The sequence below is a fragment of the Micromonospora sp. ALFpr18c genome, from assembly GCF_008868155.1.
Taxonomy (GTDB): Bacteria; Actinomycetota; Actinomycetes; order Mycobacteriales; family Micromonosporaceae; genus Micromonospora.
Genome location: NZ_WBKR01000021.1, coordinates 1 through 47,027 on the forward strand (window position 1 = coordinate 1; position 47,027 = coordinate 47,027).

General features: G+C 72.2%; 48 protein-coding genes and 1 riboswitch. Of the genes, 20 read left to right on the forward strand and 28 right to left on the reverse strand.

What is annotated here, in order from left to right; all coding sequences use genetic code 11:
- Both F8271_RS06665 and F8271_RS06670 read right to left on the reverse strand, forming a co-directional pair.
- Positions 1-2,025, reverse strand: a 2,025-nt coding sequence (locus tag F8271_RS06665; protein ID WP_151488771.1) for a glycogen debranching N-terminal domain-containing protein, incomplete at its 3' end; no start/stop codon positions are given.
- On the reverse strand, positions 2,022-2,414 hold the full coding sequence (locus F8271_RS06670; RefSeq protein WP_151488772.1) for an SCP2 sterol-binding domain-containing protein: 393 nt from the start codon (positions 2,412-2,414) through the stop codon (positions 2,022-2,024). The genes F8271_RS06670 and F8271_RS06665, both read right to left, overlap by 4 nt.
- A 163-nt stretch (positions 2,415-2,577) precedes the next feature.
- Between F8271_RS06670 and F8271_RS06675 the strand changes: the two genes are divergently transcribed.
- Positions 2,578-3,624 (forward strand): NAD(P)-dependent alcohol dehydrogenase, encoded by a 1,047-nt coding sequence (locus F8271_RS06675; RefSeq protein ID WP_151488773.1) that lies wholly within the window; start codon positions 2,578-2,580, stop codon positions 3,622-3,624.
- Between the two features lie 18 nt (positions 3,625-3,642).
- On the opposite strand, the gene F8271_RS06680 is transcribed toward F8271_RS06675, so the two are convergent.
- Complete coding sequence (locus tag F8271_RS06680; RefSeq protein ID WP_151488774.1) at positions 3,643-4,152, reverse strand: DUF664 domain-containing protein; 510 nt, start codon at positions 4,150-4,152, stop codon at positions 3,643-3,645.
- A 78-nt stretch (positions 4,153-4,230) separates the two neighbouring features.
- Between F8271_RS06680 and F8271_RS06685 the strand changes: the two genes are divergently transcribed.
- Positions 4,231-4,746, forward strand: a complete 516-nt coding sequence (locus tag F8271_RS06685) for a 2'-5' RNA ligase family protein (protein ID WP_151488775.1) — start codon at positions 4,231-4,233, stop codon at positions 4,744-4,746.
- Between the two features lie 80 nt (positions 4,747-4,826).
- Here F8271_RS06685 and F8271_RS06690 read toward each other — a convergent pair whose 3' ends face one another.
- Positions 4,827-6,047: an MFS transporter gene (locus F8271_RS06690; protein WP_151488776.1), complete on the reverse strand. Its 1,221-nt coding sequence runs from the start codon at positions 6,045-6,047 to the stop codon at positions 4,827-4,829.
- A 228-nt stretch (positions 6,048-6,275) separates the two neighbouring features.
- Between F8271_RS06690 and F8271_RS06695 the strand changes: the two genes are divergently transcribed.
- Positions 6,276-6,467: a hypothetical protein gene (locus F8271_RS06695; RefSeq protein WP_151488777.1), complete on the forward strand. Its 192-nt coding sequence runs from the start codon at positions 6,276-6,278 to the stop codon at positions 6,465-6,467.
- Between the two features lie 16 nt (positions 6,468-6,483).
- On the opposite strand, the gene corA is transcribed toward F8271_RS06695, so the two are convergent.
- The gene (gene corA, locus F8271_RS06700) at positions 6,484-7,614 is read right to left on the reverse strand and encodes a magnesium/cobalt transporter CorA (protein WP_192580168.1); all 1,131 of its coding nucleotides are present in this window, start codon (positions 7,612-7,614) and stop codon (positions 6,484-6,486) included.
- Between the two features lie 195 nt (positions 7,615-7,809).
- A riboswitch (SAM riboswitch) is annotated at positions 7,810-7,921 on the forward strand.
- A 265-nt stretch (positions 7,922-8,186) separates the two neighbouring features.
- Here corA and F8271_RS06705 point away from each other — a divergent pair.
- From F8271_RS06705 to F8271_RS06715, 3 genes are read left to right on the forward strand one after another with little or no spacing between them, the layout of a single operon-like run.
- Positions 8,187-9,056 (forward strand): ABC transporter substrate-binding protein, encoded by an 870-nt coding sequence (locus F8271_RS06705; RefSeq protein ID WP_151488778.1) that lies wholly within the window; start codon positions 8,187-8,189, stop codon positions 9,054-9,056.
- Between the two features lie 39 nt (positions 9,057-9,095).
- Positions 9,096-9,878, forward strand: a complete 783-nt coding sequence (locus F8271_RS06710; protein WP_151488779.1) for an amino acid ABC transporter permease — start codon at positions 9,096-9,098, stop codon at positions 9,876-9,878.
- Positions 9,875-10,606 carry an amino acid ABC transporter ATP-binding protein gene (locus tag F8271_RS06715; protein ID WP_151488780.1) on the forward strand — a complete coding sequence of 244 codons (732 nt, stop codon included), beginning with the start codon at positions 9,875-9,877 and terminating at the stop codon, positions 10,604-10,606. The genes F8271_RS06710 and F8271_RS06715 overlap by 4 nt, the downstream gene beginning before the upstream one ends.
- 10 nt (positions 10,607-10,616) lie before the next feature.
- Here F8271_RS06715 and F8271_RS06720 read toward each other — a convergent pair whose 3' ends face one another.
- Both F8271_RS06720 and F8271_RS06725 read right to left on the reverse strand, forming a co-directional pair.
- Positions 10,617-11,939, reverse strand: coding sequence for a hypothetical protein (locus F8271_RS06720; RefSeq protein WP_151488781.1), 1,323 nt, complete (start codon positions 11,937-11,939; stop codon positions 10,617-10,619).
- A 135-nt stretch (positions 11,940-12,074) separates the two neighbouring features.
- The gene (locus tag F8271_RS06725) at positions 12,075-13,649 is read right to left on the reverse strand and encodes a Na+/H+ antiporter (protein ID WP_151488782.1); all 1,575 of its coding nucleotides are present in this window, start codon (positions 13,647-13,649) and stop codon (positions 12,075-12,077) included.
- Positions 13,650-13,832: 183 nt separating this feature from the next.
- Here F8271_RS06725 and F8271_RS33775 point away from each other — a divergent pair, with 183 nt between their 5' ends.
- The 3 genes from F8271_RS33775 to F8271_RS06740 all read left to right on the forward strand — a co-directional run bounded on the left by F8271_RS33775 (position 13,833) and on the right by F8271_RS06740 (position 15,164).
- Positions 13,833-13,967 carry a hypothetical protein gene (locus F8271_RS33775; RefSeq protein ID WP_255473649.1) on the forward strand — a complete coding sequence of 45 codons (135 nt, stop codon included), beginning with the start codon at positions 13,833-13,835 and terminating at the stop codon, positions 13,965-13,967.
- Between the two features lie 355 nt (positions 13,968-14,322).
- Positions 14,323-14,772 carry a hypothetical protein gene (locus F8271_RS32220; protein WP_192580169.1) on the forward strand — a complete coding sequence of 150 codons (450 nt, stop codon included), beginning with the start codon at positions 14,323-14,325 and terminating at the stop codon, positions 14,770-14,772.
- A complete protein-coding gene (locus tag F8271_RS06740) occupies positions 14,769-15,164 on the forward strand; it encodes a hypothetical protein (RefSeq protein ID WP_225854198.1) in 396 nt (131 codons plus the stop codon). Before F8271_RS32220 ends, F8271_RS06740 begins: the two co-directional genes overlap by 4 nt.
- 143 nt (positions 15,165-15,307) lie before the next feature.
- On the opposite strand, the gene F8271_RS06745 is transcribed toward F8271_RS06740, so the two are convergent.
- The 4 genes from F8271_RS06745 to F8271_RS06760 all read right to left on the reverse strand — a co-directional run bounded on the left by F8271_RS06745 (position 15,308) and on the right by F8271_RS06760 (position 18,986).
- A complete protein-coding gene (locus F8271_RS06745) occupies positions 15,308-16,075 on the reverse strand; it encodes a TetR/AcrR family transcriptional regulator (protein WP_151488783.1) in 768 nt (255 codons plus the stop codon).
- A gap of 61 nt (positions 16,076-16,136) precedes the next feature.
- Positions 16,137-16,511, reverse strand: coding sequence for a hypothetical protein (locus F8271_RS32960; protein ID WP_225854199.1), 375 nt, complete (start codon positions 16,509-16,511; stop codon positions 16,137-16,139).
- A 151-nt stretch (positions 16,512-16,662) separates the two neighbouring features.
- On the reverse strand, positions 16,663-18,297 hold the full coding sequence (locus tag F8271_RS06755) for an MFS transporter (RefSeq protein WP_151488784.1): 1,635 nt from the start codon (positions 18,295-18,297) through the stop codon (positions 16,663-16,665).
- A complete protein-coding gene (locus tag F8271_RS06760; protein ID WP_151488785.1) occupies positions 18,291-18,986 on the reverse strand; it encodes an SDR family oxidoreductase in 696 nt (231 codons plus the stop codon). Before F8271_RS06760 ends, F8271_RS06755 begins: the two co-directional genes overlap by 7 nt.
- A gap of 162 nt (positions 18,987-19,148) precedes the next feature.
- Between F8271_RS06760 and F8271_RS06765 the strand changes: the two genes are divergently transcribed.
- The 3 genes from F8271_RS06765 (at position 19,149) to F8271_RS06775 (ending at position 22,242) form a co-directional block, all read left to right on the forward strand.
- Positions 19,149-20,441, forward strand: a complete 1,293-nt coding sequence (locus F8271_RS06765) for a sensor domain-containing protein (RefSeq protein WP_151488786.1) — start codon at positions 19,149-19,151, stop codon at positions 20,439-20,441.
- The gene (locus F8271_RS06770; protein WP_151488787.1) at positions 20,429-21,094 is read left to right on the forward strand and encodes a response regulator transcription factor; all 666 of its coding nucleotides are present in this window, start codon (positions 20,429-20,431) and stop codon (positions 21,092-21,094) included. The genes F8271_RS06765 and F8271_RS06770 overlap by 13 nt, the downstream gene beginning before the upstream one ends.
- 86 nt (positions 21,095-21,180) lie before the next feature.
- Positions 21,181-22,242 carry a Gfo/Idh/MocA family oxidoreductase gene (locus F8271_RS06775; RefSeq protein WP_151488788.1) on the forward strand — a complete coding sequence of 354 codons (1,062 nt, stop codon included), beginning with the start codon at positions 21,181-21,183 and terminating at the stop codon, positions 22,240-22,242.
- A gap of 231 nt (positions 22,243-22,473) precedes the next feature.
- On the opposite strand, the gene F8271_RS32225 is transcribed toward F8271_RS06775, so the two are convergent.
- The gene (locus F8271_RS32225; RefSeq protein WP_192580170.1) at positions 22,474-22,632 is read right to left on the reverse strand and encodes a hypothetical protein; all 159 of its coding nucleotides are present in this window, start codon (positions 22,630-22,632) and stop codon (positions 22,474-22,476) included.
- A gap of 228 nt (positions 22,633-22,860) precedes the next feature.
- On the opposite strand from F8271_RS32225, the gene F8271_RS06780 reads away from it, so the two are divergent.
- On the forward strand, positions 22,861-23,289 hold the full coding sequence (locus F8271_RS06780; protein ID WP_151488789.1) for a GFA family protein: 429 nt from the start codon (positions 22,861-22,863) through the stop codon (positions 23,287-23,289).
- A 157-nt stretch (positions 23,290-23,446) separates the two neighbouring features.
- On the opposite strand, the gene F8271_RS06785 is transcribed toward F8271_RS06780, so the two are convergent.
- Together F8271_RS06785 and F8271_RS06790 are read right to left on the reverse strand one after the other, a co-directional pair.
- Positions 23,447-23,668, reverse strand: coding sequence for a hypothetical protein (locus F8271_RS06785; RefSeq protein ID WP_151488790.1), 222 nt, complete (start codon positions 23,666-23,668; stop codon positions 23,447-23,449).
- 192 nt (positions 23,669-23,860) lie between these two features.
- Entirely contained in the window at positions 23,861-24,952 is a 1,092-nt protein-coding gene (locus F8271_RS06790; RefSeq protein WP_151488791.1) for a PIN domain-containing protein, read from the reverse strand.
- Between the two features lie 221 nt (positions 24,953-25,173).
- Between F8271_RS06790 and F8271_RS06795 the strand changes: the two genes are divergently transcribed.
- Complete coding sequence (locus F8271_RS06795; RefSeq protein WP_151488792.1) at positions 25,174-27,210, forward strand: glycosyl hydrolase family 28-related protein; 2,037 nt, start codon at positions 25,174-25,176, stop codon at positions 27,208-27,210.
- Between the two features lie 45 nt (positions 27,211-27,255).
- On the opposite strand, the gene F8271_RS06800 is transcribed toward F8271_RS06795, so the two are convergent.
- The 6 genes from F8271_RS06800 to F8271_RS06820 form a co-directional block, all read right to left on the reverse strand.
- A complete protein-coding gene (locus tag F8271_RS06800) occupies positions 27,256-27,891 on the reverse strand; it encodes a hypothetical protein (RefSeq protein WP_151488793.1) in 636 nt (211 codons plus the stop codon).
- A 14-nt stretch (positions 27,892-27,905) separates the two neighbouring features.
- On the reverse strand, positions 27,906-28,976 hold the full coding sequence (locus F8271_RS33975; protein WP_151488794.1) for an SRPBCC family protein: 1,071 nt from the start codon (positions 28,974-28,976) through the stop codon (positions 27,906-27,908).
- Between the two features lie 61 nt (positions 28,977-29,037).
- On the reverse strand, positions 29,038-30,087 hold the full coding sequence (locus tag F8271_RS06810; RefSeq protein ID WP_151488795.1) for a nitronate monooxygenase family protein: 1,050 nt from the start codon (positions 30,085-30,087) through the stop codon (positions 29,038-29,040).
- A 47-nt stretch (positions 30,088-30,134) separates the two neighbouring features.
- Entirely contained in the window at positions 30,135-31,244 is a 1,110-nt protein-coding gene (locus F8271_RS06815; protein ID WP_225854200.1) for a hypothetical protein, read from the reverse strand.
- Between the two features lie 118 nt (positions 31,245-31,362).
- The gene (locus F8271_RS32975) at positions 31,363-31,581 is read right to left on the reverse strand and encodes a ricin-type beta-trefoil lectin domain protein (protein WP_225854204.1); all 219 of its coding nucleotides are present in this window, start codon (positions 31,579-31,581) and stop codon (positions 31,363-31,365) included.
- Positions 31,481-32,287, reverse strand: a complete 807-nt coding sequence (locus tag F8271_RS06820) for an SGNH/GDSL hydrolase family protein (protein WP_225854201.1) — start codon at positions 32,285-32,287, stop codon at positions 31,481-31,483. Before F8271_RS06820 ends, F8271_RS32975 begins: the two co-directional genes overlap by 101 nt.
- Here F8271_RS06820 and F8271_RS32980 point away from each other — a divergent pair.
- Complete coding sequence (locus F8271_RS32980; protein ID WP_225854202.1) at positions 32,263-32,982, forward strand: hypothetical protein; 720 nt, start codon at positions 32,263-32,265, stop codon at positions 32,980-32,982. The two genes, F8271_RS06820 and F8271_RS32980, sit on opposite strands and share 25 nt — an antisense overlap.
- Before the next feature lie 71 nt (positions 32,983-33,053).
- Positions 33,054-33,326, forward strand: a complete 273-nt coding sequence (locus F8271_RS06830; RefSeq protein ID WP_151488796.1) for a hypothetical protein — start codon at positions 33,054-33,056, stop codon at positions 33,324-33,326.
- A gap of 52 nt (positions 33,327-33,378) precedes the next feature.
- Here F8271_RS06830 and F8271_RS06835 read toward each other — a convergent pair whose 3' ends face one another.
- Positions 33,379-34,647, reverse strand: coding sequence for an Nramp family divalent metal transporter (locus tag F8271_RS06835; protein WP_151488797.1), 1,269 nt, complete (start codon positions 34,645-34,647; stop codon positions 33,379-33,381).
- A 206-nt stretch (positions 34,648-34,853) separates the two neighbouring features.
- Here F8271_RS06835 and F8271_RS06840 point away from each other — a divergent pair, with 206 nt between their 5' ends.
- The 3 genes from F8271_RS06840 to F8271_RS06850 are packed head-to-tail and all read left to right on the forward strand — an operon-like array spanning position 34,854 to position 37,149.
- Positions 34,854-35,261, forward strand: a complete 408-nt coding sequence (locus F8271_RS06840; protein ID WP_151488798.1) for a GntR family transcriptional regulator — start codon at positions 34,854-34,856, stop codon at positions 35,259-35,261.
- Between the two features lie 20 nt (positions 35,262-35,281).
- Positions 35,282-36,172, forward strand: coding sequence for an ABC transporter ATP-binding protein (locus F8271_RS06845; protein WP_151488799.1), 891 nt, complete (start codon positions 35,282-35,284; stop codon positions 36,170-36,172).
- Complete coding sequence (locus F8271_RS06850) at positions 36,169-37,149, forward strand: ABC transporter permease (protein WP_151488800.1); 981 nt, start codon at positions 36,169-36,171, stop codon at positions 37,147-37,149. Before F8271_RS06845 ends, F8271_RS06850 begins: the two co-directional genes overlap by 4 nt.
- A gap of 49 nt (positions 37,150-37,198) precedes the next feature.
- On the opposite strand, the gene F8271_RS06855 is transcribed toward F8271_RS06850, so the two are convergent.
- The 6 genes from F8271_RS06855 to F8271_RS06880 all read right to left on the reverse strand — a co-directional run bounded on the left by F8271_RS06855 (position 37,199) and on the right by F8271_RS06880 (position 44,788).
- Positions 37,199-38,287 carry a DNA glycosylase AlkZ-like family protein gene (locus F8271_RS06855; RefSeq protein WP_151488801.1) on the reverse strand — a complete coding sequence of 363 codons (1,089 nt, stop codon included), beginning with the start codon at positions 38,285-38,287 and terminating at the stop codon, positions 37,199-37,201.
- 150 nt (positions 38,288-38,437) lie between these two features.
- Positions 38,438-39,700, reverse strand: a complete 1,263-nt coding sequence (locus tag F8271_RS06860) for an ROK family transcriptional regulator (RefSeq protein WP_151488802.1) — start codon at positions 39,698-39,700, stop codon at positions 38,438-38,440.
- 112 nt (positions 39,701-39,812) lie between these two features.
- Positions 39,813-40,916 (reverse strand): sugar-binding protein, encoded by a 1,104-nt coding sequence (locus F8271_RS06865; RefSeq protein WP_151488803.1) that lies wholly within the window; start codon positions 40,914-40,916, stop codon positions 39,813-39,815.
- Between the two features lie 51 nt (positions 40,917-40,967).
- The gene (mmsB, locus tag F8271_RS06870) at positions 40,968-42,266 is read right to left on the reverse strand and encodes a multiple monosaccharide ABC transporter permease (protein WP_151488804.1); all 1,299 of its coding nucleotides are present in this window, start codon (positions 42,264-42,266) and stop codon (positions 40,968-40,970) included.
- Positions 42,263-43,810 carry a multiple monosaccharide ABC transporter ATP-binding protein gene (gene mmsA / locus F8271_RS06875; RefSeq protein ID WP_151488805.1) on the reverse strand — a complete coding sequence of 516 codons (1,548 nt, stop codon included), beginning with the start codon at positions 43,808-43,810 and terminating at the stop codon, positions 42,263-42,265. Before mmsA ends, mmsB begins: the two co-directional genes overlap by 4 nt.
- Before the next feature lie 681 nt (positions 43,811-44,491).
- On the reverse strand, positions 44,492-44,788 hold the full coding sequence (locus F8271_RS06880; protein WP_151488806.1) for a hypothetical protein: 297 nt from the start codon (positions 44,786-44,788) through the stop codon (positions 44,492-44,494).
- A gap of 86 nt (positions 44,789-44,874) precedes the next feature.
- Between F8271_RS06880 and F8271_RS06885 the strand changes: the two genes are divergently transcribed.
- The gene (locus F8271_RS06885) at positions 44,875-46,332 is read left to right on the forward strand and encodes an aminotransferase class V-fold PLP-dependent enzyme (protein ID WP_151488807.1); all 1,458 of its coding nucleotides are present in this window, start codon (positions 44,875-44,877) and stop codon (positions 46,330-46,332) included.
- Positions 46,333-46,347: 15 nt separating this feature from the next.
- Here F8271_RS06885 and F8271_RS06890 read toward each other — a convergent pair whose 3' ends face one another.
- Positions 46,348-46,746, reverse strand: a complete 399-nt coding sequence (locus F8271_RS06890) for a hypothetical protein (protein ID WP_151488808.1) — start codon at positions 46,744-46,746, stop codon at positions 46,348-46,350.
- Positions 46,747-47,027 lie beyond the last annotated feature (281 nt).

Below are 47,027 nucleotides of genomic sequence, written 5' to 3' on the forward strand. Positions count from 1 at the left end.
GTCGCCGGCGTAGGCGTCGGAACGACCCCAGCGGCCCGGGATGTCGAGCAGCTCCAGACGGCCGAAGCCCCGGGGTAGGGCCGGGTTCACCAGCAGGTTGTCTCCGGTGGGTCGCAACCCGAGCATGGTGCCCAGCAGCATCAGCAGCGCGCCCGAGGACCACGACTGGGGGCGACCGGCCGACGGCAGTTGGACGGGGTACTTCGTGGTGCTGCGGTCGTAACCGGCGATCAGCTCCGGCACCGCCCCGCCGAGGGTCTGGGCCATGTCGAAGATGCCGGCAGCGATCCGCGCCGCGTGGGTGTCGAATCGGTAGTGCCGCAGCCCCGCCGCGATGAGCGCGTTATCCGACGGCCACACCGCCCCCAGGTGTGAGCCCACCGGGTTGTACGGACGCTGTCCGGTCGCGTAGGTGCGCACACCCCAGCCGCTGAACAGCCGCGGCCCGAGCAGGTGCTCGGCGATCGCCTCCGCGCGGTCGTCCGGCACGATCCCGCTCCACAGCAGGTGCCCGATGTTGGAGGACAGGGCGTCGACGGGTTCGCCGTACGGGTCGAGGGCCAACGCGTAGTACTCGTGCTGCGGCAGCCAGAAGTCCCGGTTGAACCGCTCCTTCAGCGCCGCCGCCTCCCGTTCCAACCGGTCGGCGTACCCGGGATCGTCCCAGAACTGGCGGGCCAGGCGGGCGCCGCGTCGTTTCGCGTCGTACGCGTAGCCCTGCAATTCGCAGGTGGCCCGCGGGAATGCCGGTTGCTGCCCATTCCCGGCGGCGATCGCGTCGCTGGAGTCCTTCCAGGACTGGTTGATCGTGCCGTGCCGCTCGTTGCGCCGCTGGTAGCGCAGGTACCCGTCACCGGTCAGGTCGCCGTACTCGTCGATCCAGTCCAGCGCCATCCGGGCCGGGTGGCGTAACTCGCGGACCAGGTCGGCGTCGCCGGACCAGCGTTCGTACTCGTCGAGCAGGACGACGAAGAGCGGGGTGGTGTCGGCCGCGCCGAAGTAGATGGCGCTCGGCCGTTCGGCGAAGGCCGCCGACTCGCCGTAGCGGAGCTGGGCCAGGATCTTGCCCGGCTCCTCCTCGCGGTCGTCGTCGAGCTGGCCGCCCTGCAACAGCGCCAGCATCCGCAGCGTGGCGGGGGTCAGCTCGGGGGTGAACGCCACCGACTGCAGGCAGGTGATGATGCTGTCGCGCCCGCAGAACGCCATGGCCCACGGCAGGCCACCGACCGGCACCCGCTCGCTGTAGGACAGGGGCCGGTACCGCAGCGCGGCCAGGGTGGCGAGGCTGCCCTGGTACGTCTCCTCCAGACCGGCCCGTTCGGACACCAACTGCGGCGCCCGGTCCAGCCAGGCCGCGAGGTCCTCACGCATCCCACCGCGGACGGCCTTCTGGTGCGATTCCAGGCTGGCGCGCATGTCCTGCCCGCCCTCGCCCCGGATGATCATCGCCAGGTGCAGGTCGGTCTCCCACTGCCCTTCGGGTGGGATGCGGATCCGGAACGTCATCCCCTTCTCGTCCACCTCGACCGGAGCGGTGCTGCTCACGGTGGTCTCGCGGACGAACCGCTGCCGCTCGTAGCGCAGGACGAGTTGGTGGCGTGCGGAGTCGGCCTCGATCCGCACGTCCCGACGTCGGGGGTCCCCGACCTCGACGATGTCGGCGAAGTCGCTGCCCATCTCCACTCGTACGCTGAACTCGGCGTGCTCCGACGAGTGGTTGAGCACGGTGATCTTCTCGTGGAAGCAGTCGTGGACCGAGCGGTGCCGGATGATCGACACGTCCGCGTCGACGTAGTGGCTCGCGGTGCCCGGCACCAGGAAGAACCGGGTCTCGAAGTACGTCATGTCGTCGCGGGAGAGCGCGTTGAGCCGTTCACCGTCGATGCTCAGCACCCAGTGCGACAGGAAGCGCGTGTCGAACGAGAAGAGACCGACGGGAGCGTGCGGGTCGACCTCGATGTCACCCTGGGCGTCGCTGATGGCGAACGCGTTGCCGGCGATGACGTGCACGAGTTCCTGCCTCATGGCCGCCGCCCTTCCCGTGCGGCCAGGGCGGCCCGCCCCAACTCGCGCGGATGACGGGCGCCGCGCGGCCCGGGGAAGATCCGCCTCAGCAGCATCAGCAGCCGGATGTCGCCCTGCACGGTCAGGTCGTTGCGCAGCATCGCGGTACCGGGAGGCAGCTCACCGTTGGCCAACTGGTCGAAGACCGCCCGGTCGGCGCGGACCACCAGGTCGGCGTCGTCGGCCGATCGGGTCACCCGGACGTGCTGGTCGGCGATCGTCAGGTACCAGTGATCGGTGCATCCGTCCCCGCGGATGTCCAGCCGCATCGTCCCGGTGGTCGTCTCCGGCAGGTCGGGACGCCGACCGGTGTCCAGCTCCTGCAGGTACCGCGCCGTCGACGTGCCCATCGCGTCGCCCCTCCCCCCGGTTCTCCGCAGGATCCCCCGGGCCGGGGTGAGCCCGGTTCACCCGGATGGGGTGACCCGGCGGAGGCGGGCCGCGCGGTCGTGCCCGTTTGCCGGCCGGCGAGGTGGGCAGCCACGGGCAGGTGGAGACGGACGGAGGAACCGGATGCGGGCGCTGCGGTTGCGGGAGTGGATGTCGAAGCCGGAACTGGTCGAGGTCGACGAACCGACGGCCGGGCCGGGACAGGTCGTGGTCCGCATCGGCGGCGCCGGCGCCTGCCACTCCGACCTGCACCTGATGGACGAGTTCGAGCCGGGAACCCTGCCCTGGAACCCGCCCTTCACGCTGGGGCACGAGAACGCGGGGTGGGTGCACGCGCTCGGTGACGGGGTGACCGGGCTGTCCGTCGGGCAGCCCGTCGCCGTCTTCGGCGCGTGGGGCTGCGGCACCTGCGCCCGCTGCCGGGTCGGCGTCGACCCCTACTGCGAGAACCCGGCCGGCGCCCCGGTGCCGAGCGGGGGTGGCGGGCTCGGCCTGGACGGCGGCATGGCCGAGTACGAGCTCGTCCCGGACGCCCGGCACGTCGTGCCGCTGCCCGACGGGTTGGACCCGGTGCACGCCGCGCCGCTCACCGACGCCGGGCTCACCCCGTACCACGCCATCCGGCGCTCCTGGCCCAAGCTGCCGCCGGGCAGCACCGCCGTGGTGATCGGTGTCGGCGGCCTCGGGCACGTCGGGATCCAGATCCTCAAGGCCACCACGGCGGCCCGGGTGATCGCGGTGGACACCCGGCCCGAGGCGCTGCGGCTGGCCGAGGAGTGCGGCGCCGACCGCGGCGTGACCGCCGGCCCGCACGCCGCCGAGGAGATCCGGCAGGCCACCGGGGGCCGGGGCGCGGACGTGGTGCTCGACTTCGTGGGTGCCGACGCCACCCTCGCGCTCGGTGTGGCGGTGGCCCGCACCGTGGGAGACCTGACCATCGTGGGGATCGGTGGCGGCACCCTGCCGGTGTCGTTCTTCGGCGTGCCGTACGAGGTGAGCATCGCGACGACCTACTGGGGGAGCCGCCCCGAGCTGGTGGAGGTGTTGGACCTCGGCGCCCGGGGCCTGATCCGGCCGGCCATCACCACATTCGCCCTTGAGGACGCGCTCGACGCGTACCGCCAGATGCGCGACGGCACGCTGGAGGGCCGCGCGGTGATCGTGCCCTGAGCCCGGCGGACGCCGCCGTCAGTCGGTCTCGACGAGACCGCGGAGGTAGGCGGCCTGGCCGACGTGCTGCAGGTCGTCCTCGGCGACGCTGACCAGCCGCACGCCGAGGGTGACCGGCGGATCCCACGACTCGTCCACGACGCGGTCCAGGTCCGCCGGGCCCAATCCGGTCACCAACGATCGGGTACGCGCCGACACCGCCGCGTAGTAGTCGATCAGCGCCTGGGCGCTCTCCGGGCGCACGGCCGCGACCTGCGCGGGTGAGTGCCCGAAGCCGGTGTCGTCGGGGTCCGGGGTGAGCCCGAAACGGCCCGCCCAGTCGCCGCTCACCCAAATCTGCTCGGCGTCGAGCAGGTCGGCGACGTGGTGGTCCTGCACGCGGGTGAGGTGCCAGACCAGCCATCCGATCGAGTTGGCACCCGGTCCGGGCCGGTGGAGCAGCTGGTCGGGGCTGAGGCCGTCGACCGCGGCGCGGACGAGGTCGGGCAGCCGGTCGTACATCTCGGTCAGCAGGTCACTCACATCCACGAGCCACGCCTCCAGATCGGTGTTCGATCAACGTACCGCCGACACGGGCGGTCAAACCCCTGCCGCTACGGTGATCACGTGGTCGCGGCGCTGGAGTTGTATCTGGACCCGGACGCCACCCGTCGGATCCGGGTGCTGTGGGACGCGCTGGAGGCCGAGGGCGTGCAGAGCATGCGCTCGCTGCTGGAGCAGCGCCACCGCCCGCACGTCTCGCTCGCGGTGGCGCCCCGCTTCGACCCGGGGCAGGTCGCCGCGGCGCTGCGGGGGACGGTCGTGGCGGCCCCGCTGCGGCTCGACTTCCAGCACGCCGGGCAGTTCGTCGGCCGGGTGCTGTGGCTCGGCCCGGCGCCCACCCCGGAACTGCTGGCGCATCAGCGGCTGGTGTACGACCGCCTCACCGCCGCCGGCATCCCCCTCGCGGAGCACTACCAGCCGGGCCGCTGGGTGCCGCACTGCACGCTCTCGATGCGGGTGCCGAACGCGCTGATGGCCGCCGCGGTGCGCCGCTGCCTGGAGGTGCTGCCGATGGCCGCGACGGTGGTCGGTGCAGCGCTCACCGACCATGCGCGCGGCATCGCCCACCCGCTGCCCTGACGGTCCGGGAGACCTTCGGCGTCCTCAGTGCACGAGCACGTCGGCGCGGACGCCCCGGGCGGCCAGGCGTGCGGAGCGCGTCATCCCACGCGTCGCCGTCGCGCCACCGTCGCCCCCAGCACTCCCGTGAACGTGAGCACTCCACCGGCCACCAGCAGCAGGCGCGGGCCCAGCGGGGCGAGCACCCCGGCCAGGCCGGTGCCGAGCGAGGCGGCGGCCACCTTGAGCGCCGCCGTCGACACGAACACCTGTGCCCGCACGGCGTCCGGCGCGTACGCCGACCGGGCGGCCAGGGTGGCCGTGAAGAACGGCGCGGTCGCCGCTCCGGCCAGCGCGAAGGCGGCGACCGCCACCGGGAAGCCCGGCACGGCGGCACAGAGCGCGACCGCCACCGCGCCGATCGCCGCCCATCGGACGGTGAGCCGCTCCGGCTCGCCGGTCAGCGGGAACACCGTGACCAGGAGCGCGGCGGCCAGGTTTCCGGCACCGTAGGCGGCGGCCAGCAGCGCACCGGAGACCGCCTCCCGGCCGAGGTCCGCCGCCAGCGCGACGGCGAGCACCGACATCGCCCCGCCGGTGACCGCGGCGACCGTGGTGACCCCCGTGACGCGGCGCAGCGGCCCCCGACCCAGCAGCGCCCGGAGTGCCCCGCGCGCGGCGGGCGCGCGGCCCGGCGGCCCCTGCCGTCTCGGCCCCGCCGTCGGGAGCGTGCCCACCAGAGCCGCCGCGACCAGGGTCGCCGCACCCAACCCGACCAGGCACATCCGAGGCCCGGCAACGGCGGCGAGCACCGCCACGGCGGCCGGGCCGGCGCTGCCACCCACCCCGTACGTCACCGCGTCCCAGCCCTGACCCCGGCGTTGCGCCCGCTCGTCCGCGTCGAGCAGCGCCGCCAGCCGGCTGCTCAGTCCCCCCGTCAGCAGCGGCCCGCAGGCCCCGGCCACGATCAGCAGCGCGGCCGGCACACCAACCGGCACCCGTCCGAGCAGCAACGCGGCCGCCGCGACCGCGACGGCGTACGTGGCGAAGCCGGCAGCCAGCAGGCCCCGGCCGTCCGCGGCCCGGTCCAGCCGCCGGGCGAGCACCGGCCCGAGCAGGTGTGGTGCGGTCAGGCAGGTGGCCAGCAACCCGCCGAGCAGCGCCGGACGGCTGGACCCGACCTCCGGGAGGGTGGCCAGCAGGATCACCCCCACCGCGGCACCGGCGTCGGCACCCCGTGCGAGCGTCGCCGCGACGAGGTAGTGGGGTAACGCTCGGCGTCCGCGAACGGCCGGCGCGACCGTGTCGAGAGAGCTGCTCACCCCTGCGCTGCTACCCGGCCCGGCCCGCGAACCAACATCGGGGCGTGATGTCCGGTTTGGCGGGCGACAGTCGGGAAACCGAAAACAAGCGGTGCGGATGCGGCCGCGCGTGGGATGGTTCGACATGGATGCCGTACCGGTGGTGACCTGCTCGCGCGTGGGGTGACCCGGCCGGTGGCGCGGGCGCACACACCGCGCCGCCCGCGGCGGCTTCGACGACGAGAGGCAGTGCCCATGCAGGCTCAGCGCAGGCCACCGCGCACGGAGCGGAGCCAGACCCGGGACGACCGGACCGGGGGCGGCATGACCGGGGCGGCCACGCCACTGACGATCTGGGCCGCTGCCGTGCTGCTCGGCCGGATCGGGGCGGGCGACGACGACAGTGATGACGAGCGGCACATCCTGCGCGGCATCGAGTGAGCACCGCCTCCCGGGGTCAGAGCCAGCCGCGCCGCTTGAAGACCAGGTAGAGGGTGCCGCAGACCAGCACCATGAGCAGCAGCGCGAACAGGTACCCGAAGCGCCAGTTCAGCTCCGGCATGTGGACGAAGTTCATCCCGTACACGGTGCCGATGAGGGTGGGAGCGAACAGGATCGCGGCCCAGGAGGAGACCTTCTTCAGCTCCTCGTTCTGCGCGTAGCTGGCCGCGGTGAGGCTGCGCATCTCCTCGTTCTGCTGCTGTGAGACGAGGGTGGCGTTGACGGTGAGGATGTTCTGCAACAGGTGCCGGAAACCGTCCACCCGTTCCACCACCTGGGTGAGGTGATCGGTCACGTCCCGCAGGTAGCGGCGCAGTTCCTCGTCGGAACTGCCGGCGCCGTCGGCCAGTGCGCCGAGCACGGTGAGCAGCGGGCGGGCGGCACGCTGGAACTGGATGACCTCCCGGCTGAGCCCGTAGATGCGCCGGCTGGCGTTCGGGTCACCGCCGAACACCTGGGTCTCGATCTCGTCGATGTCGTTCTCCAGACCGGCCACCACCGGCGCGTACCCGTCGACCACCTGGTCGAGGATCGCGTACAGGACGGCCTCCGGGCCGCGGGCGAGCATCGGCGCGTCGGTTTCCATCCGCCGCCGCACGGCGGCCAGGTCCGGGGCCTCGCCGTGCCGGACGGTGACCACGAATCCCGACCCGATGAACAGGTGCAGCTCGGAGAACTCGACCTCCTCCCGCAGGTCGTCGTAGCGGGCGGCGCGCAGCACCACGAACAGGGTGTCGCCGTACCGTTCCAGCTTGGGCCGCTGATGGGCGTTGATCGCGTCCTCGACCGCCAGGTCGTGCAGCCGGAACTCCCGGGCCAGTGAGGTGATCTGGTCGATGTCCGGCCGGTACAGGCCGATCCACGCCATCGCACCGTCCTGCTCCTGCTCCTGCAGGCAGCGGTACGTCTCGGCGAGGCCGGACGGCGACGCGAACCGGTGCCCTCGGATGTAGACGGCGCTGTCCGCCATGCCACCGGAGGGTGGGGCGGCCGGCTCGGCCGGTGGCGGTACGCCGACGCGGGTCTCGTGGACGTCGAGCTGGCGGCCGAAACCACCACCGGGGCGGAAGCGACGGTTGCCGGCCATGACCCGCCCCTCCCCGGTGACGTCCCGCCCGGCGGCCTGCCGACCCGACCGGACAGGTCGGTGCGGGGCGCCGGAGGCGCTGCATCCCCCCTGCCCCCGAGGCGAAACCCGACCTGGCGGTCCGCCCGTCGCGGACGGTGAGCGTGGTCATAACGACTGGACGATGCACCGGTCGCGGCTGCTAGCCTCGGCGCAGGTCATGAGCGCCAGCGCGAAGCCCCGGCTCGCTGGCCGGCAACCCTCCTCCGCGGTGGGGTGCCCCGGGTGAAGACCAGGCACCGGCAGGACGTCGGTGCAAGCGTGGCCTGGCACCCAGGTCAGCACAGACCCGGGAGACCGTATGCGCATCCTCAGCTCCACCCCAGCGGACGACCGCGTCGACCGGCGCTCGCCGGCACTGACCCGGCGTCGGCACGTGGACATGATGCGAATGTGCAGCGCGGCGTGTCGTCGCCGCACCGCGCACTAGCACGTCCCTCTTCCCGCACCCATTTTCCAGCGGTACGCCCACCGGGCGCACCGTCAACGGCGCGCGTCCGTGCCCGCCGTTGCGTACCCCTTCGGAGACACCTGTGCGATTCCTTCCTGCCCTGACCCGTGCCGCCGCCCTGGGCGCGGCCACCATCCTGGCCGCCACGGCGCTGACCGCCTGCGGCGACGACGCCTCGACCGACGAGGCCGCCAACCCGTACGGCCTGGCCCAGCCGGGCGTGCTGCGGGCCGGCACGCTGACCGACGCCCCGCCGAACGTGTACCTCAAGGACGGTAAGTTCACCGGCTTCGACAACGACCTGCTGACCGCGGTGGCCAACAAGCTCGGTCTCAAGGTCGAGTTCGTCGGCACCGACTTCTCCGCGCTGCTGTCCCAGGTCAACAACCACAAGTTCGACGTGGGCAGCTCCTCGATCACCATCACCGAGGCACGCAAGAAGACCGTCGACTTCGGCAACGGCTACGACTTCGGCTACTTCGGCCTGGACGTCCCCGCCGGTTCGCCGATCACCGGCTTCGACCAGCTCGCCGGCAAGCGGGTCGTGGTGGTCCAGGGCACCGTCCAGGACGACTACGCCACCGGCAAGCAGCTCAACCCGGTGCGGGTGCCGGACTACAACGGCGCGATCAACCAGCTCAAGGCGGGCACCGCCGACGCGTGGATCGCCCCCGCGGAGATCGGCGAGAAGTCGGCCGCCGACAGCAGCGGCAAGATCACTGTTGCGGCCAAGCAGCTCAGCCCGGCACCGACCGCGTACGCCGTGGCCAAGGGCAGCGACAAGCTGCGCGAGGCGCTCAACAAGGGCCTCGACGAGGTGATCGCGGACGGCACCTGGAGCCGGTTGCAGGCGCAGTACTACCCGGGTCGGCCGATCCCGGCGGACTTCAAGCCGGGCAGCGGCACCGTTGCGGCGCCCACGACGTCGGCGTCCGCGTCGGCCGCCTCCTGAACCGGTGACGAGCGAGCGGGGCGGTAGGAGAGGCGACCGATGGATCCGTTGAGCACCCTGTGGGAGACGTTCTTCGACGTCGACGCCATGCGTGAGGCGCTGCCCGAGATGCTGACCGTCGGGTTGCCGAACACGCTGATCCTGGCGGTCTCCGCCGCCCTGCTCGGCTCGGTGCTGGGCCTGCTGCTGGCCGTCGCCGGCATCTCCCGCAGCCGGTGGCTGCGCTGGCCGGCCCGGGTCTACACCGACGTGTTCCGGGGCCTGCCGGCCGCGGCGACGATCCTGCTGATCGGCGTCGGGCTGGCACCGCTGGGCATGCAGGTCTGGGGGCCGGACCCGTACCCGCTGGGCATCCTGGCGCTGTCGTTGATCGCGGCCGCGTACATCGGGGAGATCTTCCGCTCCGGCATCCAGTCGGTGGAGGCCGCGCAACTGGAGGGTGCCCGCGCCCTCGGTTTCTCCTGGTCCGACGCGATGCGGCTGGTGATCATCCCGCAGGGTGTCCGGCGGGTGCTGCCGGCCTGGGTGAACCAGCTCATCGCATTGATCAAGGACTCCAGCCTGGTCTACTTCCTCGGCCTGGTGGCCAGCCAGCGGGAGCTGTTCCGGATCGGGCAGGACTACGCGGCCACCACCGGCAACGAGTCCGCGCTGCTGCTGGCCGGGCTCTTCTACCTGGCCCTGACCGTGCCGCTGACGCACGTCGTCAACTGGATCGACGGGCGGCTGCGCCACGGCCGGCCGGCCACCGCGCCCGCCGACGAGGACGAGGACGACACCGACCCGGCGCTGGCCGGCGCCCCGGAAGGAGACCGGCGATGACCACCTCCGTCAGCCTGGAGGCTCGGGACGTACACCTCGCCTTCGGGCCGAACCGGGTGCTGCGCGGCGTCGACCTCACCGTGCGGCGCGGTGCGACGGCCTGCGTGATCGGGCCGTCCGGGTCGGGCAAGTCCACTCTGCTGCGTACCCTCAACCGCCTGATCGAGCCCGATCGCGGCGACGTGCTGCTGGACGGGCGCAGCGTGCTGGGCGACGACCCGGACGCGCTGCGGCAGCGGATCGGCATGGTGTTCCAGCAGTTCAACCTGTTTCCGCACATGACCGTGCTGCGCAACGTCACCCTGGCGCTGCGCCGGCTGCGCAAGCTCGGCGAGGACGAGGCGGACGCCCTCGCCCGCGCCCAGTTGGAGCTGGTGGGGCTGGCCGGCAAGGCGAACTCCCGGCCGGCCCAGCTCTCCGGCGGCCAGCAGCAGCGCGTGGCGATCGCCCGTGCATTGGCGCTGAAGCCCGAGGTGATGCTCTTCGACGAGGCCACCTCGGCGCTCGACCCCGAGCTGGTCAAGGGGGTGCTCGCGGTGATGGCCGACCTGTCCGCCGCCGGGATGACCATGGTGGTGGTGACCCACGAGATGGGGTTCGCCCGGCGGGTCGCCGACACCGTGGCCTTCATGGACCGGGGTGTGGTCCTGGAGGCCGGCCCGCCCGAGGCGATCTTCGAGCGGGCCGAGCATCCCCGGCTGCGTCGGTTCCTCGCGCAGGTGCTCTGAGCGCGGCGGCTCAGCCGGCCTGGCGGCGCAGGTGCGCGGCGAACGCCGTCGGATCGCCGAGCAGCACGAGGATGGCGTTGCGGTAGGCGACCGACGCCCACAGGTGCAGTTCCTCGTCGTCCAGCCCGCCGAACGCCGTCGACAGGGCCTTGCGTCGCCGCCGGTCGAGCACCTTGTGCGGACGCGCCAGCAGGTCACCCTCCCGGCGCAGCGCCTGCACGTAGGCGGCCACCGCGTCCTGGTAGTGCCGACCGGCGACCCGTTCCAGCAGGGTGAACTCGAAGACGTGCAACGCCGCCTCGGACTCCCAGTAGGCGCTGTCGCGCTCCGGTGCGGCCGCGACGTGCCGGCCCATCGCGTGCCGCGCCTCGTACAGCAGCAGCACGCCCCGGCCGGTGGTGCTCAACGGGCGGCGCGGCGCCGGCAGCCGTAGCGTCCGCACCGGCGCCGCGCCGACCAGGTCCACCGCCCCGGCGTACGACGGCATCCGCTGCGAGCCCGCGCCCAGCTCCGGCACCAGGCACGCCCGTTGCGCGTAGGCCAGCGGACCGCCGGTGGGCAGCGACCGCACCGCCGCGGCGTGCAGCTCGGTCAGCGGGCGGTCGTCCGCGGCCCGATCCGGAGCAACGGTGAGGACGAGACCACCGGCGCCGGGCACCGGCACGCCCAAGACGCAGGACGTGCGCAGGAACGCCCAGGTCGCCGCCGCCTCACGGACCCCGCTCGCCACGGCCTGCGCGTCGGCCCGCCAGTCCCGGGCGATGCGCAGCCGCTGCCGCAGGTCCGCCGTCGCGGCGGCGTCGTGCGGGTACAACTCACGCAGCGCCCGGGGCAGTGCTCCGGGGCGCAGATCCAGCAGGTCGCCCGTGGGTGCGGGCACCGCGTGCCGCGCGCAGTCGGCATCGGTGTGCGGGTCACCGTCGACGGCGTGGCAGTCACCGAGCCAGCTCTCCCCCGCCGAGCCCGCCCGTCGGGCGAACGCCAGATGAGGCAGTCGGCCGGTCCGCAGCACCGTCTCGTACTGCGGGCGGGCACGCCCGGCGCGCATGACGTCCAGCGGGAGCACCGGCGCGAGCGCCAGCACCGCCTCGAGGACCAGGCAGTGCGGGCAGGAGTCGCGTACGCGGTAGCGGCGCAGATGGTCGACGCCGGGCTGCTCCCACTGGACGCCGATGACGGCGTCGCCCTGCGCCATCAGGTACAGGAACTCCGTCGCGGTACGCGCACGGGTGACCGAGGTCAGCTCGTCGAGGAACTCCCGTTCGGTCACCACCCGCGGGTCGGCCTCGCTCGCCCCGGTGGTCATGGGCACCCCCTCGCGGATCGTACGCATCGACCGGAGCCGAACTGGTCCCCACCGTACCCGGCGCGGCGACGCCCGAGCGTCCGTAGCCGCGCCGGCCGACTTCCTGCGTTCAACGGCCGTTCGCCGTCGACGACTCCACCCGGCGGTGCCGCCGGTGCCCGGTCAGTCGTTGGGTCCGCGTCCCAGCAGCCGGATCTCCTCGTTGTCCAGAGCGGCCTGCAACTCCAGGAGCACGAGGTCGTCGATCTCGCGGTTGTCGCGAAGGCGGGTGACCTCCCGCCGTTTGTGGGCGAGGACCCCGAGGCGGAGTTCGCGTTCCAGCCGGCGTTCCTCGGCGGTGCGCCCGCCGGTCTCGTTGACGTCCTCCAGGTGCCGCTGGTATTCGGCCTGCAGCCGGCGTATCGACTCCTCTCCGGCACCGACCTCGGCGGCCACGTGCGGCACCGCGGCCAACCCCACCTGGGTGGCGCGCAGGCGGGCCTGCCGGGCCTCGTCGACACGTTCGGGGTCGCCGGCCAACCCGGCCCAGCGCACCACCAGCGGCAGGGTGGTGCCCTGCAGGATCATGATCAACACGATCACGAGGGCGGTGACGAAGATGATGAGGTCGCGTTCGACCACCGGTCGACCGGCGACCGTCATCGTCGGCACGGCCAGCGCGGCGGCGAGCGAAACCGCGCCTCGGAATCCGGACCAACCGGCCACGGTTCCCACCCGCCAGTTGGGCGGGCCCTGACTCGGGTCCACGACCCGGTGCCGCCGCAGCCTCGCCACCTGCGACGTCAGGTAGACGAAGGCCAGGCGGGTGCTGAGGACGACCAGCGTGACCACTAGCACGATGAACAGAGCCCGCTGCGGCGAGGTGCTGGAGATGCCCCGCACCGCGCGCGGGATCTGGGTGCCGAGCAGGACGAACAGCCCGCCGTTGATGAGGAACGTGGACAGGTCCCAGAACGCGTACGCCAGCACCCGGGACCGGGCGCGGATCACCCGCGGGCCGGCGTAGGCCAGCATCAGGCCGGCGACCACGACCGCCAGCACTCCGCTCGCGTGCACCGATTCGGCGAGCAGGAAGGCGCCAAACGGTGTCAGCACACTGAGCGCCCCCTCGCGCAGCGGATCGTCGAGTCGCTTACGGATCAGCACCACGGCGGCGCCGACCAGCAGACCGGCGACCACACCGCCGACACTGGCCCCGACGAACTCCTCGCCGATGGCGAGCGCCCCGGGTCTCGCGCTCTCGGTGAGCAGACCCACAGCCACCGCGAAGATCACCAGGGCGGTGCCGTCGTTGATCAGGCTCTCCGCGTGCAGCGTGGTGAGGAGCTTTCGGGGCAGCCGTTTGGCCAGGCCGGTGACCGCGGCGGCGTCGGTCGGCGCGAGGACCGCGCCGAGCACCCAGGCGGCGGCGGGGTTCACCCCGAACGCCTGCGCGGTCAGCGACACCGTGACCATGGTGAGCACCACGAGCACCACGGCGAGCAGCCCGATCACCGGCAGGTTGGCCCGGATCTCGCGCAGGCTGATGGTGAGGCTCTCCCGGTACAGGATCGCCGGCAGGAAGATCAGCAACACCAGGTCCGGTTCCAGGGTCAGCTCGGACAGCGGCGGCGCCAGCCCGAGCAGCACCCCGAACGCGATGAGCAGGACCGGCGGCGCGACCCGGTACCGGCCGCCGAGCGTGGTGCCTACCAGGACCGTGACGCCCAGCGCCACGATCAGGACGAGCACCTCCACGGCAAACCCCCCTCGATCCCCGGCCGACGACGCGTCGGTGGTTCCATCTGACCGCAACCGCCGGCCTGTTCCGAGCGAAACCGGCAAGTCGCCGCGGGCCGGGGACGGCGGTCAGCTCGGCGAGGCGGCGGCGCGGGCGCGGGCGGCGCGGCGGCGCGGGCGCGGGCGGCGCGGCGGTGCTGGGTGACGACGCGGCCGGGGTGTGGCGGGCCTGGGGCACCTGACCTGGCGCACCAGACGGTCACTTGTGGGCACTTCATGGCCGAGGAGGCACCGGCCGAGGTGGTCCGGGCACTGCACGCGCTGCTGGCCCGCTGATCGACCGACGGCCCGAGCAACTCGAATGTCACCCTGAGTTAGATATGTGACACTTTTCGTCACGGCGGATCCGAAGTGGCCGGGCCGCCGCACTCAGCCCCGCCGTTCGCCCGCACAAAAGGCCTTGACCTGCGGATCTGCCACGTTACACCAGGTGGACGCCAACCGGTCACCGGTGATACACAGGCAGATAGCGACAGCCAACGGCGGCAAGTCGGCTACCTCCTCGACCATCGACCGTTCACCCGCAACGCCGCCGACGGGCTCCGCCGCAGGACCGCACACCCGGTCACGACTCGCACGGCACCGGCCCACCGGCCGTTGGCGGACGACGGTCCTCGACCAGGGAGTTGCCGTGGTAAAACTACGAGTCCGGGCCAGGCACCAGCCGTTCGAGGTGGCCGCGCTCGTCACCACGCCCATCTGCGGCGTTCTACTGCTCGTGCTCGACGTTCGGCCGCCGTCGGTGCAGATGTCGATGCCCGAACCCATTCAGGTCGGCTGGGAGATCGCCCTGATCATCGTCGGTCTGGGCGGGCTGCTCGGCATCCTGTGGCCCGGCCAGTTCTCCACCGGCCTCGGCGTCGAACTCGCGTCCGTCCTGGTGCTCGGCACCATCACCGGCATGTACGCGGTGGCGTTGGTGGCGGTCGCCGGCCCGCAGGGTGTCGTCGCCGCGTCGTTGATCGCGGCGGTGCCGGCCGGGTCCTTCTGGCGGGCCGCCCAGATCGCCGTCGACCTGCGCTGCCTGGCCAAGGGCCACCAGTGCGCGACGCACCGACGGGTCGTGGGAGGTGTGACGTGATCACCGCACCGGCGCCCGAGGCACCGCACTGGGTGCAGATGCTGCTCAGCCTGCTCGGCGTTCTCGGCGGCACCACCGGCCTGGCCGCCATCGCCACCGTCGTGTCGCAGCGGGGCAAGTTCAAGGCCGACGCCGCCGACACCCTCACCGAGGCCGCCCTGACCCTGGTCCAACCGCTACAGGTGCGGATCACCGAGTTGGAGGGCGAGGCTTTGCACGCCCGATCGGAGCTGGGGACGCTGCGCGAGCAGGTCAACCAGTTGCAGTTCCTCGTCCGGGTGCTGAGCCGCACGCTCGACCGGTGGCGTACCGCGGTGCACGCCCCCGACGCCACCCTGCGCAAGATCCGCGCGGTGGTCGCGGAGTCCGAGCGGCTGTCGGAGGACCGGTGACGGTCACTTGAATCCGTCATACGCTCAGGCGCCACCCGGGCCACACCTACGGGGGCAGCCGCAGCACCGCGAGGGCCAGCAACGCCGAGCCATGGCTGTGCCCGGACACCAGATCGGGACAGGTGACACCGGGCAGCGCTCGGCTATCCGCCGGTCGCCCGTTCCGCGACCACCACCGAGATCCCGTCGAGGACGCGTTGCAGGCCGAACTCGAAGGCGTACTCCGGCCCGTACGCGGCGCCGTGCTGCTGCCCGGCCGCCGTGCCGACCCGGGATGCGGTCGGGTAGCTGTCGGGCGTCAGGAACGTCTCCAGCCAGGGCGCGTGCGACTGCCACCACTGGCCGTCGGTCATGCCGGTCTCCCGCTCCAGGTCGACCACCTCGGACGCGGCGCGCGCGGAACTCTTCACGTGCCCGAGGACGAGGGTGAGCACCGCGTCCATCTCGACGTCGGTGAGCCCGATGTCGGCGACCGCGCCGAGCTCGTAGTCGTACTTGGCCACCAGGTGCGGCCCGAGCACCGGACGGGTCGTCTCGGCCCGCAGCATCCACCGGTGACGCTGGTAGAGCGCCAGATTGTCGCGGGCGATCCGCTCCAGCCGTACCCGCCAGTCCCCCTCGACGACGGGACGCGGCATCTCGCCGTACACGGTGTCGATCATGACGTCGACGAGTTCGGCCTTGCCCGGCACGTAGGTGTAGACCGACATCGTGCCCACACCCAGCGCCTCACCGACCCGGCGCATGGTCAGCGCGTCGAGGCCCTCGGCGTCGGCGACGTCGATCGCGGCGCGGACGATCCGCTCGACGCTGAGCCCCTGCCCGGCACTGCGGCTGGTCGGCTCCCGGGTGCGCCACAGGATGGCCAGGCTGCGGGCCGGGTCCGCGGTCGCCTTGCGCTCACTCGCCATGGTGCGGCCATCCTACCAACGCGGGCGTACGACGTACGCCGCGCGCCGGCCGGGCACCCGGTCACTCGGTCGGCGGGGCGAGCGACCGCAGCCAGCGGTAACCGGCCCCGAGCGTGGCCGCGAAGGCGATCACCACGGCGTACGACCAGGCGTCCGTGCCGGCGGTCAGGTCACCGAAGCGGTGCGCGAGGAAGCCGACGAAGGTGGCCATGCCCAGCCCCGTCACCGCGGCGACCGCGCGCAGATCGGCCACCACCGCCGCGTACGCCCCGGCGGCGACGGACATGACCAGCGTCCGGGCCGGCAACTCCGCCGGGGCGAAGAGCACGCCCGCGAGCAGCGCGGCGCCGATCATCACCGCCCATCCGATCGCCACGCTCACCCCGGTGGGCGTCGGCTCCCCGACCACCGCGGTCCTCTGCTCCCGATCGACCACCACAGCACGCCTCCGGCGAGGGCGACGGCCCGTACCTCGGACCCGCCGACGGCCATACCAACGCGGGGACGCCGGCTCCGGCGAGGGTTTTCACGCGTCCACTACGCCGATCGACGCGATTGTGACGCCACGTTCACGCACCCGGGTGGGGTCAGAGCCCCTCGCGGTCGTCGGACAGCGCCGGGCCGGCGGCAGCGGGCACCAGGTGCCGCACCTCGGGTTCGCCGTCGGTGCACTCCCGGGCCCGTTCCTCGGCGGCGCGGTCCTCGCCGGTGAGCCGGCCGCCGTGCTGGCGCAGGTGCTCGTCCCAGGACGGCACCAGGTACACCTCGACGAACCGGTCCGTGGTCTCGGCCGGGCGGAACAGGCCCCAGCGCATCGCGCCGGTCCGCTGACGGGCGCCGCGGACCAGGTCCATGGCCGCCAGGAACGACTGTGTGCGCTCCGGTCGGACGGTGTACTGCACCGTCACCAGCACCGGCCCCACCCCCGGGTCCGGTTCGTGCGCCAGGTGCAGTTGCGGCCAGTAGGCGGCCGGTTCCCGGTTCACCGACCGCAGGTCCGGCAGCGGCCAGATCCGGCTCGTCACGGTGCCGATCAGCATCACCCCGGCCGCCGCGAGGTACGCGAGGACCAGCCCGGCCATGTCGGCCGCCAGACCCCACAGCAGGGCGCCGACGGCCTGCCCACCGGCGAAGCACACCTGGTAGACGGCCAGACCCCGGGCGCGTACCCAGGTCGGGAGGAAGAGCTGCATCTCGGCGTTGACGTTGGCCAGCACGGTCACCCAGGCCATCCCGGCGGGCAGCAGCGCGAGGAGCACCAGCGGCACCGCCCGCACGGTGCCGACCACGGTCAGCGCGACGGTGAACACCGCGCCGGCGGCCAGCAGGAGCTGGTTGGCCGACAGCCGGGTACGGATCACGGCCAGCAGCACGCCACCCGCGATGGCCCCCACCCCGAGGGCGGCCAGCAGCAGCCCGTACCCGCCGGAACCCAGCCCCAGCCGGCGGTTCGCCACCAGTGGCAGCAGTGCCCACAGCGCGCTGGCCGGGATCACGAAGACCAGCGCCCGGCGCAGCAACCGACGCACGGTCGGCGAGTGCCGGACGTAGCGGGAACCGGCGCGCAGCGCGGCGGTGAACCGTTCGGGCACGTCGACCGCGCGGGCGTTGCCGGGCCGCCAACGCCACAGCGCGTACGTGAAGATCCCGAACGCGACGGCGTTGAGCGCGAAGACCGGGGCGACACCGGTACGGGCGATCAGCACACCGGCCACCGCCGGCCCGACGGCCCGGGCCACGTTCACGCTGATCGAACCGAGTGCCGAGGCCGACCGGAGCTGCTCCTGGGGCACCAGCTCCGGGATCACCGCCGCCCAGGCCGGCAGGGTGAGCGCCTGACCGACGCCGAACGCGAAGGTGAGGGTGAGCAGCAGCGCCGGCGGCATCCGGTTGGTCAGGGTGAGCAGCGTCAACGCGACCGCCACCGCCACCAGGAACAGCTGCACGGCGATCAGCAGGTGCCGGCGGTCGAAACTGTCGGCGAGCACCCCGGCGGGCAGCGCCAGCAGCAGCACCGGCAGCAGACTGGCGGTCTGGACCAGCGCGACCAGCGTGGAGGCGTTGGAGTGGTGGATCAGCAGCCACTGCGCGCCGACCGTCTGCATCCAGGTGCCGATGTTGGCGGCGAGCAGGGCCAGCCACAGGTTGCGGTAGACCGCGGTCCGCAGCGGTGCCCAGGCGGAGGCCGGACGGTCGGCGGGTCCGGCTGCGGCCGTCACCACCGCCCGTCCGCGCGCAGCACGCGCTCGCCGGAGACGTAGAGGTCGTCGGGTTCGAGCAGCAGCAGCCGGACGACCTCGGTGGCGACCTGCTCCGGCAGGGCGTACACCTCGTCGAGGAATTCGGCGCCGACCCGTTCCTGCAGGCGGGTCGGCATCGGCCCGGGATGCAGCTGCATCACCTTGACCTGGTTGCTGTGCTGGGCCTCGGCCACCGAGTCGACGAGGCTGCTGCCGTAGCTCTTGGTGGCCCGGTACAACGGGATGCCCGGCCGGGGCGCGGCCAGCGCCATCGCGCCGATGTACACGACGTTGCCGTGGCCCTGCCGGTGCATATGCTCCAGCGCCTCCCGCAGCAGGTACGTGACGCCCAGAACGTTGATCTCCACGGCCCGCCGGATGTGCTCCACCGGGAGGTCCATCAGGTCGCCGCCCGCCCACATCGACGCGCAGGCCGCCACCCCGTCGATCGTGCCGTGGCGTCCCACCACCTCGGCGAACCCGTCGCGGACCTGCTCGTACGAGGAGATGTCGCAGACCGCCCCGTCACAGCCCAGCTGGTCGGTCGTCGCGGCGACCTCGGCCGGCACGTTGCCGAAGACCACCACCCGGTGCTCGTCCACCAGCAGCCGGGCCACCGCGAGGCCGAGCCCGCTGGTACCGCCGACCACCACGAAGGTTCTGGCACCCATGTCTCTCCCGCCGCCGCGAGCACACCTCACGCCGGACGCGTGATGGCGCGTCGTTCCCGTTTACGTGCCCTCCACACCCGTTGGGCCGGTAGTGCTGGGCCTACCCCAAGAGTGGATCTGGACGGCTGGGGTGGCCGGTCGTCCGCGATTAGCGTCTGCGGCATGACCCCCGAACACCCTTCTCGGCTGGCCGAGGCGCTGCGTCGCCACGACTGGCTGCTCTCCGCCTGGCCCTGGCGGGCGCTGGCCTACCTGGTCAGCACCGTCCCGATCGCCGGCGTGCTCAGCATCGGGCTGCTCGTCATCGTCGGACCCCTGCTGGCCGCCGTCAACGCGCTCCGGCTGCACGGCCGGCCGCCGAGCCTCGCGCTGATGCTGTTCCTGGCGACCAGCAGCCTCATCCTGCTGGCGTTGGCTCCGATCGTGAGCTTCCCGGTCGCCGCCGTCGAACGATGGCGGCTCAGACTCGTGGACGGCCGGCCGCTGCCCTCGCCGTCGTGGCCGGGCCTGGCCGCGCGCTACCGCAGCGCGGGGACCTGGCGGGAGGTGGCCTACCTGTTCTGGCTGGGCGGTGTGGCACCCATCGCGTACTGGGTGTTCCTCGTGCTGGTGCTGCTCGACCTCGGGATGATCACCAGCCCCTGGCTCGCCGGCGATCCCACCGAATCGGTCGTGATCCTGGGCCGGGTCGAGAGCACCGGCGAAGCCGTTCCGTACGCGATCGTGGGTGTGCTGCTCCTGCCGGTCTTCTGCTACGCGGGCGGCCTGCTCGCGGCCGTGCAGGCCGCCGTGGCCCGGTGGGCACTGGCCTGGCCGGTCGACACCGCGGCGCTGCGTGAGGTCGCCCGCTCCCGCACCCGCCTGGTCGGCGCGTACGAGGCCGAACGGCGCCGCATCGAACGGGACCTGCATGACGGCGCGCAGCCACGGCTGACCAGCCTCACCCTCCAGCTGGGCCTGGCCCGGCTGGACGTACCCGAGGACTCCCCCGCCGCCCGACCCCTCGCGGTGGCGCACGACCAGGCCCGGGGCCTGATGGTGATGCTGCGACAGCTGGTGCACGGCATCCGGCCGCAGAGCCTCACCGACCTCGGTCTCGCCGGCGCGGTACGCGAGCTGGCCGACGCGGCCACCGTCGCGGTGACCGTGCACGCGGACGTCGACGGCGAGCTGCCCGAGATCGTGGAGACCACCGCGTACTTCGTGGTGTCCGAGGCCCTGGGCAACGTGGCCCGGCACGCCGGGGCGACCCGCGCCGACGTGCGCCTCACCCGGGTCGGCGGTGACCTCGTGGTCGAGGTGTCCGACGACGGCGGCGGCGGCGCCGACCCGTCCCGGGGCACCGGCCTGACCGGCCTCGCCGATCGGGTCGCCGCCGTGGACGGTCGGCTGCTGCTCTCCAGCCCTCCCGGCGGGCCTACCCTGGTCCGCGTGGAGCTGCCGTGTCGCCGGTGACCCGGGTGGTGCTCGCCGAGGACGAGGTGCTGCTGCGGGAGGGCCTGGTCGCGCTGCTGACCCGCTTCGACTTCACGGTGTGCGCCGCCGTCGGCTCCGCGCCCGCCCTGCTGGACGCGGCCCGCGACCACCAGCCGGACCTGGTGCTGACCGACATCCGGATGCCTCCCGGCCGGCGCGACGACGGGCTGCGCGCGGCCGTCGCGCTGCGCGCCGAACGGCCCGGGCTCCCGGTCGTGGTGCTCAGCCAGTACGTGCAGACCGGGTACGCGGCGGCGCTGCTGGACAGCGGCGACGGCCAGCGGGTGGGCTACCTGCTCAAGGACCGGGTCGCCGAGGTCGCCGAGTTCGTCGACACGCTGCGCCGGGTCACCGCTGGCGGCACCGCCATCGACCCGGACGTGGTCCGGCAACTCCTGCACCGCCCGCGTGATCCGCTCGCCGCGCTGTCCGCCCGGGAACGGGAGGTGCTGGCGCTGCTGGCCGAGGGCCGCTCGAACGCGTCGATCGCCGCCCGGCTGCACGTCACCGAGGCGGCGGTCGGCAAGCACGTCGGCAACATTCTGCTGAAGCTCGACCTGCCACCCAGCGACGACACCAATCGGCGGGTGCTCGCGGTGCTCACCTACCTTCGCAGCGACCCGGCGGGCTGACCAGCGCCGGGCTGAGGTCGGGGCGTAGATTCGACCAGCGGTACCGGTGCCACCAGGGGCGCGGGCCGGCGAGACGGGGGTGTGGCATGGCGGAGGCGCTGCGGGTTGGCCTGCTGGGGTACGGGCTGGCGGGCCGGGTGTTCCACGCACCGCTGATCGCCGCGACGCCCGGGTTGCGGCTCGACGCCATCGTGACCCGCGATCCGCAGCGACGCGAGCAGGCCCGGCAACACTTCCCGGACGCCCGCCTGGTCGAGGACGCCGACGAGTTGTGGCGTACCCCGGAGGCTCTGGACCTGGTCGTGGTGGCGACGCCGAACCGGCAGCACGTGCCGATGGCGCGGGCGGCGCTCGCCGCCGGCCTGCCGGTCGTCGTGGACAAGCCCCTCGCGGCGACGGCGGCGGAGGGCCGCGCGCTGGTCGACGAGGCGACCGAGCGTGGGGTGCCGCTGACGGTGTTCCAGAACCGGCGCTGGGACGGCGACTTCCTGACCGTCCGCCGCCTCGTGGAGCAGGGCGAGTTGGGGCGGGTGCTGCGCTTCGAGTCCCGTTTCGAACGGTTCCGTCCGACGATCAAGCCGGGCTGGCGGGAGCTCGCCGGTCCCGAGGAGGCCGGCGGTGCCCTCTTCGACCTCGGCGCGCACCTCATCGACCAGGCGGTGCAGCTGTTCGGCCCGGTCGACCGCGTCTACGCGGAGGTGGACCGTCGCCGCGCGGGTGCGGCCGTCGACGACGACGCGTTCGTGGCGTTGACCCACGCGGGCGGGGTGCACTCGCACCTGTGGATGGGCGCGGTGACCGCTCAGCTCGGGCCGCGCCTGCGGGTGCTCGGCGACCGGGCCGGCTACACGACGTACGGGCTGGACGTGCAGGAGGCGGCGCTGCACGACGGCGGCCGACCGGACCAGCCGGGCTGGGGCGAGGTCCCGTCCGAGCGGTACGGCATGCTCGGTGTCGACGGCGACCTGCGACCGGTGCCGACCGTGCCCGGCGCGTACCAGAGCTTCTACCAGCAGGTGGCGGCGGCGCTGCGGGACGGCACGCCCATGCCGGTGGACCCCCGCGACTCGGTCGCCACCGTCGAGCTGATCGAGCTGGCGCACCGGTCCGCGGCCGAGGGCGTGGTGCTGCCGGTCCCGGCCTCCTGAGGCCACACCTCAACCAGTGGGTGCCGTCGCTGACGCCACTCACCACCCTGCCGCGGGAACACGTCGTCTGGGCAACAGCGTGTGCCGGTCCACCTGCCTGTTGAATCGCTGACAGCGTTTCGTCTGTGCTGAATACTGGTGCTGAGATGCACTGGGGAGGCATCTCAGAGGGCGGCACACAGCCAGCCGGCAGACGCCCGACCGGACGTCGTCGCCGCCTCCGTCAACCGGCTAGGTGGCGTCCCGTTCGGAGGGGGCGTCGTCCGGCACCCGCGCGTCATCGTCGGTCAGCGCGTCATCGGACGAGTTGGCCAGGTTGGCGAGCTGGCGCTCAGCCTCCCGGATCTCCTCGGCGAGCCTCGGGTTCTCCTCGGCGGATCCCTGCGACATGGCGACCTCCATCACGGATTCCGGACGGATACCCGACCTGACGGCGGAGACACGGGGCAGATCCGGACACCGTGGCGGCGGTGGCCGTCGTGGACAGGAACCCGTGTTGATCCATTGGACGGTAAGGTGCCGTCCAGTCCGCTCGGATGTGATCACAATCGTCATGTCGGAGAAGCGATCCCCGTTGATCCGCGGCAACAGAGCCCTTACCTGGAGATGGAGCAAGAGATGAGCAAGAGATTCAACGGCAGTTGCGCCTGCGGCGCCGTGACGTACGGGTTCGACAATGAGCCCACCTTCGTGGCGAACTGTCACTGTACGGACTGCAAGCGCGCCTCTGGTGGAGAGATGGCGACCTTCGCGCTGGTGTCCGACTCGGATTTCACCGTGTTCGGTGGCGAAACCAAAGGCTTCCCGTACCCCGCGAACCCGCAGACCTGCGCAGGCAACGGCCTGACCCGGGTATTCTGCGTCAACTGCGGCTCCCGGGTGTTCACCAACGAACTGGCTGACTTCCCGGGCGGGGTATTCGTTCAGGAGGGCACCCTCGACAACCTCACCGACTGGTTTGCGCCACAGGCGGAGATCTACACGTGGAGCCGCCAGCCGTGGATGCCGGCTCTCGACGTCCCGCAGCACGATCACGGCGTCAGCTGACGTTTCCGGTGTGACAAACGAGTGAGGAACCCATCTTCCCGAACTGACACGTTCTCCGGCGCCTGAGACGTCACAGCCACTCAGTCGAGCACCGGACCGGACCGGCGAGCGCGCCAGGCTGAGCCCGGAAGCGTCGCCGGCCCGGCCCGGTGCCGGATCAGCGCTGCTTTAACTCCTGCCAGGATGGGTGGGTGCCGCGCCAGGCGTCGGCGAGGATGGCCGCCGAGGCCCTGCTGGGGCACTGCTGCACCCGCTCACGACCCGACGCCCCACCGATCTGGGCGCGGACCTCCCAACCCTGCCCGTCAGTACGGATATACACGTCCCTGCGCCCGCGCGGGGTCGTGTCTCCGTTCCACCAGTGCTCCTCCACCTTCATTCGCCGACCGTATAGCAATTCCCGCGCCGAGGGTACGGCGCAGGTGTGCCCAGAGCGGGGCAAGAGCCGCAATTCAGACGTATTTCGGGCCAAGCGTTGGCAGTTCAAAACCATATCGGCGGATCTCCCCCTCCTGAGTTGCAGATCAGGAACGTCTCCGAACCCGCAGGAGAAGACACCGAGGGCCGGCGGTCAGGGCTGGGTTGTCAGCAGGTAGTCGTCGGCCTCGGGGCTCCACCGAAGGTCGAGGACGCCGGCGGTCGCGGCGGCCTTGCAGAACTGGAGGAAGCTGCGGTAGCCGAGCTTCTTCTCGCTGAAGTCGGGCCGGGCCCGGCGTACCTGGTTCTTCAGCCCGGACAACGCCACCGGGTTGCCGCCGCTACCGAGGTCCGCCACGACGCCTCGGAGCAGGCCGAACGCCACCTCCCGGTCGCCGTGCTCGGGCAGGGAGACCTCGGGGTCACCCTTCGCGGGGCCTTCGGCCAGCTCGATCACGTTGCGTTCGGCGAGGTGGCGCAGCAGTTCACCGAAGGTCCGGAAGCCGTAGTCGGATTCACTGAACGTCGGGTCCTTGCGCAGCAGGGTGCGCTTGAGCCGGGAGGCGGTGACCTCGCCGTTGGCGCTGCCCTGCAAGCCGGCCACCGTCTGGGCGACCTGCACGGCGAGCGAGTCCACGTCCCGGCCGGGCTCCTCCCCCGCCGGCCGGTGGTCGATCTCCGCCTCGCGCTCCGGCTCGGGTGGTCGCTGGTCCGGACCGGCCTGCCGGGTGGCGGCGGGACGAGCGCGACGGCCGCGGGCCGGCGGGATGTCCACGCCCTCCAGCCGGTCGTAGTAGAGGAACTCGTCGCAGGCCGGCGGAAGCAGCGCCGACGTCGACCCCTCGACGCCGACTCCGATGACCCGCTTGTTCAGCTCGCGCAGCTTGTGCACCAGCGGCGTGAAGTCACTGTCGCCGCTACAGATGACGAAGGTGGAGATGTAGTCGCGCTCGAACGCCAACTCGATCGCGTCGACGGCCATCTTGATGTCGGCCGCGTTCTTGCGGGAGGCGCCCATCCGCTGGGGAATCTCGATCAGCTCGACGTGCGAGCGGGTGAGCATCCGGCGGTCCTCGTCGAAGTACGACCAGTCGGCGTACGCCCGGCGCACCACCACCCGGCCCCGCTCGGCCAGCGCGTCGGCGATGGGTCGGAAGTCGAAGTCCGCGCCGCCACGGTGGTCGCGCGCCCCCAGCGCGAGGTTCTCGTAGTCGAGGAACAGGGCAATCCGGTCTTCTTGATCCACGCGGCCCAGCGTACGCCCGCCGTGGGCGCTGCGGGCGCTGGCGAAAGCGCGACACATCAACTCTCCGACCGTCCATTTCTTGCGGCCTGATAGTCGCATCTTTTCGCTATTTCATTGTCGTCTTGCGGCAGGCTGTTCGGTGCTGCATCATGACGATCAATGTCGGGCGTTGGGGCAGCGCCGGGCGGACCTCCACCACCACCCACCCAGGAGGGTCACCGATGTTTCGCAGCCTCATGCCGGCGCGGGGACGCCCAGGCCGGCCGGCCGCCACCGCCGTCGCGCTCGCGACCGGCCTCGCCGTTCTGGTCGCCGGACCCACCGTGGCCGCCGCCGGTCCGTCCACATCCGCCGGAGCAGAGCCGGTGGTCACCCGCGCCGCCCTCGACCCGGCGCTGGTCGCCGGACGTGGCGCCGACGTCGACTTCGTCGAACAGGAGGCGGAGAACGCGCGCACCAACGGCGAGGTGATCGGCCCGGACCGGTCCGCCTACACGCTGCCCGCGGAGGCGTCCGGCCGCCGGGCGGTCCGGCTCACCCCCGGTGAGTACGTGGCGTTCGTCCTGCCCAGCGCGGCCAACGGGATCACCGTGCGGTACAGCATCCCGGACGCCCCGCAGGGTGGCGGGATCACCGCGCCGCTGCGGGTCGCGGTCAACGGCAAGCACGTCCGCACCATGACGTTGACCTCGCAGTACTCCTGGCTCTACAACCAGTACCCGTTCTCCAACGACCCCCAGGCCGGGCTGCTGCACCCGGACTGGTGGATCACCGAGTGCCAATGCGTGCCGTCGGCCACCACGCCGTACCCGAGCATCAGCACGCCGTTTAGGCCCACCCACTTCTACGACGAGCAGCGACTCCTGCTGGGTCGCACCTACCGGGCCGGTGACACGATCCGGCTCACCGCGCCGCCCGGCAGCGCCGCCGCCTGGACCATCATCGACCTGCTCGACTCCGAACTGGTCGCGCCGCCGCGCGTCCGTCTGCTCGCGGCGAACGTGCTCGCGTTCGGCGCCGGTCCCACCGGCCGGCGGGACTCCGCCGACGCCCTGGACCGGGCCATCGCCTTCGCCCGGCGCACCCACCTGAAGGTCTACGTCCCGCCGGGCACCTACCAGGTCAACCGGCACATCATCGTCGACGACGTGACCATCGAGGGCGCCGGCAACTGGTACACCACCTTCAAGGGCCGCGAGGTCGCCCTGCCGACGCCCGCGCCGGACGGCTCGGTGCACACCGGCGTCGGCTTCTACGGCCGCGACGCCGACGACGGCGGGAGCCGCAACGTCCACCTGTCCGGCTTCGCCATCGAGGGTGACGTGCGGGAGCGCATCGACACCGACCAGGTCAACGCGATCGGTGGGGCGATGAGCGACTCCACCGTCGACGGGCTCCACCTGCGGCACACCAAGGCCGGCCTGTGGTTCGACGGTCCGATGCGCAACGTCCGCGTCAGCAACACCATCATCGTCGACCAGATCGCGGACGCGCTCAACTTCCACACCGGCGTGACCGACTCCCTCGTCGCGCACAACTTCGTCCGCAACACCGGCGACGACGGCCTGGCGATGTGGTCGGAGAAGACGGCGAACGCGCGCAACACGTTCGACCACAACACCGTGCAGTCACCGACCCTCGCCAACGGCATCGCCATCTACGGCGGCACGGACACCACCGTCTCGCACAACCTCGTCGCCGACCCGGTACGCGAGGGCAGCGGTCTGCACGCCGGATCCCGCTTCGGAGCGGAACCGTTCACCGGGTACCTGCGGTTCACCGGCAACACCACCGCGCGCGCCGGCACGTACGAGCTGAACTGGAACATCGGGCTGGGCGCGATCTGGATCTTCGCCCTGGACCGCAGCATCGACGCGGCCATCGAGGTGACCGGCGACGCGTACCTCGACAACACGTACAACGCGATCATGCTGGTCAGCGACTGGCCGGTGAAGGATCTCTACTCGATCACCGACGTACGCTTCCGCGACGTCCGGGTCGACGGCACCGGCACCTCGGTGGTCAGCGCCCGCTCGGCCGGGTCGGCCTCGTTCGCCAACGTGGACGCCCGCAACGTGGGTGCCGTGGGCGTCAACAACTGCGGGTCGTTCCACTTCACCCCGGCCGGCTCGGAGTTCACTCTGCACGACCTCGGCGGCAACGACGGCGGCTGGCTCGCCCCGTGGCTGCTGCCCAACACCATCACCTGCGACGACCGGCCCCCGGTGTCGCCGCCCCCGCCTCCGGCGCAGTGGTGAGACGCGGTGGGGAGGTCCGGCTGACCGGGCCTCCCCACCGCTCACTCAGCGCACTCGGGCGTACGCCAGCGGCACGCTCGTCGGCTGCCCATCCCAGCTGCCACTGAGGACGGCACCCACTCCCCCGTCGCCCCCGACACCGGGCCGGCGGACGACGACGAGCTCCACGGAGTCGGTGCCGATGACCGTGCGGTCATCGTCGGCCACGCTCCGGACGGCACCGACCGGGGGCACGTCGGTGAGCCCACCGTCGCTGGCGACGACCGTCACGCTCGGCTCGCGCAGCTCACGCCGACCGTCCACCTCGAAGTACTGCTCCGCCTGGCCGGCACCGGCCAGGATGGCGTGCGCCAGCGCGGCGGCGTACACCGGGTCGGCGCAGCCGTCGTACACCCAGCGGGTGCCGAGCACCGAATGTTCGGTGGTGCCGACCAGCCAGTCCTCGGCACCGTTGAGCGGTGCGTCACGGTAGGTCAGCGGGACGTGGTGGACCGGACCGTCGGCGGCACCGACCAGGATCGTCTCGATGCCGACCGCGCCGGCCGGGTCGTCGAAGCGGTAGGCGCCCCGGCTCACCAGGTCGGCGTCGGCCGACCCCCGGTACCAGGGTCGGCCGGGCAGCCAGGTCGCCAGCAGGTCGATCTTCGTGGGGCGCAGGGTCGCGCGGTGCAGCAGTGCCATGCCGGCAGCCTAGGTCACACGCCCGCGCAGGGTTTCCCGCCGATCACGCAGCTCTCCGGTTCCCGTGCCTTCGGACGGCTGTCGCGCACGTCGAAGCGGAACGTCTGCGACCCTCCGGCCGGCACGGCCGGCCCGGTGAAGGTGATCGCCCGGCCGTCCTGCCGCCAGGTCGCGTCGTCGACGTCGTCGACGGTGGTGCCCTCAGCGAGGGTGACCACCACGGCCCAGTCCGCCACCGGCGCGCCGCCCGGGTTGTCGACCACGATCTCGCCGGTGTAGCCGAACAGCCGGCTGGAGTCGGTCTCGTAGCGGGCCACCACCGGCGGCGGAGCTGGCGGGGCCGGCGTGGGCGTGGGCGACGGCTTCGCCGACGGGGAGCGGCTCGGTCGGGTGGTCGGCGACGCGGTGGTCCGCGAGGGCCGCACCGAGGGCGTCGTGGTCGGCGCGGTCATGGTCGCCTCCGTCGTCGGTGTCGGTGTGGCCGCCGGCGCCGGCGTGGCGACGGGATTCGACTCGGGGGGCAGCGCGATCCACGCCGCCGTCCCCACCACCAGCACGGCCCCGCCGACCAGGCCCAGCACCACGCGACGTCGACGGCGGGGCCGGCCGCGTACGCCGATCAGCGGCAGCTCGGCGGTCATCCCGGCCTCACCGCGGCGTAGGTCGACCTGTTGAAAGGCGAGCCAGTCGAGGATGGCCGGCAGTCGCACGGTCAGCGCCTGCCGGAGCTGCTGCGCACGCGATTCGTGCTGCTCGGCGGACCAGGCACCGTGCGTGGTGACCTCCCGCACCGCGAGCCGGCAGCCCTGCTTCGTGGCGGTGACGGCGCAGGTCAGCTCGGTGAGCCGGCCGGCCTCGTCGCAGCGCAACGCGAGCAGTTCGGGCATCTTTCGCTCGGTCACCTCGACCTCGACGTCGGCGTCGAAGCCCGGCACGCCGGCCGTGTGCAGCAGCAGCCGGTCCGGCACGCCCTCCACCGTCTCGGCCTCGACGAACCAGCGGCCGAGCAGCTCCAGATCCGTCAGGGCGAGCCAGACCCGGTCGGGCGGGTGGGACAGGTCGACCTGCGCGTCGATCTCGATCACGGCGAGACTCTAACGGGTTTCCCACCCGACGCCGCCCGCCCCCCGATGGTCACCGCGCTGGTCAGCCCCAGCGGGTCGACCGCTCGGCCACCGCCGCCAGCGCCGCGCGGGCATCGGCGCTCAGCTCGGCGAGCAGTTCGGCCGCCGGCACCTCCCGGGCCAGGGGGTGCGCCTGACCGGCCCACAGGTTGGCGACCGACGCGTCCCCGTCGCGGCGGGCGGCGGCGAGCAGCGGCCGGGTCAGGTGCAGCACCTGCGGGTAGCCGGTGGGAGCCGCCGCGTCGTGCCGGCGCAGGAAGTCGTTGACCACGCCCCGGGCCCGCTTGCCGGTGAACGCCCGGGTCAGCGCGGTCGGTCCGGTGCCGGCCACCGCGGCCCGATGCAGGGGCGAGCTGCCCGCCTCCGGGCACCGCAGGAAAGCCGTACCGAGTTGAACGGCGGCGGCGCCGGCGGCCAACGCGGCGGCGATCCCGGGACCGTCGGCGATGCCGCCCGCGGCCACCAGCGGCCGAGCACACCGGGAGGCGGACAACCGGAGCAGCGGCAACAGCGCGTAGTCATCGTCGTCCGGCATGCCGCCGCGATGCCCGCCGGCCTCGGTGCCCTGCACCACGACCGCGTCCACACCCAGCTCGGCGGCGGCCGTGGCCGCGTCCGGCCGGGTGACGGTGGCCCACACCTCGGTGCCCCGCTCGCGCAGGGCGGCCACCGCCGCCCGGTCCGGCAGCCCGAACGCGAAGGACACCACCGGGACCGGGTCCGCGAGCAGCGCGGCCAGCTTCCCGGGGTACGCGTCGTCGCCGCCCACCGGCTCGCCGAGGCGCACCCCGCGCTGGTCGGCCTGCGGGGCGAGCCGCTGCGCGTACGCCTCGATGGCGGCCTCGTCGACCGGGCCGGAGCCGGGCAGGAAGACGTTGACCCCGAACGGCCGGTCGGTGCGGGCGCGGACCTCGGCGACGTCGGCGACCAGCCGGCCGGTGTCGATCATCCCGGCGGCCAGGAAGCCCAGGCCACCGGCGGCGGACACGGCCGCCACGAGCGCCGGTGTGGACGGGCCGCCGGCCATCGGGGCGGCGACGATCGGGTGGCGCAACGTGGACAGCACGGACATCCGCCCATCCTGCCGCACCGGGTCCGGGCCGGTCGGTGACCCGTCGGTCACCGGCGGTCGGTGTGCCGCCGCCACAGCACTCCGGCGACCGCGAGGAGCGCCAACAGCGTCCCGGCGCCGGCCGCGAGCGGCCAGATCGGGCCGCCGACGTCGCCGGTGTGCTCGGCCGCGGGAAGGGCCGCCGTGGTCGCGGGCGGGGCCGCGGCGGTGGACTCCGCCGGATGCGAGCCGGTGGCGGTCGCCGTCGGGGCCGCGTACCGCAGGATCGTCGGGCGGGCGCCCGGCGCCTGGTCGGCGGACTCGGAGACGGTGAGCAGCGACTGGCCGTCCCGGCTGTAGGTGATCGACTCGCCCTGCGGCTCGTCCGGCAGCGGGACGGTCCGCGGGGTGCCGCTGGTCAGCGCGGCGACCACGTCACCGTCGGGTACGTCGTACTCGATCGCGTCGGCGTAGGTGCGCAGCACCACGCGGCGCCCGTCCGGTGCGTTCGCCGCGCCGGTGACCACCCGCCGACCGAGGAACGAGTACGGGTTGGCGGTGGTGCTGGGCGGCAGGACCACCTGGCCGACCGAGGCCAGCGGCGTCTTCGCGCCCGGCCGGAGCGCGGCGGTCGGCGCGTAGAGGACGGCGGTGCCGCTGCCGTCCTTGGTGATGACCAGCGGCCGGCCGTCGGCGTCGAGCAGCAGCGCCTCCGCGTCGTGCGGGCGATCCGGGTACGTCATCCGGTGCAGCACGGGCTCGTCCGCGCCCGGTGCGAGACGCCACAGGGCGACCGTCTCCCGCGTGCGGTCGTTGTCCCCGATGTCGGCGACCCAGAGGGTGCCGTCCCGGCTCATCGCCAGGTCCTCGGTGTCGCGGGGACGGGAGGGGTAGCTGACCGTCCGCGTCACGGCGCAGCCCCGGTCGAGGAAGAAGATCCGGCTTCGGGCCTCGTCGTCGGCACCGTCGTTGACCACCACGTACCCGTCGTCCGTGGCGACCATCCCGGAGATCTCGGTGAGCCGGTCGTCCCGTACCTGGCAGACCTGCGCCGGGCTCGCCGCGACGGCCACGCCCGGCGTCAGCAGCGCGGCCGGCACGGCACCGACCGCCAGCGCGGTCAGCGCCGCTGTCGCGCGGGCACGCCGCCCCCGGGTCAGCCACCCGCGTACCCGCATCGCCCGCCTCCTCGTCGCGGCCGTGTCCCGGCCGTCCCGACCATCCTGGCGGATCCCACCCACCGGCGGTGGTCATCTCCGGGGGACGCGTCGGCGCGCGTTGCCGATGTCCTGTCCGCTACCGCGTGGACCAGCGTTGTACGCCGGTGCCGTTGCACGTCCAGAGCTGCACCCTGGTGCCGTCCGCGCTCGCCCCGCCGTTCACGTCCAGGCACCGGTCGCCGTAGACCCGCAGCTCACCGGCGGCGGTGCGGGTCCAGCGCTGGTTGGTGCCACCGTGGCAGTCCCAGATGATCGTGAGGGCGCCGGCGGTGGTGCTGGCGCCGGAGACGTCCAGGCACCGCCCGGAGGCGGGGTTGACCAGGCCGACCGGGGTGCCCACCGGTGGGCCGCCCGCCGGGGACGAGACTGCCGGGCACCGAGCGCAGCGCGTCGTACCAGCGGACCGCCATCTTGTCGTACCCGCCGGCGTTGGGGTGGACGCCGTCGGCGAGGTCGGCGGTGGTGAGCGCGGCGTGCATGTCGACCAGGTGCGCCCGGCTGCCCTTCTGCGCCACGACGCCGGGGATCGCCGCGTTGTACGCCCGGACCCTCGCCTCCAGGTTCGGGTCGGACTCGGGGGTGATGGTGGCGACGAAGAGCTCGACCTCCGGCACCGTCGACCTGATCTTGTCGATGGGGCCGGAGAGCCGGGCCGGCGCGTTGGCCAGGTCGTAGTTCTGGTTCACGTCGTTGGTGCCGATGTGCAGCAGCACGGTCCGCGGGTCGGTGGCCCGCAGCCAGGTGACGATGTTGGCGTCGAGCTGGTCGATGCGCCAGCCGGAGTGCCCCTCGTGGTCGTGGTCGCCGAGGCTGGCGGGGCCGTTGAATCCCGAGCCGACGAAGTCGACCGTGTAGCCGCCGCCGGCCAGCCGCTGCCACAGGTTGATCCGGTACCCGCCGGGCACGTTGAACCCGTCGGTGATCGAGTCACCGAGCGGCATCACCCGGACGCCGCCGTTCGATTCGGCCTGGGCGGGTGCGACCTGGGCCAGCGCCAGCACGGCGCCGAGGACGAGCCCGAAGCCGCCTCGACGGCGACGGGTGGCACAACTACTACGGCTGGCCCACGGATGCCCGTTCGCCGTTCCTGTTCACCGCCACCGGCACCGACGTGGACGGCCTGGTCTACGGCAACCTCGGCTCGGGCGGCCTGTCGGTGTCCCCGTTCGCCGAGCGGTCCCCCGGGTACGGCCGGCACACGATCGAGTACCGGGGCATCGACGCGGTGGGCAACATCGGGGCGGCCGGCGCGTTCGTGGCCACGCTGATCCCGCCGCCACCGGCCTGCACCAGCGTGGTCACCGGCCGGCACGCCGGCCCGCTGGTGCTCGCCGCCGGCGTCACCTGCCTGCGGGGGGCCACCGTCACCGGCCCGGTCACCGTCGCACCCGGTGCCGCCCTGGTCGCCGAGGGGTCCTCGATCGCCGGGAGCCTGGCGTCGTCCGGTGCCACCGCCGTCGAACTGCTGACCGCCGAGGTCCGCGGTGCGGTCGCGCTGACCGGCACCACCGGCCACGTCACGGTGGTCGGGACGCGGGTGGCCGGCCCGCTGGCGCTCACCGGCACCGCGTCGGCGCCGATCCTCGCCGGCGGTCAGGTGGGCGCGCTGGTCTGCTCGGGCGGCCCGGCCCCGGTCGATCTCGGGGCACCCACGGCGGTACGAACCGGACGACCGGGCGGAGACTGCGGGGCGTGATGCCTGAGTGTGGCGGTACGGGGTAGGCAGCGGCCCGGCGGCCTGTCGACGACCGCCGCGAGGAGGCTGCGATGGGCACGTACCGGGACGACCAGAGCGCTCCGATCCCTCCCCCGGAGGCGGATGCCGTCGAGCAACGGCAGGACGCGTTCGACGTCGGGCCGCCGGACCGGGTGTCGGGTGACGTCGACCCGGAGGCGTCCGAGGCCGACCTCGCCGAGCAGGGGGCGCTGCCGGCGGGCACGCTGGAAGAGGTGACGTCGTTGCCGGCCGACGCCAACCCGGCGGACGCCCTCGAACAGCGTCAGGAGATCCCGGCCCGCGACGAGGGCCGCCGGACCTGACCGCACCGGGCCGGGTCCGGCCCGCCCAGCGTGTCCTGCCGACCCGGCCCGCTCAGCCGATGGCGACCTGCCAGAGCAGGAAGGCGTTGAGCGCGACCACCAGCACCGCCACCAGCGACGCGGCGGCGGTGGTGAGCGGGTGGTTGACCAGGTTTCCCATCAGGTCGCGGCGGCGGGTGAAGGCGACCACCGGGATCAGCGCGAACGGGATACCGAAGCTGAGGATGACCTGGGACAGCACCAGCGCCCGGGTGGGGTCGAGGCCGATGGCGAGCACGGCGAGCGCGGGCAGCAGGGTGACCAGACGGCGCAGCAGCAACGGCACCCGCCGCCGCAGGAAACCCTCCATGATCACCTCGCCGGCGTAGGTGCCGACGCTGGTGGACGCAAGCCCGGAGACCAGCAGCGCGATGGCGAAGGCGAACGCGGCGGCGGTGCCGATGGTCTGTCCGAGGCCGGCGTGCACTCCCTCCAGGCTGTCCGCCCCGGCGGGACCACCACCGCGGAAGCTGGCCGCGGCGATCAGCAGCATGGCGAGATTGACCGCTCCGGCGGCGGTCAGCGCGAGCAGCACGTCGGTGCGCTGGCCGCGAAAGAGCGTACGGCGTTCGCTGTCGTCGGCGGCGGGGATGCGGTCGCGGGTCAGCGCGGAGTGCACGTAGATGACGTGCGGCATGACGGTGGCGCCGAGGATGCCGGCGGCCAGCAGCACGCTGTCGGTGCCCTGGAGCCGGGGCACCAGGCCGGCGACGGCGGAGCCGGGGTCGGAACCGGAGGCGAGCAGGTTGCCCGCGAAGGCCAACACGATGACGCCGAGCAGCACGGCGATGCCGATCTCGAACGCGCGGAACCCGCGTGAGCGCAGGGCGAGCACGGCGAACGCCGCGGTGCCGATGATGATCCCGCCGGGCAGCAGGGGGATGCCGAGGAGCAGGTAGAGGGCGACCGCGCCGCCGATCACCTCGGCCAGGTCGGTGGCCATGGCGACCAGTTCGGCCTGCACCCACATCATCCGGTTCACCGGCCGTGGCAGGCGCTCCCGGCACAGCTCGGGCAGGCTGCGCCCGGCGGCGAGGCCCAGCTTGGCGGTGAGCGTCTGCACCAGCATGGCCATCAGGTTGGCCACCACCACGACCCAGACCAGCAGGTAGCCGTAGCGGGCGCCGGCCGCCGAGTTGGTCGCGAAGTTGCCGGGGTCGACGTACGCGACGGCGGCCACGAACGCCGGGCCGAGCAGGATCAGCCGTCCGCGTACCCGACCCCGGGCTCGGGCCGTCTGTAGCGGTGTCGCCGTCGACGCCGTGAGCTGCCTGGTGACCATCGACCACCTCCGTTCGCGCGGATCGCCTGCCGGCCCCTTCCCGATCCGCTGGCCCGTCGGTGCCAACCTCTGGCCCGCCGGTGTCACCCACCGCCGCCGCGCCGTGTTTTCCACGGCACGCCGGGTCGTGCTTGACAGGTGGGGTTCCCCCGGTGAAGCTGTCTATTAGTCCTACTGTCGTAGGACAACAGGAAGGATCATCTCGAGTGATCGAGTTCGTGCTGGACAGCCGGTCGAAGGTGAACACCTACATGCAGCTCGTGCAGCAGGTGAAACAGGCGCTGCGGGTGGGTCTGCTCTCGCCGGGCGACCAGTTGCCGAAGGTCCGGGACGTCGCGCAGTCACTGGCGATCAACCCGAACACGGTGCTGAAGGCGTACCGGGAGTTGGAGATCGAGGGTCTGGTCGGCGGCCGACCCGGGGTGGGCACGTTCGTCCAGCGCACCCTCGCCGGCGCGTCCCTGCCCAACCAGGCCGAGCTTCGCGACGACCTGGTCGCCTGGCTGCACCGCGCGCAGGCCGCCGGTCTCACGGCCGAGGACGTCATCGCCCTCGTGGAGACGACGCTGCGCGCCACCCTCGCCGACGACGCCCCGCAGAGAGAACCCGCATGAGCGCAACGAGAGGACAACGGATGGACATGGTCTTAGAGGCGGACCGGCTGGGCAAGCGGTACGGCAGCACCTGGGCGTTACGGGACTGCTCGCTGCACCTGCCGGCCGGCCGGATCGCCGCGCTGGTCGGGCCGAACGGCGCGGGCAAGAGCACGCTGTTGCACCTGGCCGTCGGGCTGCTCAAGCCCGACTCGGGCGCGGTACGGGTGTTCGGCCGTTCGCCCTACGGCGACACCGAGGGCCTCTCCGACATCGGGTTCGTCGCCCAGGACACCCCGCTGTACCGGGACTTCACCGCCGCCGAGCTGGTGATCGCCGGCGGCAAGCTGAACAAGCGGTGGGACGCGGGGTTGGCCCGCCAGCGACTGGCGCAGCTCGGCATTCCGCCGGACCGCCCGGTCGGCAAGCTCTCCGGCGGGCAACGGGCCCAGGTGGCGCTCGCCCTGGCGCTGGCCAAGCAGCCCCGGCTGCTGCTGCTCGACGAACCGGTCGCCAGCCTCGACCCGCTCGCCCGCCGGGAGTTCCTCCAGTCGCTGATGGGCAGCGTGGCGGAATCCGGCACCACCGTGCTGCTCTCCTCGCACCTGCTGGCCGACCTGGAACGGGTCTGCGACTTCCTGATCGTGCTCAACGCCTCCCAGGTGCAGCTCACCGGGGCCGTCGACGACCTGGTCGCCGAGCACCGCCAACTGGTCGGTCCCCGGCACGACGGCGGCGTGATCGGGGGCGTCGCCGCCGTGGTCCGGGCCAGCCACACCGACCGGCAGTCCACCCTGCTGGTCCGCACCGACGGCCCGGTCACCGACCCGGCCTGGACGGTCCGTGACGTCAGCCTGGAGGACGTCGTGCTGGCCTACCTGGCCGACGGCACCACGCAGACCAGTCACAGCGAGTGGGGAGTGGCGGCATGATCTGGTTGACCTGGCGGCAGCACCGCAAGCTGGCGCTCTACACCCTCCTGGGGTTCGCGGTGCTCGCCGCCGTGCTGGTGCCGATCGGCCTGTCGATGCGGCACACCTTCGCCGACCTCGGGCTGGCCGAGTGCCTACGCCCGTCCGCCCTCAGCGAGGCGGCCGCGCAGACCTGCGACGTGGGCCTCCGCCGGTTCAGCGACCGGTACGACAGTCTGAACCTGGTTGCGGTGCTGCTGATCAGCCTGCCGGTGCTGGTCGGCCTGTTCTGGGGCGCACCGCTGGTCGCTCGCGAGGTGGAGCAGGGTACGCACCGGTTCGTCTGGACCCAGGGCGTCGGCCGCACCCGCTGGGCGCTGGTGAAGTTCGGGCTGGTCGGCGGGGCCGTCGTGCTCCTCTCGGTCGGCTATGGACTGGGCATGTCGTGGTGGGTCGCACCGCTCACCCAGGCCGCACACGAGGGCCGACTCGGCGTGATCGTCTTCGATCTGCAGGGCATCGTGCCGATCGGCTACACCCTCTTCGCCGTGGCGCTGGGCATCTTCGCCGGCACCGTGTGGAAGCGGATGCTGCCCGCCATGGGCATCACCCTGGCCGGGTTCATCGGCGTACGGGCAGCCGTCGAGATGCTGGCCCGACCGCACTACCAGCCCGCGCGCACCCAGACCTTCCCGATCGAGGGGAACGGGATTCCGGAGGGAGACCGGGGCAACTGGATCCTCGCCGCGGGCATCCGGAACCCCGACGGGACGATGGTCGCGGAGAACGCCCGGATCCAGTGTCCGCCGGGCGGAAAGGGCCCAGACGGCCGGGCCTGCGGTGCCGAGCTGGGCCTTCAACCGGGCGCGTACAACTGGGAGCTGTACCAGCCGGCGGACCGGTTCTGGCTGTTCCAGGGCATCGAGACGGGCATCTTCGTCGCCCTGGCGGTGCTGCTGCTCTACCTCGCGGTGCGTCGGGTCCGCCGGATCGCGTAGGCCGGTCAACGGGTGCTCGTCGGGGTGCGGGGGCCTCGGCGAGCACCCGTCAGCGCAGGCCCTCGACGGTCAGCGTGAGCCAGGACGCCAGGTCGTGCAGCTCGTCGTGCACGGCCCGGGTCAGCTCCGGAGTGAACGGCACATCCTCGTGGACGGCGTGCACGGTGAACGCGCCGCGCCTGCGGTCGGCGGTGGCGTCGACCTTTCCGACCAGCCGGTCGCCGTGCAGGATCGGCAACGCGAAGTAGCCCCACCGCCGGCTGGCCTTCGGCTTGTACATCTCCAGCACGTACTCGTAGTCGAACAGCTCGGCCAGGCGGACCCGGTCGTGCACCAGCCGGTCGAAGGGCGACAACACCGCGGTACGGCCGGTGAAGGGCTGCCCGAGCGCGGCCGGGTCCACCCGCCACACGCCTGCGACGCCCTCGACGACCGCGGGCTCACCGGCGTCACCGACCTCGGCCGGTTCGCCGGGGACGACCACCGTCTTCTCCCGGGCGATGCCCAACGCCCGCAGCCGGCGCTCGTTGCGGAGCCGGTGCGCCTGCTCCACAGGGACGACGGGCGTACCGGCCGGGTAGACCCGCTCCGCCACGTCCCAGAGTCGCTGCCGCCCCCGGCGGCCGGCGATCCCGACCTCGCCACGCAGGACCAGGAACTCCAGCATCTGGGTGACGTTGCGGTTGTTGGTCCACCCCGACGACGGCCACGGCACCACGCAGGTGTCCGGGATGTCGCGGGAGAGCAGCGGACCGTTGGAGCGGAGCAGGTCGAGCACGTCGCGGCGGAACGAGTCGTTGGCACGCAACCACTCGCGCTGCCGCCCGTGGGCGGGCGCCTGCGCCATCGCGGCGAGATGGAGCCCCAGGTCCTCCATCGGACGCACCATCGCGTGGTGCTCGAAGAGCGTCCGGTCCCGTTCCAGCGCCCGCCGCAGGTGCTCCGGCTGGTACGACGAGCCGAGCCGGCTCCAGCACACCAGGTCGGCGCTCGGCGCGACGGCGGCCGTCGGGTCGATCTGCACCAGGGTCAGCTGGCGTACCACCGTCAGCAGGTCGGGCGGGCGCGGAGCGGCCAGCAGTTGCGCACGGACGGCGATCCGCCGCGCCTGAGCCCGATCGATCTGGTGGACGACCACGTCGCCGACCCTAACGGCGAGCACCGACACCGCGCCGGTCGGCGGCTCGGCCGGCGAGCCGCCGGTACCGGGCGACCGAGAGCGGCCCGAAGACGGCGACCAGCACGATCGGCCAGGCCACGGCCAGCACTGCCCGACGTCGCGGGCGGGTTACGCCGGGGTGGCGGTCTCGGTCTGGCCCGCCACACCCACGTTGAGCGGATCGGCCAGGAGCTTGTCGAAGGCCAGCTCGGCGGCACCGATCAGGACGGCGTCGCGGCCGAGCGCGGCCGCGCGCAACCGCAGGTGCTCCCGGGCTCCCGGCAGCGGCATGGTGTCCAGCCGACGGCGGACCGTGTCCGCCCCGGCGGTGAAGATGTCGCGCAGCGAGCCACCGAACACCACCGCGTCCGGGTTGACCACGTTGACCAGGTTGGCCACGCCGAAGCCGAGCCACTCGGCGACCTGCTCGACCGCCGCCCGTGCGGTCGAGTCGCCATCTGCGGCGGCGCGCAGCACCTCGGCCACCGCCGCACGGTCGCCGGGGTCCCGGCCGGCATGCCGCAGCAGCGCGGCCTCCCCGATCTCGGTCTCCCAGCAGCCCCGCGAGCCGCAGCCGCAGGGCAGGCCGTTCGGGTTGACGACCATGTGGCCGACCTTGCCGCTGTGGCCACGGTGGCCGGCCATCAGCCGGCCGCCGACGATGATGCCGGCGCTGATCCCGACGTCGCCGTGCAGGTAGATGAGGTCGTCGACGCCGGCGGCCACGCCCCGTACGTGCTCGGCCAGGCCGGCGATGTCGGCCAGGTCGCCGGCCACGAAGCCCGGGCAGGCGGTCAGCTCGGCCTCGAGCGCGGCCCCGAGGGTCGCCTCGACGCTCGCGACCCTGATCCTGCCGTCGGGGGTGCGGGTGGTGTCGGTCACCGCGACCGCGCCGCCCACCAGCAGCGCGTCGGGGGCCACCGAGCGTTCCATGTCGCGGACCAGGTCGGCGAGCGGCCGGACGGCGTCGACGGCCGACATGCCGCCGGGCCGGGCGACCTCGCGCAGATCGAGGATGCGTCCGCCGAGGCCGACCCGGGCGGCCCGCAGCCGGTCCGCGTCGATGCTCAGGGCGTGTGCGTAGACCCGGTCGGAGCGCGGGCTGACCACCAGCGAGGGGCGGCCGGCGCGACGGGCGGTGGTGGGTACGTCCTCGGTGACCAGGCCACCGGCGACCAGGTCGGCGGCGAGGGCGCCGATGGTGCTGCGGTTGAGGCCGAGTCGGCTGGTCAGCTCGGCCCGGGACGTCGGCCCGTGCAGGTGCACGTAACGCAGCACGGCGCCGAGGTTCTGCCGCCGGATCTCCTCCTGGCTCGCGCCGGGGACCGGTGGCAGTGGGGATTCGGGGTTACGGCCGACGCCGGCTGGCCTGGACCGGATGGGTGCCCCCACGGTCAGACCTCCTTCCGGGTCGCTGCCGGGTGGTGCGGGTGCGACAGGACGACGATGGGTCCCGGAAGAGGAGATCCGGGACCCATCGGCGTTGCTGCCTACCGTGCGGTGATTACTTGGTGAGCGGCGCGAGCTTCGGGTCGTTGGCGTACGCCTCAGCCGCGTTCGCCTTGGTGACGGCGACCGGCGGGAGCAGGTACGTGTCGACGACCTTGCTGCCGTTGTTGTAGGACTTGGTGTCGTTCACCTGCGGGGCGTTACCGGCCTGGAGAGCCTTGACCATGTTGATGGTCTCCTTCACCAGGTTGCGGGTGTCCTTGTTGATCGTCATGTACTGCTCGCCAGCGACGATCGACTTGACCGACTCAACCTCGGAGTCCTGACCGGTGACGACCGGGGTCGGCTTGCCAGCACCCTTGACCGAGGTCAGGATGGCGCGGGCCAGCGTGTCGTTCGGGGAGAGGACGCCGTCCAGCTCCTTGCTGCCGTAGGTCGAGGTCAGCAGCTGGTCCATGCGGGCCTGCGCACCCTCGGCCTTCCAGCCCTGGATGGCGGTCTGCTTGACGTCCTTCTGACCCGAGGCGACAACGACGTTGCCCTTGTCGATCTCCGGCTTGAGCACGCTCATCGCGCCGTTGAAGAAGACACCGGCGTTGTTGTCGTCCGGCGAGCCGGAGAACAGCTCGATGTTGTACGGGCCGTTCGGCTTCTTGGCCTTCATGCCGTCCAGCAGGGCCTGGCCCTGGAGCTGGCCGACCTTGAAGTTGTCGAACGCGACGTAGTAGTCGAGGTCCGGCGTGTTGGTGATGAGCCGGTCGTACGCGATCACCTTGACACCGGCGGCGTGCGCGGCGGCGACCTGGGTCGACAGCTGCGCGGCGTCGGTCGCGCCGATGACGATGACCTTGGCGCCCTTGGTGGTCATGGCGGTGATCTGGGCCTGCTGGTCGGCGACCGTGGTCGACGCGCCGGCGTACTGCACGTCAGCCTGGAAACCGGCCTCCTTGAGACCGTTGGTGAACAGGTCACCGGCGAGGACCCAGTTCTCCGAGGTCTTGGCCGGGAGGGCGACACCGATCAGGGAGTTCGCCGCGAAGCCCTTGGCGGCCTCGCCGCCGGAGCCGGAGTCGCCGTCACGGCCGGAGCCGCAGCCGGCGAGGGCCAGCATGGCGGCGGCGCTGATGGCCACCACCGACGTGCCGAAGAATTTACGCATGGTGAGGACTTGCCTTTCTTGATGTGAGACGGGTGGAGAGGTCGGTGGCCGTCAGCCGGACACCGCTGCCTTGGCGGGCTCGCGCTCCGCGTCCGGCGGTGAGGCAGGTGGGGCGGAGTCCTCGCGGCGGAACGGCCGCATCAGGCTCCCGATGACGGAGAAGCGCCCCTGGCTCTTGTTGTAGACGTCGATCGCGACGGCCAGCAGCAGGACCAGACCCTTGATGATTTGGACGCGGTCGGTGCCGACGCCCATCAGCTGCAGGCCGTTGTTGAGCACGGCCATGACGAGACCACCGACGATCGAGCCGCTGATGGTGCCGATACCGCCGGAGACGGCCGCACCACCGATGAAGACCGCGGCGATGGCGTCCAACTCCCAGCCGTTGCCGTCCTGCGGGCCGGAGGCCGCCGAACGGGCCACGAAGATCATGCCGGCCAGCGCGGCCAGGACGGACATGTTCATCATGACGAAGAAGTTGACCCGCTTGAGCTTCACGCCGGACAGCTCGGCCGCCCGGGAGTTGCCGCCCACCGCGTAGATGTGCCGGCCACCGGCCGTGTTGCGGGTGTAGAAGGAGTACGCGATCACCAGGACCAGCAGGATGATGCCGGAGATCGGGAAGCTGGTGCCGACGCGACCGCTGGCGAAGCGCAGCGAGGCGAAGGCGATGACCCCGACCATGATGGCCATCCGCAGGATCGAGATCCACATGGGTGCCGGGTCGGCGTCCATCGCCCGACGGGTCTTGCGGGCCTGGATCTCGCGCCACACCACCGCCACCGCGGCGGCCAGACCGAGCAGCAGCGTCGCGTTGTTGTAGCCGGTGTTCGGACCGAACTCGGGCAGGAAGCCGGAGCCGATCTCCCGGAAGCCCTCCGGCACCGGGATCGTGTTGGCGTTACCGATGAACTGGTTGCCACCACGGAACAGCAGCATGCCGGCCAGGGTGACGATGAACGCCGGCACCCCGATGTACGCCACCCAGAAGCCCTGCCAGGCGCCGATGATCGCGCCGATCGCGAGGCCGAACAGGATGGCGACGGGCCAGGGCAGGTCCCACTCGGCCATCGACTTGGCCACCAGGATGCCCGCGAAGGCGGCGACGGAGCCGACCGACAGGTCGATGTGCCCGGCGACGATCACCATGAGCATGCCGATGGCCAGAATCAGAATGTACGAATTCTGCTGGAACAGCGCGATCAGGTTGTCCGACCGCAGGGTCAGGCCATCGGTCAGGATCTGGAACAGGACGACGATCGCCACCAGGGTGAAGATCATCCCGAACTGGCGAGCGTTGGAGGTGGTGCCTCCGAACAGGTTCTTCTGAAGGTCCTTCAATCGGCTCATTTTGTCAGCATCTTCTTCGTCGAGGTCATCTGCTTCATGAGGTTTTCCGGGGTCGCGTCCGCCCGGGCGATCTCGCCCGTGATGGCACCTTCGAACACGGTGTAGATGCGGTCGCACAGCCCGATCAGCTCAGGCAGCTCCGAGGAGATGACGATGACGCCCTTCCCCTGATCGGCGAGCCGCTGGATGATGCCGTAGATCTCGTACTTGGCACCCACGTCGATGCCGCGCGTCGGCTCGTCGAGGATCAGCAGGTCCGGGTCGGTGAACATCCACTTCGCCAGGACGACCTTCTGCTGGTTTCCGCCGGAGAGCTTGGAGACGCTCTCGTCGACCGTCGGGGCCTTGGTCCGCAACTCCTTGCGGTACGCCTCGGCCGCCTGGTACTCCTCGACCTCGCTGAGGACGCCGCGGTGCGAGATCTTGGACAACTTGGCCGCCACCGTCGACGACTTGATGTCGTCGAGGAGGTTGAGGCCGATCGCCTTGCGGTCCTCGCTGACGTACGCGAGCCCGTTGTCGATCGCGTCCGCGACCGACTTCAGGACGATCTCCTTGCCGTCCTTGATGATCGTGCCCGACTCGTACACCCCGTAGGAGCGGCCGAAGACACTCATCGCGAGTTCCGTACGGCCCGCGCCCATGAGACCGGCGAAGCCGACGATCTCGCCGCGGCGCACCACGAAGCTCTCGTTCTTGCAGACCTGCCGCTCGGCGGAGATCGGGTGGCGCACGTTCCAGTTGCGGACCTCGAAGAAGACGTCGCCGATCTTCGGGGTGTGGTCCGGGAACCGGCTGCTCAGCTCACGGCCGACCATGCCCCGCACGATCCGGTCCTCGTCGACCCCGTCCGCCTTGACGTCGAGGGTCTCCACGGTCCGGCCGTCGCGCAGGATGGTGATCTGGTCGGCGATCGCCTCGATCTCGTTCAGCTTGTGCGAGATCATGATCGAGGTGATGCCGCGGGAGCGGAAGCCGCGCAGCAGGTCCAGCAGGTGCTTGGAGTCGGCCTCGTTCAGAGCCGCGGTCGGCTCGTCCAGGATGAGCAGCTTCACGTCCTTGGCGAACGCCTTGGCGATCTCCACGAGCTGCTGCTTGCCGACCCCGATGTCCTTGATCAGGGTGTCCGGGTCCTCCTGGAGACCGACCCGGGCCATCAGGTCCAGCGCCATCCGGTTCGCGGCCTTCCAGTCGATCGCGCCCCGCTTGCGCGGTTCGTTGCCGAGGAAGATGTTCTCGGCGATCGACATGCCCGGGATGAGCGCGAGCTCCTGGTGGATGATCACGATTCCGGCGTTCTCGCTGGCCCGGATGTCGGAGAACTTGCTCTCCGACCCCTGGTAGACGATCTGGCCGTCGTAGCTGCCGTACGGGTAGACCCCGCTGAGGACCTTCATCAGCGTGGACTTGCCCGCACCGTTCTCGCCGCAGATGGCATGGATCTCGCCGGCGCGAACCACCAGGTTGACGTCGGAGAGGGCCTTGACTCCGGGGAACTCCTTGGTGATGGAGCGCATCTCAAGGAGGATCGGCACGTCGCTCATAGCTCGTACCACCTCGCCAACGTCATCGGTTGCCTCCGGAAGGTTGAACCTTCACTTGGTTTTGTTGTTGACGGCAACGTATTGCGGTGGAGAGGCCATCCGCAAGGCGAGGGACTGTTGAAAATGTAACAATCCGGCAATATAGACGTAGCGCAGTGTTCGCACGCCACAGCGGCCCCGGCGGCCCCTCCCGGTACCCCGGATCGGCTCGCCACACTCCCGCCGGGCCCGACGGCCCACGTGATCGACATCGGTCGTTGATCGCAGGCCCGCCACCAGGCACGATCTCCGCCGGCCGGTCGCCGGGCAGCATAGCCCGCCGTCCGCCGACATCGAACGGCCTGGTCAGACGCCCACCACACCACCCGTCACGGCCACCGATAAACGCCGATGTGATCAACGCCTCTGACGGAGGCGGACATCGGCGAGGGCCGTTCGGCCACACCGACGCCTCCGGCGTCCCTGCCGTGCCCCGCTGTCCCGAAATGAGCGGATCCGCGTGATCCACTCGCTCTCCTTGATATCGCGGTCTCCCCGCGCCCGGGACACACCGGATTCCAGGACCCCACCCACCTCGCTCGCCCACCCCGCTCGCCCGCCGTGCGCGGAGTGCGAGCGGTGGCAGGCACGCGACACCTCAGTCTGCGTACCCCGGTGAAGGCCGGCCGGGTTCGGTCCCGGTCAGCGGGTCAGCCGGCCGCGCAGGGTCGCGACGCCGCCGCCGGAGAGTTCGTCGAGAGCGACGGGGCGGCCGGTCAGCGCGAGCAGCAACGGCTCGGCCGGGCCGGCGACGGTCGGCCCCTCCCCCGACGCCCAGCCCAGATCGGTCGCCTCGAACCGCAGGCCGGTGGGGAGCCCCCGGGGCACGAAGAAGCCGACGGTGCGAGGGCCGGTCAGGAAGTCCAGCGAGGCGCGCAGCCGCTCGGGACGCAGGTCGTGCGCCAGCCCGAGCGGACGGCGGATGTCCTGCCCATGCACCTGGGTGAACTGGCTGGTGCTCGGCGCGTTCGTGCTGCTCTTCCTCGCCGCGACCTGGGCGGTGCTGGTGCGTCGAGAGTCCCGCCGTGGGCACTGAGCACACCCCTCCCACCTCGCCGGCCGCGCTGCCGGGGTACGCCGGCACCGCCCGGATCGACGAACTGCGTGCCACCGAGTACCAGCATCTCGACCGGCACGGCCAGGTCTACCTCGACTACGCCGGGGCCGGGGTGGCCGCCCAGGCGCAGGTGCGGGCGCACCACGACCGGCTGTTGGCGGGTCTGTACGGCAACCCGCACTCGGAGAGCCCCACCAGTGCGGCGGCCGGTTCGCTGGTGGAGTCGACCCGGCGTGCCGTGCTCGACTTCTTCCACGCCGACCCGGCCGAGTACGCGGTCGTGTTCACCGCGAACGCCAGCGGCGCCTGCCGTCTGGTCGGCGAGGCGTACGACTTCGGCGGTGCGGCGCCGCTCGTGCTGACCTGGGACAACCACAACTCGGTGAACGGCATCCGCGAGTACGCCCGGGCGGCCGGGGCGTCGGTGCGCTACGTGCCGCTGAGCGGCCCGGAGCTGCGCGTCGCCGAGTCCGACCTGGGCACGGTGCTGGAGGCCGCCCGGGGCCGGCGGTGGGGACGGGCCCAGGGCCGAGGGCTGTTCGGGTACCCCGCGCAGAGCAACTTCTCCGGCGTGCAGCACCCGCTGGACTGGGTGGACCTGGCCCACCGGCACGGGTACGACGTGCTGCTCGACGCGGCCGCGTTCACACCCACGAACCGGCTGGACCTCCGCACGGTGCGGCCGGACTTCGTCTGCCTGAGCTGGTACAAGCTGTTCGGATACCCCACCGGCATCGGCGCGTTGCTGGCCCGCCGCGAGGCGCTGGCCCGCCTGCGCCGCCCGTGGTTCGCCGGCGGCACGATCCGCGCGGTCAGTGTGCAGGGCGACTGGCACCGTTCGATGGACGACGAGTCGGCGTTCGAGGACGGCACCCTCAATTTCCTGAGCATCCCGGACGTGTTGTTCGGGCTGCGGTGGCTCGACGGGATCGGCGTGGACCTCGTGCACAGCCGCGTCGGCCTGCTCACCGAGTGGTTGCTGGGCCGCCTGACCGCGCTGCGGCACCGCACCGGTCAACCGGTGGTGCGGGTGTACGGGCCGACGACGGGCGAGGGCCGGGGCGCGACCGTGACGTTCAACGTCCTGCGCCCGGACGGGTCCCTGGTCGACGAGCGGCTCATCGCCCGGGAATCCGCGTCGGCCGGTTTCTCCCTGCGCACCGGCTGTTTCTGCAACCCGGGTGCCGGGGAGGGCGCGTTCGGGATCAGCGGGACCTCGCTGCGGCGGCGCCTGCTGGCCCGGGTCGACACGATCGACCAGTACCTCGGCGCGCTGCGGTTGCCGACCGGTGGCGCGGCCCGGGTCTCGTTCGGTCTGGCCTCCAACGCGGCCGACGCGGAACGCTTCCTCGCCTTCGTCGAGGCGTCCTACCTGGACCGCGACGTCACCGTCGGGCCGCCGTTGCCGCCCCGGCTGCGCTGCTGACCCAGCCGCGGCCGGCTAACCGACCTGGGCCACTGGCGCGGGCCGGTGCTTGTTCTCCTCCATGAAGGGGAACCGGGCGGTCAGTTCGGCGATCGTCAGCCCGGCCCGCCAGGCGGCGGCGACCTGGGCGACCCGGAGGAGGTCCATGACGTCGCCGCGCGCCAGCACCTCGCCCGAAACCCGAAGGTCGATCATGAAGTATCGGGCCTGCGAGCCCAACCCGACGCAGGCGACGCCCTGGTCGGAGTGCAGCTCGGCGCAGGTGAACCGGCTTCGCCCCTGCTCGGGGGCGGTCACCCGGCCGATGTCGAGCTGGTGGTGTGCGGCGGTCTCGATGAGCGCGGGGGCCAGACCACCCCGCTCGACCAGATCCGGGTAGAGGCGCACACCCAGCGCCGTCGACGCGTCGCTCATGACTGACTCCCACTTCCTTGTGACAGAGACCAGCAGCGCGCAGGTTACGGGGAGGTTTCCTGCGAACCTCGTCATCCTGTCCCGGGTGGACGCTCCACGGCAATAGGAAGGGTCGATTCGACCGCTATCGAGGGGTGCGATCGGGCGGTAACGGACGGTCGTCGTATTGGAAACACTCTTGACAGAAAGACATGATATCGACATGCTTCGCTTTAGAGAGCGCTCTCCACCTCTCCGGCGCGCAGCCTCCGCCACCCCCCTCGCTGAGGAGCCTCCCGTGC

What these genes read in the sequence shown, in the direction of transcription:
- F8271_RS06670 (WP_151488772.1), bottom strand. Translation starts at nt 2,414, where the DNA reads ATGGGCACGTCGACGGCGCGGTACCTGCAGGAGCTGGACACCGGTCGG.
- F8271_RS06675 (WP_151488773.1), top strand. Translation starts at nt 2,578, where the DNA reads ATGCGGGCGCTGCGGTTGCGGGAGTGGATGTCGAAGCCGGAACTGGTC.
- corA (WP_192580168.1), bottom strand. Translation starts at nt 7,614, where the DNA reads ATGGCCGGCAACCGTCGCTTCCGCCCCGGTGGTGGTTTCGGCCGCCAG.
- F8271_RS06710 (WP_151488779.1), top strand. Translation starts at nt 9,096, where the DNA reads ATGGATCCGTTGAGCACCCTGTGGGAGACGTTCTTCGACGTCGACGCC.
- F8271_RS06715 (WP_151488780.1), top strand. Translation starts at nt 9,875, where the DNA reads ATGACCACCTCCGTCAGCCTGGAGGCTCGGGACGTACACCTCGCCTTC.
- F8271_RS06720 (WP_151488781.1), bottom strand. Translation starts at nt 11,939, where the DNA reads ATGCGTACGATCCGCGAGGGGGTGCCCATGACCACCGGGGCGAGCGAG.
- F8271_RS06745 (WP_151488783.1), bottom strand. Translation starts at nt 16,075, where the DNA reads ATGGCGAGTGAGCGCAAGGCGACCGCGGACCCGGCCCGCAGCCTGGCC.
- F8271_RS06760 (WP_151488785.1), bottom strand. Translation starts at nt 18,986, where the DNA reads ATGGGTGCCAGAACCTTCGTGGTGGTCGGCGGTACCAGCGGGCTCGGC.
- F8271_RS06765 (WP_151488786.1), top strand. Translation starts at nt 19,149, where the DNA reads ATGACCCCCGAACACCCTTCTCGGCTGGCCGAGGCGCTGCGTCGCCAC.
- F8271_RS06775 (WP_151488788.1), top strand. Translation starts at nt 21,181, where the DNA reads ATGGCGGAGGCGCTGCGGGTTGGCCTGCTGGGGTACGGGCTGGCGGGC.
- F8271_RS32225 (WP_192580170.1), bottom strand. Translation starts at nt 22,632, where the DNA reads ATGTCGCAGGGATCCGCCGAGGAGAACCCGAGGCTCGCCGAGGAGATC.
- F8271_RS06780 (WP_151488789.1), top strand. Translation starts at nt 22,861, where the DNA reads ATGAGCAAGAGATTCAACGGCAGTTGCGCCTGCGGCGCCGTGACGTAC.
- F8271_RS06785 (WP_151488790.1), bottom strand. Translation starts at nt 23,668, where the DNA reads ATGAAGGTGGAGGAGCACTGGTGGAACGGAGACACGACCCCGCGCGGG.
- F8271_RS06795 (WP_151488792.1), top strand. Translation starts at nt 25,174, where the DNA reads ATGTTTCGCAGCCTCATGCCGGCGCGGGGACGCCCAGGCCGGCCGGCC.
- F8271_RS06800 (WP_151488793.1), bottom strand. Translation starts at nt 27,891, where the DNA reads ATGGCACTGCTGCACCGCGCGACCCTGCGCCCCACGAAGATCGACCTG.
- F8271_RS06810 (WP_151488795.1), bottom strand. Translation starts at nt 30,087, where the DNA reads ATGTCCGTGCTGTCCACGTTGCGCCACCCGATCGTCGCCGCCCCGATG.
- F8271_RS06815 (WP_225854200.1), bottom strand. Translation starts at nt 31,244, where the DNA reads ATGCGGGTACGCGGGTGGCTGACCCGGGGGCGGCGTGCCCGCGCGACA.
- F8271_RS06830 (WP_151488796.1), top strand. Translation starts at nt 33,054, where the DNA reads ATGGGCACGTACCGGGACGACCAGAGCGCTCCGATCCCTCCCCCGGAG.
- F8271_RS06835 (WP_151488797.1), bottom strand. Translation starts at nt 34,647, where the DNA reads ATGGTCACCAGGCAGCTCACGGCGTCGACGGCGACACCGCTACAGACG.
- F8271_RS06845 (WP_151488799.1), top strand. Translation starts at nt 35,282, where the DNA reads ATGGACATGGTCTTAGAGGCGGACCGGCTGGGCAAGCGGTACGGCAGC.
- F8271_RS06850 (WP_151488800.1), top strand. Translation starts at nt 36,169, where the DNA reads ATGATCTGGTTGACCTGGCGGCAGCACCGCAAGCTGGCGCTCTACACC.
- F8271_RS06865 (WP_151488803.1), bottom strand. Translation starts at nt 40,916, where the DNA reads ATGCGTAAATTCTTCGGCACGTCGGTGGTGGCCATCAGCGCCGCCGCC.
- mmsB (WP_151488804.1), bottom strand. Translation starts at nt 42,266, where the DNA reads ATGAGCCGATTGAAGGACCTTCAGAAGAACCTGTTCGGAGGCACCACC.
- mmsA (WP_151488805.1), bottom strand. Translation starts at nt 43,810, where the DNA reads ATGAGCGACGTGCCGATCCTCCTTGAGATGCGCTCCATCACCAAGGAG.
- F8271_RS06890 (WP_151488808.1), bottom strand. Translation starts at nt 46,746, where the DNA reads ATGAGCGACGCGTCGACGGCGCTGGGTGTGCGCCTCTACCCGGATCTG.